The following is a 57,671-nucleotide window of genomic DNA, read 5'->3' as shown; positions in this document are numbered from 1 at the left end:
CAACCCGGATGGGACCATGTCCACCGATCTCTATGCGGGGCCGATCCAGATCAAGCGTGGCGAGCAGTGGGTGCCGATCGATACCACCTTGGTCGCTGACGGTAGCCGGCTTGTCCCAAAGGCGGCAGAGGCCGACGTGAGCATCTCCGGCGACGGTTCCGGGGCACTGGCGGAGATCGCCGATAACGGTAAAAAGAAGGATCGCCGGTTCGGAGTCCGGTGGGCTGGGAAGCTTGGCAAGCCTGAAGTGACAGGGGATACCGCGACCTGGCGCAATGTCGCGCCAGGCGCGGATCTGATCGTCAAGGCTCAGGCGCGCGGGTTCGTCCACTTCGTGGTCTTCCACCAGAAGCCGACCTCGCCTGTGGAGATCCACCTGCCGGTGGAACTGGCGGGATTGACGTTCACACGGCGTGCCGATCGCCGACTGGAACTCGCCGACGATTCCTCAGGCAAGGTACTCGTATCCGGTCCGCCTCCGCAGATGTGGGACGCAGCTGCGGAGGAGTCACCCGATTCGGGCAAGCGCGCCGAGGTAACCGCGGAAATCCTCAAGGGCAAGAACGGTCCGGAGTTGGTGCTCAAGCCGGATATGGCATTTTTGTCGGACCCGGCCGTGCAGTACCCGGTGACAGTGGACCCGTGGATGGACCTGGCGCTGCAAACTGACACTTTCGTGTCCACTGACTATCCAAACTCGCAGACGAGCGCGACCTGGCTGCACGCGGGCAAGTTCGGGTCCGGAGCCAAGAAAGCCCGTTCCTATCTGCAGTTCAACATGGGCGGGATGGTGCGCAAGCACATCCTGAACGCCGATTTCCGGCTGTGGAACTACAAGTCGAACGACTGTGGCACCGCGGCGGGAACAGGTATCAAGGTCGGCGCGAACGGGTCTCCCTGGACGCCATCGACGTTGACCTTGACGAATATGCCTGGAATGAATCTGACCACCGCAGTGAACTCGACCCAAGCGTACGGGGGAGCGACGTGTGGTGAGGGGTCAATGCTGTGGTCGATCGAGAAGATCGTCCAAGCCTGGTCCGACGACCCGACCACCAACTATGGCATCCAGGTTCGTGCTTCGGATGAGAGTGAGAACACGGACTGGCGGATGTTCCGTTCTTCTGAGAATACGGTCGGCGCGGCCCCTCCGAAGATCACGGTGCAGTGGAACTCCTACCCCACGGTGCCGACATCGCTAGCGCTGACCCCGTCAGCGGGAGGCACCAACGGCGGGTTGTTCGCCACCTCGCTCACCCCCACCTTGCAGGGGCTGGTCGGGGACGGAGAGTGGGACAGCGAGCGGATCGATTTCGAGATCCATCGTGACCCCGCCTACCCCGCCGAGGGATCCGGGCTTGTGTGGTCAGGATCGGTGTCCGGCCTGCAACAAGGTCAGCTCGGTAAGATCACAGTCCCGAGCGGGAAGCTCACCGATGGCAAGCACTACCAGTGGCGTGCCCGCGGCTTCGACGGCACAGACTACTCCCGTTCGTGGTCGGCCTGGCAGTCCTTCGCCGTCGATGTCACCGACCCGGCGGCGCCGAGCGTCACGGTCGCTTCCTACCCGGCGAACGTGTGGTCGGCCAAGCAGAACGCCCCTGTGACCGCGACCCTGTCCACCACGTCCACCGACGGGGCAGGCTACTACTGGGGGCTGGACGACCCCTCCACCCCGAACCTGGCTGCCGACAACGGCGGCGGCGGGCACGCATTGCAGATCTCCCTGGACCCCAAGCAGGGCTGGCACACGCTGTATGTGAAGACCCGCGACATGGCGCTGCGCACCTCGACGGTGACCAGCTACAGCTTCGGCGCCGGAGTGGGCGAGGTGACAAAGCCGCTAGACAGTGACCGAACGCAGGCTGCTGTCACGCTGACCTCCCGCGCCGCCCCGGACCGTACCGGGGTGCGGTATGAGTACAAGGCCGACGTGTCCGAGTCCGGGACTTGGGCGGCCATCCCTCCCGCTCACGTGACGGTGCCCGGTTCACCGACCCCGATCACCTCCTGGCCACAGACCCGCACCAACACCAGCCAGCCATTCACGGACCTGTACTGGGACGTGACCGCGACCATGGCCGCGGCCGGGCGTGGCGACGGGCCGCTCCAACTCCGTGCCTGCTTCACCGCCGGCACCACCGACAACTGCTCCGACCCCATCACCATCACTCTGGAACGGACAGCATTCGGCGCCTCCTACGCCACCCAAAACGTCGGTCCGGGTACGGTGGCGCTTCTGACCGGCGACTACTCAGTCTCCTCCACCGACGTGTCGGCCTTCGGGCTGTCGGTCGGCCGGGCGCTCACCACCCTCGCCCCGGCCGCAGCCAGCGGTGCGGCGGGAATATTCGGCCCAAGCTGGACCGCCAGCCTGCCCGCAGGCAGCTCGCAGGTGTCGGGCATGACCTTCGAGGACCACTCAGACAAGGGATATGTGCTGTTCACCGGGCCGGACGGCGCCGAACTCAACTACACCATCCAGGCCAACGGCACGTTCACCGGCATCTCGGACGCCACCGACGGATCCCAGGTCACCAAAGACTCCGGATCCCAGTTCACCCACACCGGCGCCGACGGCACCAAGACCGTTTTCACCAACACCGGTGGCCAGTGGGGCGTCACCCTGATCGACGAGCCAGGCAACGAGAACACAACCACCTACACCTACGACGCGCAGCGGCGCATCACGCGGATTCTCGCCCCCGTCCCAAATGGGGTGAACTGCTCAGGGGCACTGGTCGCCGGGTGCAAGACTCTCGACCTCACTTACGCGGCTACCACCACTGCGACCGGAGTGGGCTCGGGCTGGGGCGATTACGCTGGGCAGCTCAAGCAGGTCTCCTACACCGCCTACGATCCCGCCACCGCAGGGATGAAGACCACCGTCATGGCCGCCTACGCCTACGACTCCACCGGCCGTCTGCGCACGTTCACCGACCCTCGCACCAACCTCGCCGTCACCTACTCCTACGACAGCAGCGGGCGCCTGACCCAGCTCACCCCGCCCGGACTGGCCGCATGGCGAATCAACTACGACGCATCTGGCCGTCTCGCGGACGTCACCCGGACCAGCCCTCAAGGTGAGCTCACCCAGGCCGTCGCCTACTCCGTCCCGATCGGAGGCACCGGCGCACCTGTCGACCTGAGCCTCGCCCAGTCCGCCCAATGGGGGCAGTCCACTGACCTGCCCCGCATAGGTGCCGAGGTGTTCCCGCCAGCACGCGTGCCAACCAAGGCCGGCGACGGCTCCTACGCGCCTTCCGCCGCGGACTTCCCTTACGGTCAGCTCACCTACCTCGACGTGAACGGCCGCGCCGTCAACACCGCCGCCTTTGGAGCAGGGGCCTGGCAGGTCTCCGCGACCCGATACGACGATCACGGCAACACCGTCTGGGAGATCGGCCCCGGCAACCGCGCCCAGGCGCTCACACCCACCGCCGACACTGACCCGCATGTGGCTGGCCGGACTAGTTCGGCAGAGCGTGCTGACCTGCTGGCCACCGTCACCACCTATAACGATGACGGCAATGTGCTTACCTCCGACAGCCCCGCTCACCGGGTCGCGCTGGCGTCGGGCGCGACGGTGTCGGCCCGCCAACACACTGCGTATACCTACGACGAGGGAAAACCGGGCGACAGCATCGCCTCCGGCCTGGTCACCACGACCAAGACCTCGCCGCTGGTGGTAGACAACGCGGCCAGTCTGACCGCTGCCGACACCCGGTCCGTCAAGACCGGCTACGCCCCGATCATCTCTGGAGATCCGTCCGGCTGGGACCTGGCCCAACCGACCAGCCAGACCACCGTCATGCCGGGCGGGGCCGACATTGTCCAGCGACTACGCTACGACGATGGCGGACGCCAGATCGAGCGGCGCATGCCGTCCTCGGGCGGCTCCGACGCTGGGACGACGGTCACCACGTATTACACGGCCGGGGCCAACAGCGTGGCCGCGTGCGGCAACAAACCCGAATGGGCAGGGCAGGTATGCCGTACCGGACCCGCGGGCCAGCCGTCCGGGCAGCCGCTACCGGTCATCACGACCGCCTACGGTTACCTCGGCAACACCACGATCGTCACCGAGACCGCCGGGAGCGTGGTGCGGACTAGCACCGCCACCTATGACGGGGCGGGTCGTGTCGCCACCGCCTCGCTGAACGTGACCCCCACCTCAGCGGGTGGGACCACGGTGCCTGATGTCACCTACACCTACGACCCCGCGACCGGCTTGCAGACGATGGCCACCGCCGGTGGCGTCAGCGTCAGCACTACATACGACGCACTCGGCCGAGTCACCTCCACCACCGACGCCGACGGCAACATCTCCACCACCGGCTATGACACGGCCGGACGGGTCGCCACTCTAAACGACGGCAAGGGCACCTACACCTATACCTACGACGGCACCGACGCCGCCGGGAGGGTCGAGCGCCGCGGCCTGGTGACCGCGGTCAACACGGGCGGCGCGGGTACGTTCGCCGGGGCGTACACCGCCGACGGTGCCTTGGGTCAGCAGAACCTGCCGGGTGGGCTGACGGCCACCAGCCGCTATGACAACAGCGGCAAGAACGTCGCACTGACCTACGCCAAGAGCGGGACCAAGTGGCTGGACTTCTCCGCCGTTCCCGACGCCGACGGCCGCATCGTCCAGATGGTCAGTGCGCAGGGCAGCCTGGAGAACTACACCTACGACGCCGCTGGGCGGTTGACCAAGGTTGCCGACACCTGGGGCACCCAGTGCACCACCCGGGTGTATGGATTCGACGCGAACACCAACCGCACCAGCCTGACCGCCTACCCGGCCGACTCCGACGGGCTGTGCTCGACCGGCACCACCCCGGTCAGCCAGAGCTACAGCTACGACCAGGCCGACCGGATCACCACCAGCGGCTACACCTACGATGCGTTCGGCCGCACCACCCAAGTGTCCTCCGCGCACGTCTCCGGCAGCGGCAACGTGACGGTGGGCTACTTCGCCAACGACATGGTGGCCTCGCTCACACAGGGCAGTCAGTCCAGCGCGTTCACCCTCGACCCAACTGGACGGATCCGGTCGATGACCACCACCGGCGGCCCGCGCCCCGGCACGGTCACCAACCACTACGCCGATGGCGGCGACAGCCCGTCCTGGATCACCGAGGCCAACGGCACCTGGACCCGCAACATCGCCGGACTCGACGCTCTGGGCGCGATCCAGACAAGCGGCGGCACCACCACGTTGCAGTTGGCCAACCTGCATGGGGACATCGTGGCTACCTGCGACGCCGGCACCGGCGCGACCGGTATCCAGGCCTACTTTGAGCAGACCGAGTACGGCTCACCTCGCCCCGACAACACCACGAACCCCACCCGCTATGCCTGGCTCGGAACCGCCCAACGCTCCTTCGACGCACTGGCCGGCCTCGCCCTCATGGGCGTCCGCCTCTACAATCCAGGAACCGGAAGGTTTCTCCAAGTCGACCCCGTGATTGGCGGCAGCGCTAATGCATACGACTACGCCAATGCTGATCCCATCAACGGCCTTGACCTGAGCGGGAAGTGTTTCTGGGACCTTTGTATTGGCGAGGGTACGCTTATTGTAATAGCGGGAGCTGCAATTCTTGCGGCCGGTACCTACGCATACGCTCAGTGGATCAAGACGCATCCTATAAGTGTTCCAAGTATCAGCTTTGCCAAGTCGAAGAAGTCTGGTAAGGAAGCCGCTACGGACGTCCCGTCATGGGCTAGGGGGAAGTTCGCAAAACCCGGCGAATCGGCCGACAAGGCTGCTGACCGTATTTGGAAAGAGCATTATGGTCGATATCCTACAAAGAAGGAGAAGGGTCCAGGAACCGAATGGAGTAAGATTAAGAAAGGGATCCAGCGTCATCGTTGAACACAGTATCTCTGAGATGGGCCTTAGGCGTAGGGAGAATTAGCGTGATAATCGGATGCGGTCATGCGAGGTCTCGATGTTCGTGGCGCTGCGCCGCTTCGCTCTAGCGCTCCAAGTCAGCCCTAATATCGAAATCGCCAAAGAGATATCTCTTAGGAGGGATATTGGCGGACGGTGGGTCCATGTAGCGGGTCTAGCACGAAGGAGTACCCTGAATACATGAAGGTCTATATTCTGTATCATGTGCATCATGTTGCAGAAGATGAGAACGGAAACGTACGCCATTTTGAAGAGGATGGCTCATTCTCCGCGTTCGAAGAAGAGGGTGATGACATCAAGCTTCTGGGTGTTTACTCTACCGAAGAGCGCGCCGAGCGACGTATGTCTACTGCCCGAGGGTTGCCGGGATTTCGGGAAGAGCCAAACTGTTTTTCGATTGCCGAATATGAGCTAGATGAAGACCAGTGGAAGAGTGGCTTCGTCACTGTCTAGTATTTGGACTTATTGAAAACAGTCCACGCGAGGCGACGAACCGTGTTCCAGCACGCATGATCCGTGGCGTTGAGCAGGCCAGGGCGCTGGTCGTCAGGTCGATAGGGACTACCGTCCGGACGGCATGCGACACCGCCCGCCTCGATCAGCAGCAGGACGCGGGGGCGTGGTCCCAAGGCGGCCGCCGTCCAAGCAGTCGCGGATAGTCCACGCCTGCGCAGCCCGTGCCCGGTCCCAGGGCCGCGAATTGGGGTGCTGCTGCCTCGACCCGTTCCCTCGTCGGAGGATCGAGGAACCTGGTCAGTGCCGCCCCACGTAGCCGCGCAGGATCGGAGGGAACCGGCCCCCGGCGTACCCGGACCCGTTACGCTCGGCGACGTAGACGTCACCCTCGGCCGGGCGCACGATCCACGCTGCGACGGTCTCTCCGCTCCGCACCAGCGCGGCCATCACTGCGTACTCGGGACGGCCTGCAACGAAGTTCGTTCCGTCCAGCGGATCTACCAGCCAAACCGCCGGCGCCTCCAGCAGTGCCATGAGGAGCCCAGGATCGCTGGCGGTGGCCTCCTCACGCAGCCGACGGCTGATCAGCTCCTCGGCCTCATGGTCTGCCACGGTGGCCACCTCGCCAGGCGACTTCTCCGCGATCTCTCCTTTGGCCAGCGTCAGAAACCGGGGCAGGATCACAACCTCCGCGGCCTCGAGCAGTATCCCGGTGGCCTCGTTGATCCACATGGCCACGACGATAGTCCAGGCGTCGCTTGGCGCTCTGGGCCGAGCAGGCAGTGGGCGACGACCGTACTTGACCTGCGAAGAGGGCTACGGCGCTGTCGGAACTCACGGATAATCTGCAGCTCGAAGATCGTCTTATTGTGCTTGAACTGAACGACACTGACGTAATCTCAGCGAATTTCCGGTATGTAGTCGTGTTCGAAATGGGTAAGGACGAGTGCCGCGCGGGCTATGTCGCCGATTCTGCTGGGACTCACGGTGATGTGCTGGAGCGTCCGCCAGCGCCCTTTGAGCAGGGCAAATCCGCGTTCGCCGAGACAGCGCAGGGCGCGTAGGAGCCGGTTGTAGGTGCGGTTGTCCGGGCTGAGGATCTGGTTGTCTTTGGGCTGCTTGATCGGCGTATGAATGCCGATCCCGGCACCTTCGTATCCGCTGTCGGCGAGGGTGGGCAGGCCGGTTGCGGCTGCGGCGTACAGCGCGCCCAGCACGTGTGCGCGGGCGGCGGTGAGGTCGTGTACGGAGCCGGGCTCGACCTCGGCGATCCACAGCGGAAGCCCGCCGGGCGCCGACAGTGCCTGGAGGTTTCCAGCGTGCTGATGGGCCTTACCGGAGTACCAGGCGTCGATGGATCCTCCCTTGACGCTGACGGTCTGCTCGGCGCAGCGATCGACGGGGATCAAGGTGCTGTCAATCCCCTGAAAACGTGGAGACGGTCCTATGCCACAGCGGCCCTCAGCAGGGCCGTTGAGGTGTGCCTCTTCTCGGTCATCTGACGCTCGAATGTGATGGGCGACAGCCCGTCGTTGGCGCTGTGCCTCCTCCTTGTGTTGTAGAAGTCGGTGATCCAGGTTGCGATCTTCACGCGGGCCTCGGCCCGAGTCCGGAAGCGCTGCCGGTGCACGTACTCGACCTTGAGCGTGCTGTTGAACGCCTCGGCCGCGGCGTTGTCGAGAGCGCATCCCACCCGGCCCATCGACTGCACGATGCCGTGCTTGCGGCATTCGGCCTGGTAGCGGGCAGCGGTGTACTCCGACCCTCGGTCGGAGTGAAAAATCACCCCGTCCACATTCCCGCCCCTGGTGGCCACCGCCATCTGCAGTGAAGCGACGGTCAGCGCCGCGTCGTGGTGCTCGGACATGGCGTAGCCGAGCAGCCGGCGAGAGAACAGGTCCTCAACCGTGGCCAGGTACAGCGGCCCTTCATCGGTATCGATCATTGTTCCGTCGCCGACCCACAGCACGCCCGGCGCGACCGCGGTGAACGTGCGGCCGACCAGGTCCGGCGCCGCTCGCCGTTTGCCCTGCCGGGTCAGCGACCGGCGCTTCTTGGGCGGGCGGCCGGCCAGCCCGAGCACGACCATCCGGGCCGCGACCGTGTTCTCCGACACCTTCCAGCCCTCGGCATGCAGGTCCTGCGTGATCCGGGGCGGGCCGTAGGTGCCGCCCGATGCCGCAAACAGGCGCTTGATCTCCTCATCCAGGCGCGCCCGCCGCTGCTCACGCGCCGTCGGGGCGATTTGACCGATGCGGTTCTTCCACTTGTAGAACCACGACTGCGACACCCCCAGCGTGGTCTTCCCCCGCCTCCGTGAGGCTGGCCGAGGAGGAGGCGTCCGCCGCAGAGGGAACGTCGTGACTGCCGCTGGTCGTCGGCTTTCACGCAGGTCACGGCCGCAGGCGGCTTCGAGGCCGCCTGCGGCCGGCGGCCAGGCCCTGTCCGGGTCGTCTTCAGTCTCCTGCTGATGACGGCAAACGTGAAGTCATGGCGCTGGCCGCGTAGGGCAAGTCCAACGTCGGGCTCCACTTCTGGGCACTGCGGCAGGCCACGCGCGGGGAAGCGGCACTCGCAGGGATTCGGCGGTGACTGGCCTGTGCTCGGCGGTCGCATTCAGCTGTCCGTCGCGCAGGACGATGGCGCCGCTGCGGAGCATCGTGTCGACCAGTTCGGCGGCGAGCGTTTCGGGTGTGCTGCCCAGCAGCTGTGCTGCGTCCGTCAGCCAGGCCCGGGCATGCAGGCAGGGTTCGACCTCGGTGATGGAAATCCCGCCGCGGATCATGAGGGCGAAGGCGAAGATTCGGCGTGCGCCGTACCAGACCGCGCCGGCCGGGTCGTCGACGAGGCGCTGTGCGCGGCGCGTCGCGGCTGCGAACGCGGCGCTCGGGTCGGCGGGAACTGGTCCGTGTGCAGGCAGCAGCACTCGGGCCTTGAGGTCGGCCATGCGGTGCAGAGAGGCAAGTGCGGCCAAGGCGGCGTCGGGTCCGTCGAGCGCGAGGTTGACCCAGCCGACGTCGTAGTCCGACAGGGCGTCTCCGACCACCAGCAGTCGTTCCTCGGGCTGCCACAGTGCCAGGTGACCGGGGGTGTGTCCGGGTGTGTGCATGACTTCCCAGTCGGCGTCGCCGAGCTGGACTGTCTGCCGGTCGTGGAGTGGTTCATCGACGGTATAGGGGCTGACCGGCTGGTCGAGGTACTCGGCCAGGCAGCAACCTGGATGTCGCCGGGTGATGGCCTCGGCGTCCCGTGTGCTTGCCGCGATGCCGGCGCCCATGGCCTGCAGTAGCGTGTTGCCCCCGACGTGGTCGGAGTGCCAGTGGGTGTTCACGACGAGGGCCACGCTCCCTGTGTGCGCGCGTGCCCAGGCGGCTGTTTCTTGTGCGTGGCCGACGAACCCGCTGTCTACCAGGGCCGGTTGACGCCCGTGCAGCAGGAGTAGGTTGGCGTCGGGAAAGGGTCTGCGTCGCCAGGTCACCGAGGCCGGGAGCTGCTTGGCACCGCCATCCATGAACGACCTCTTTGTCCGTATGGTAGTTGCCGGCATCACCCTTGGCAGCTGCTGCCGGTGGTTACCTGGCTGTGTGAGATGAGTTGGTGGCCGGCCGAGGAACCCGCTGGACCGAGCCGTCGCCGTCGCAGAACAGACACCCGTCGACTACGTCGAGCACGCGTACACAAAGCGGGCCTGCCAGGCCGCTGCCCTGCGACATCGCCGAGCTGGCCGACTCGCTCGATACCGAATTTGCCCGCCGGCGACGTATCCGGCAGGCATCGGGATGCCGGTTGGCACCTCGTTGAGCCCGAGACGGACCGCCCCCGTCGGCGACGGCCACCGGTAGTCGCACACGCCGGCTGACACGCCTGCGAAGGCGTGTCCGTTGACCACGGCCACTATCGGTGGTGGATAGGTGAGCAGCCGCATGTTCTCGGCCTGCTACTGCTGAGACCAGGACTCGATGGCCGCGCTGGGGTGCCCGCGGAGAGGGTGAAGTGCTCGCCGCGATCAATATGGTCACTCTTCGCGTCCGTCGGTGATGCGGCAGGCTGCGGAGCCAGTTCCGTCGGTCCGGGCCTCAAGGGCACGTAGAACGGCCACCATGTCCTCCCCGCCGTGCCCCGCTCGACGGTCTCGCTGTAGAGGGTGTGACACACGTCGAGGAGCGGAGAAGCCAGGTCGGCCTTGCGGGCGGCCTCCGCGATCAGCCGGTTGTTTTTCAGGACATCCGCGGCGGCCGCCTGGACGGTGAAGTCGCGAGCCAGCAGTTTCGGCGCCTTCACGCGGGAAACAGCGCTGGCCATCGGACCTGCGCCAAGGACGTCCCGCAGTGACTCAGAGCCTGTGAAGACACAACGATCTCGGCGAACCCCGGGAACCGGGCCTCGCAATGCCCAGGTCCGGGGTTCGGTTCTGCCGACCGGACGCAGGCCGGCTCAACCGGCCGTGTGCCCGGCCGGTCGCGTGTCCGGCGCCGGTTCGCGTTCGATGTGGGTGGACAGGCGCGCGATGGCGGCGATCGGGACGAGGAGGGTGAAGCTGATGGCCGCACGGCGGCGGCTACGAGGTCGCCGCGGTGCTGCCCGTGCACCCGGCCGCGCCCCTTACCCTCGATCCGGCTTCCACCACCGACAAGGAGGGCCGTTCATGACGATCCGCGTAATAATCGCCGACGACCAGGCGCGCGCCCGGGACCGCACCGCAGTCGAACAAGGCCGGGGTGTCTGGTTCGAAGATCTGGATGCAGCCCGCCGTGGTCAGGGAGTCGAGTCGCCGATCGGGTCTCTGGTCCCGGGTGGACACCCGGGCGTAGCCGATCAGGGCGCTGCCGGGGTGATCGCGCCGACGCGTTTGACTGTCCGGAGGATCGGCGCGGTTTCCATCGCTCGGACACCGGGAAGGCCGCCGACCTGACCGGCGACGTAGTCGTAGAGGGCGCACACATCCGAGACCACCACAGAGCCCAGGAGGTTGGTGGGGCCGGTGGTGGCGGCCGCGAAGGAGATCTCGGGGTGCTGGGCGAGCGCGTGTCCGGCCGCGGCCAGCTGGGACGGTTCAATGGAGATCCACAGCAGGGCGGTTCCGGTGTAGCCGAGCAGCCGCGTGTCGACATCGAGATCGAAGTACAGGGTCCCGGCTGAGCGCAGGGCCGTGATCCTACGGCGGACCGTGGTCTCGTTCCAACCGGTGGCCCTGGCCAACTGCGCGTGGCTGGCGCGGCCGTCGTGCGCCAGCTCCGCCGCGAGAACGCGGTCGCCGTCGTCCAGGGTGACCGGGGCGGAGTGCGGCGTGCCGGGTGCCGGAGCAGGCGGGGCCAGCTGGGCGGCCTGGTCATCGGTGAGGGCTGAGGCCATTGGCCGCCAGCCGGTCGGGCCGCCGAAGAAGGTGTGCAGGACACAGTGCGCGCTGATGGCGGTGACCGGGCGGGTGGCGGCCAGCCGGTCCAGCAGCAGCGCGTCGCGCTCCTGCTCGCTTTCGGTCCGGACGTTGCACACCACGTCGGTTCCGCCCGAGGCGAGGCGGACCCAGTGGGTGTCGTCGCGCTTGGCGAGCGCGGCGGCGATGGCGGCCGACGAACCAGGTGCGCACTGCAGGCGGATCACCCATTCCACCTGCCCGAGACGGCGGGCGTCCAGCCGGCCGCGGACGTGCAGCACGCCGGTCTGACGCAGACGCCGGTAGCGGCGGGCGACGGTCTGGTCTGACACGCCCAGGACGGCGGCGATCCGGCTGAACGGCGCGCGGCCGTCGAGATGGAGGGCATGAATGAGCTGACGGTCGAGGGAATCCACGTATTCGACTCTAGTGATGTCGAAATCCGGCGCAGATGATCAGCTCGGTGGACCACGGTCCGGGAGTGGGGCCACCGTGGAGGCGGGCTCTCTGCCCGGTGACCACAACGCCTCAACCAGGAGGAACCTGATGTCTGATCTTCCGTCGACCTACCGGGAGGTACGGCTGGCCGCCCGCCCGAACGGACTGCCCGCACCCGAGCACTTCACGATCGCGGAGGTCCCGCTGCCCGGCCCGGTGGCCGGCCAGGTGCTGGTCCGCAACCGCTACTTCCGTGTCACCGCTTCGCTGCGCATGATGATCAGCCAGGGGGCCGAGAAAGTGCAGGGCGTACCGTTCCCCGCGCTGCAGGTCGGCGACACCCTGGCGGGGGAAGCGATCGGCGAGATCGTCTGCGCACCGACCGGCAGCGCGCTACGTGTCGGCGACATGGTCTCCCATTTTCTGGGATGGCGCGAGTACGCCCTGGTGGACGAGACCGCGTGCACGCGGCTGGAACCGACGCTGCCAGAGCCGGTCGCCCACCTTGGGCGTGGAGAGACCGCGTATGCGGCGCTGACGCGGGGAGTGAGCATCATCCCCGGTGACACCGTGTTCATCTCCGCAGGCGGTAGCGCCATCGGTTCGATGGCCGGACAGATCGCCCGCCTGCTGGGCGCCGGCTACGTGATCGGCAGCGCTGTCTCACCGGGCCAGGGCGAACGGCTGGTGCGTGAACTGGGGTACGACGCGGCGGTGATCCGCGACGCCGAGGAGCCCCTGGAGGAGCAACTGGCCAAGGCGGCCCCTGACGGCATCGACGTCTTCCAGGACAATGTCGGCGGCGACCAACTGCGCGCGGCCGTGGCGGCCGCGCGCGAACGGGCGCGGTTCGTCCTGACCGGCGCACTGTCCGGACAACTGTCGCCTCACGGCACCGGCAGGACCGCACCCGTGGAACTGGACTCTTTCCAGATCCTGACCAAGAGGATCACCATGCGGGGCTACAGCGCCGACGACGACCCCGACGCGCATGCCGAGTGGATCCAGCGGTTCGGCGACTGGCTGCGCTCTGGCGACATCGTCTTCCCCCACGTACGCATCCGCGGCATCGACCAGGCACCAGACGCATTGATGCAGGTCATCAAGGGGCGCCATCTGGGCACCGTGGTCGTCGAACTGTAGGAGAAAGCCACAGCGACAGGCGAGCACGATCGGTGGGCTCGACCGGCTGGTCGTCGGCGAGGCGACCACGACCGTGAGCTGCATGGCTTGGCGCTCGCTGAGCGCGGAGGCGAGGCCGCGCCATGTGATGGGGGCCGCCTCGATAGGTGCGCACGCCCAGGTGGGCCGCCGTCTGGTAGGGCGGCGCGACGGTCACGGTACCCGGCGTACGGTTCCCCACGGAGTTACCGGGCGGGGCGCTGCGTGGCGCGGCAGTGGGGGATGTGCCGGCGGCTCGGAGAGGCAGCGGCCTACAGGTTGGCGACATGGTCACGCATCGTCTCGGCCGGCTGCATTGCGCCGCTGTATCGGTCGACGCGTGTCGAGGGGGGCGGATTCGACCGACCCAGTCGTGATCCTGGGCTGCGGCGTACCGTCAACGCAGCCTTGGCCCGTGGCGGCCGGATCCAATCTGGTGACACTGCGTCGAAACGTGATCAAGGATAGGAGGCATCATGCGTCAGAAATCCCTGCGGCGGTGGCGAGCGTTGGCAGCCGCACTGGGAGTGGCCCTGTTGACTGTGCCGGCCACGGCAACTGCGGAAGCAGCCGTGCCGGAACACAAGTCAGCCCTGCATTGTTCGAATCGAGTGCTTGCGGTCCGGCTCCGCGACCCTGGTCCGGCCACCGGCCGCTTGTGGGGGCAGTTGTGCTTCCGAGGCTCTACTGAGCCGGCTACGGTCCAACTGTTGGTGCCCGGCGCGACCTACAACCACGTTTACTGGGACATGCCCTCGGAGCAGAGCCGATATTCGTACGTGGACGCCGCCACCCGGGCGGGTTTTGCGACGTTCAACGTGGACCGGATCGGCACCAGCAACAGCGCACACCCGGCGGGTGAGGAGTTGACGATCGCATTCGGTGCGGTCGCTCTGCACGACGCGATCACTGCGCTGCGATCGGGCGGAGTGGACGGACGCCGGTTCGAGCGGGTGATCTGGGTTGGCCACTCTTACGGATCGCTGCACGGCTGGGAGGAAATCGCCCGCTACCACGATGTGGATGCGGCGATCTTCACCGGTGCGCTGCACGCGTTGAGCCCCTCGGGACTGGCCGCGTTGCGGGCCGCGAGCTATCCCGCGGTCGCTGATCCGAAATTCGCGGGCTCCGGCCTGGATTCCGGATATTTCACGACCAGACCAGGCACCCGTCAGCAGCTGTTCTATGCCAAGTCCACCGCGGATCCGCACGTTGTCGCGGTGGACGAAGCCACCAAGGACACGGTGACGGCCGGGCAATTGGGCGACCTGGACAAGTTGTACGGTCTGCCGCCGGAGGACGCGCCATCACGTCGCGTCACCGTGCCGGTCCTGCTTGTCAACGGTGCCGAGGATGCCGTCTACTGCGCTGATGTCGTCCAGTACGACTGCTCCGATCCGGTATCGGTGGCGCGGTACGAGTCTCGGTACTACGACCCCCGTGCTCACATGAAGGTCCTGATCATTCCTGCCACAGGACACGACCTGGCGCTATCCACAACCGCACCCCTCGTCGATCGCGTCATGATCGGCTGGGCTCGTCGAGTGGCGGCCGGCGGGTGAGAAGGCGTGGATCAGAGCCTCGATGGTGCGGCCCTTTCCAGGTAGCAGGAGGAGCGCGACGCCCGGTCGTGGGCTGCGCAGCATCAGGTTGATCACCGGGGTGCTGGCCAGGGATCAGCTGCGTACTGGGCCCGTGGCCGCGCTGGCCAACGGGGCCGTCGAGGCCTTCGTGCGGGCTGCCGCCGTCGAGCTGACCCAGCGGATCAACGCGGTGAGCCCAACCGTCTTCACTGAGTCCGCCGACCACTACGGCGACCTGTTCGCCGGCTTCGAACCCGTCCCTGTGCGTCGGGCGGCGGGCGGATACGTCCGTTCCATCGAGGGCCACCAAACGGGCCGGATCTGCGAGATCGGCTGAACGTGATCCCGATCTCCCTGGCCGCCAAAGCAGCCAGGGAGATCGTCGGCGGGGCGCCATGGGGTTCGCTGCCGCCGGGGTCAGCTCGTCGTCAGGAGGGTTCGCAGGGCGGTGCGGAGGGCGAGTTCGGGGGTGGCGGGGGCCTCGCGCCAGCGGGCCGCCACGTGGCCGTCGGGGCGGACGAGGACGGCTCCAGTGTCGGATATTCCGTACAGGGCTTGCCAGTCGGTGTCCGTGTCGAAGTCGCCGTCGGCGCCGATGGTGTACGCGGCGACTTCTGGCACAGTGACGCCGGCGCCCGTCCAGAGGGTGCCGCGACGACCGGCGAGGAGGGTCCAGCGGCGGTCGAAGAGGTCGATGGTCGACAGTTGCGCGCCGTCAAGGGCCCGGCGCAGGCGTACGTGGGGCGCGCGGGCGCCGGGGTGGGCTGTGCGGTGGTATTCGGTGACGGTCGACCCTTCCACGGGCGTCCCGTCGTCGATGACCGCGCCGCGCTCGTAGACGTAGCCGAACTGCTGCCCCTGTGTGTGGAATTCCTGCTTGAGCAGCTGGATCCCGGTGGCGAAGCGGTGACGCAGCTCCTCGCCCTCGGGCAGGTCGAATAGCCGCAGCACCTCCCGTCGGGACGGCGCACGGTCACGACCGCGCCGTTGTCCTCGGCTCGGTAGGCCACGACCTCGCTGCCGATGCTCACCTCGGCACAGTCGTGCGCGCTTCGTCTGCTGACGTGGCGCGGCGGGTATCACGGTGACACCTTCCAGGCGATGTCCGTGTGCGACCCCGAGGGGGGATGCACTCGCTGTGGACCGGCGTGCTGCCGCGGCAGGTCTTCGCCGATGCCCCGCCCTCGGGCTTCGACGTCGAGCCCGATCCCACCTACACCGCGCACCTGGCTGAGCTGATCGAACAGCACGCACACGAGGTGGCGGCCGTCATCGTCGAGCCGGTGGTGCAGAACGCGGGCGGTTACCTTCGAGTGCTGCGCGAGTTGTGCGACGCGCACGGGATCCTCCTCGTGTTCGACGAGATCGCCACCGGCTTCGGCAGGACCGGCACGCTGTTCGCCGCCGACTATGCGAACGTCGCACCGGACGTGATGTGCGTGGGCAAAGCACTCACCGGCGGCTATCTCAGCTTGGCAGCCACCATCTGCACGCCCAAGGTGGCACACGGCATCGGGCGCGGTGACTTCCCCGTGCTCGCCCACGGCCCCACGTTCATGGGCAACCCGCTCGCCGCCGCCGTCGCAGGGGCCTCACTCGATCTCCTGGCGCAGGGGGCATGGGAAGGCCAGGTCAAACGGATCGAGACGGGATTGCGATCAGGGCTGGCCCACGCACGCACGCTGAGCGGGGTGAGTGACGTTCGCGTGCTCGGCGCCATCGGTGTCGTCCAGCTCGACCACAAAGTCGACAGGGTCGCCGCCACCCGCGCCGCCGCACAACACGGCGTGTGGATACGCCCCTTCAGGGACCTCGTCTACACCATGCCGCCGTACGTCGTCGACGACGCCGACCTCGGCCGCATCACCACCGCGATGCTCGCGGCGGCCGCGGCCGGCTGACCTCCAGGGAGAGACGTATCCATGTGTGTGCTGATCATCACCGGCACCGAGATCGGCAAGACGGTGGTCACCGCCGCGATAGCATCCCTGGCAGCCGCGGCGGGCCGCCGCGTCGCCGTACTGAAACCGGCTCAGGCCGGCCTGGTCCCAGGCGAGCTCTGCGACGTGGAGGAGGTCGCCCGCTTGGCCGGCCCCGTCACCGGCAGTGTTGAACTCGCCCGATACCCCGAGCCGCTCGCACCAGCCACCGGCGCCCGCAGAAGCGGCCTCCCGCCGGTCCGCCCCGAGAAGCCGCGGCAGAGGCGGCCCGGCTCGCGGAAGGCCACGACCTCGTCCTGGCCGAAGGCGCGGGCGGCCTCCTCGTGCGCTACGACCCGGACGGCGGCACCATCGCCGACCTCCCCGTCGCGCTGCGCGACCTCGGCGTGGACGTCTCCGTCCTGGTCGTCACCACCGCCGGACTGGGCACCCTCAACACCACCGCGCTGACCGTGGAAGCGCTGCGCACCCGCCGGCTTCCCCTGTACGGCCTTGTCATCGGCAGCTGGCCCGCCGCGCCGGACCTGGCCAGCCGCTGCAATCTGACCGACCTCCCAGGCGTCGCGAACGCCCCTCTCCTTGGAGCCCTACCGGAACGCTGCGCAAAACACGATCGGGAAGGGTTCCTCCCGATCGCCCGCGCCTCCCTCGCCCCGGAACTCGGCGGCACGTGGAGCCATGCCGCGTTCCTCGCTAAACATGCCGAAGCCAGTCATTCTCTTCAAAGTGCCCACGCGGTCGAAGAAGCGCCCGAACACTCCAGGCATCGAGTCCGCGCCCGCGGTTTGGATCGCTGGACCGAGCTTGTCTGAAACCAGAACAAGGCTCCGAGCCATCGTCGCCCAGCCGCTTCTCCACTCCTCGACCTGGTCACCAAACCACTCAGCTGTTGTTTGGATGTCACGTCCGGCTCAGCGCAGCTGCTGCCGACACGAGGACCTTGGCACAGGCAACGGTGTCGGCGATGCTCACCCATTCGACGTCCGCGTGGGCACCCTCGCCGGAGGGGCCGAAGAGAACTGTCGGGATGCCGAGTGAAGAAATGAAGGCGGAGTCGGCTGAGGGGCCCCACGTTCTCCGGACGGCTTCGTCCTTGAACTCCTGGCTGAATCGTCGGTTGCGCCCCGTCACAGCCTTCCCTTCCGTGCTTCCTCAACCGTAGTTGGGGACCTGTCCGGAAGATGCGGGGCACCTCACGGGGGCGTGCGGACGTGGGCGCGGACACCGTTGATCACCGTGGGTCGCGTGGACGCCCGACCTCGTCTCGGCTGCCCAGCCGGGCGCTTGGGCACAGGTAGAACAGTTCGGGATCGCCTTCGTCCAAGCCATGGACCAGGCCGACCGGGGTCCAGCCGGCACGCTGCAGCAGACGCTGCATGGGATGGTTCGAGACATTGGTCGAGGTGAATAGCTTCAGGGTGGTGCATGTTTCTTCGGTGGCTTTGAGGAGGTATGTGGCCACGCGCTGTCGGCGGGCGGTGGCCGCGACCGTCAGCATGGTGACGAAGCCCTGCTCGAAGAAGGTGTACTCCAGCACGCTGTAGCCCAAGGGGCCGGAGGCATCCTCGGCCATGAGGACAAGGCCTTGTTCGCACCAGCGTTGGATGCTCTCGCGTCGCGCATGGTCGCCCGATGCCGCGATGGAGTCGATCCCGGCCAGTCCGGCCCAGTCCGAAGCGTTCGCGCGGCGCGTCACCACCCCACTGGGGCTCTCGAAGTCCATGGAGTGCATCGTGCCAACTGCCTGCGGAATGCTCACCTTGGGGTTCGGCGGGGCTTGCTGCCCTTTGGGGGCCGCGTCGCCTGGCTCCCGCGCTGGGCCAGGCGCCAGCCTGCCAGCTCCAGAAGGTCGGGCCACGGATGTAGCCCTCTGGTAGGACCCGGTGCCCGCCTCTCGTGAGCTCGTCGGGCCGTGTTCTTGGGGCGTTGGCGATATCGGCGGACTGGTGGACCGCCCAGCCCAGGTCGGGCCACAGCCAAGGTCGCGGCCTCGCCGTCGGGGACGGGGCTTCTTCCTCATGTTCTCCATGACGGACATCCTTCCGGGGGTGAACCCCTGATCTCGGGTGTCCGTCAAGCCGAATCAAGCCCAGTCCTGGATGAGGAGAAGACGCGGGGCCACCGCCCTCGTGGGCAATCGCACCACGCTGCATGGACGGCAGGCCCTTCTCCGTAGACATCAGAGGTCCTGCGCGTTCTTAGAGGGCGTTTGATTTGAACTTTTCGTCCTAGTACGTCCGTCTCCAGGTTGGTGTGGTTTCGCCGGTTACGCGCTTGCTGACGTTGTCGATCATCGCAATGTGGATCATGGCTTCGGAGCTTGCGGGCAACGTCTCGTAATCGCGGGCGAGCCTGCGGTGCAGCATCAGCCATCCAAGGGTGCGTTCGATGACCCAGCGGCGTTTCAGCACGTGGAAGCCCTTGACGTCGGAATTGCGGGGGACGATCTCGGCGTCGATGCCCAGGGCTGCGGCATGCTCGGCGAACTGGGTCTTGAAGCCGGCGTCGACCCAGGTCTTGGTAATCGTGGGATGGGCGGCTTTGGCCTGGTCAAGCACTCGGGTTCCGGCGTGGTTCTCCGAGACCGAGGCGGCGCAGACGGTCACCGCCAGGAGCAGGCCAAGCGCGTCGGTGGCGACGCCGCGTTTTCGTCCGACGATCTTCTTAGCGGCATCCGTCCCCTGCGTGGTGGTGGGCGGGTTGGCGGAGGTCTTCACGCTCTGGGTGTCGATGACGGCCGCGGTCTGCTCGGCGGCGCGTCCGGCCTTGACGCGGGCCAGACCGGTCAACTCGTAGTTGAGCTGCGTGAAGATGCCCTCATCACGCCAGGCGGCGTAGTAGGAGTAGACCGTGGGGTGTGGCGGGAAGTCGTGCGGCAGGTACTTCCAGGCGATCCCCGTCCGGTTCACATACAAGATCGCGTCGAAGATGTCCCGCAGGTCGGTGCGGGCCGCCTGTCCGGTCGGGCGCCGCTCGAGCCGGGCTTGGCGCCAAGCGGCCAGGGTGGGTTCGATCAGCGCCCAGCGGGCGTCGGAGATGTCGGCGGGGTACGCGCGTCGGGGGGTCATGCATCGACCCCTACTCCTCGTGCGCCGCGACACCCAACATCAGCCGAACACGGCGTGTCTCCTGCGAAGCTACGCCAGACGGAATCCGGTCACCCTCACCTCACGAAATGGACACAGACCCGAGCGCGCCTTGGTTCCCGGATAAGCGGATATCACGCATGTCGTACAAATCAACCAGCAGACATAGGCGACTTCAGCTCACGAGACGCACGAAAACGCCCTCTTGCAGTGCTAACGCGATGAGTTGGGGTGGCGCCAGCAGATCAGGGCGCAGCCGTGGCCGAGGAAGGCCTGGTGGATGTCTACTCGCATCTCCCAGCGGATCGGAAGCCGTCGGAAGAAGTGATGCAGCAGAGCGAAGACCTGCTCGACAACCGATTATCCGTTTTGTGTGGAATGACTTGCCCTTCGAACGTGTGGTGTTGGCGATAGGCCGCTGAGGACGGCCCCCTTGGAGGCCATAGTGAGGTCGAGGTGGGATTCGGAGACGGCGTCGCGGGTGCTGAGCCATTCCAGCCATAGCCGTGTGCCTTCCCGCTCGCGCAGGGTGTGACAGGAGTGGGCGGCCGGATCCCGGCGCATCTCCAGCAGATCGACCTCATGCCACAGTTCAGGCCGCTGGCCCGGATCAGCCGCGTGGAAAAGAGCTTCGCTGAGGGCCCAGGAAGAGCGGACTCGTGAAGAGGTCAGCCATCCGTAGGCTTGCACCAGGTCTTCGGGGAGTCGCTCGGCTCGCATGGCCCGCGTCACGTCGCGACGGTCATGTTCGGCGATGACGGTGAGCGCCTCGAAGACGCGCAGCACCGATCGGAGGGCCGGCACCATGTCTCGCGCGGTCGGCGCGATCATTTCGGGGGACTTTATCGGCACTGCGTTACGCCGAGCAGGGGTCCACAACGGGTCGGTGTAGAGCAGACGGCCGAGGCGAACGACTACCTGGTCCAGGTGCTGCTGACGCGCTGACCTGGTGGCGGTCCTTGCAGGAAGGCGTCCTTCCCACGCCTGCCGTACGCCTTTCCACATGGCATTCATGCCGTCGATGCCATTGGTGCCGCGTTGGAGTGCCTTCCCCAGGGCGTGGTTCCGGTCGGGATTCAGCTCGTACGAGCGGCGGGTGAGCCCGGTGAGAAGCTTTGTCCCGATGTGGGTGATGATCGAGGCGGCGAGGGCCGTACGCTGCCACTCCCGCTGGCCGAGCTCGGTGTCGAGGTGGCAGAGGGTACGCAGTGCGTCGGTGTCAGCGGTGATGCCCGCACGCAGCTCGTCGGGTGTCTCTGGCTGGTGGGGGAGTGGCTGGACCGGGCCGGGTCGATTGAGGGGAATCTCTCGTAGAGCCGTTGAACCGTCCAGCGTGGAGGCCCTGATGAGCATGGGTGAGCTGAGCAGGCCTGAGGCGAAGCGGGCGTCGGCGGCGTGGGCGAGCGCCGTACGGTCCAGGATGGCGGACAACGCAAGCGCGTGACTGGCCACTTCCCGCACGAGCCGGTCGCGGACATGCTGACTGGTGATAACGGTGGTCCACTCGGAGCGCGTTGCGGTTCGGTCCGCGCTGAAGTGTGTGGCGAGGATGTCTCCCGCGGCTCCCCAGGCCGTCGCAGCGGCCGACAGGTGCATCGGGAGCGGATGCGAGGCGGCCGCGTGGTTCGGCTCCCACCGGGCGAGCAGGTGAGAGGCTTCGCGGATCGGACGAGCCACCTCGTCGGCACGGGCAAAGTCGCGGGCGCAGCGCGCCAGCGTCGCGGTGAGGGACCGCGCGGTGTTGAAGACCCCTGCGGAAACGGTCACATCGATGTCATGACGTGCGTGCAGCTCGGCGATCTCCATGTGTGCCTGAGCGCCGTCGATGAGGTCGCCGAAGGTGACGGTCATGCCGCTGTCAGGTCCCGGATCCGGCCAGCGTTCGCCGCGGCGTTGAGCAGGGCGAGCTTCGAGGCCGGCTCGGGGTACCGCTTGACGACGCCAAGCAGCAGCTCGCACGTCAGGGCGGCGAGTCTGTTGACCCCATCGAGGTCGACGAGATGGCCGCCGTCGTCCTCGATCTCCGACTGCTCGGTCCAGGTGGCGATGAGGCTGGATACGTCTCGTTCATCGATCTGCGCGCTGAGTTCGGCAAGTCCCTCGATGGCTTCTTGCCCCGCATACGCGTAGCAGGCGTGCAGCTCGGGTGGGCAGCTGTCCTCCTTCGCTTTCAGGGTCGCGGCGATGATGGCGAACGTGTCCGCCGCCGCGGCGGTGACCGACGAGCGGTCGGCGTAACGCAGGCTGTTGAGGCCGTCGTAGTAGTGGTCGAACATGTCTCTCTCCTTCCGCTGCTGACGATGCTGGTGGCGTTCACCGCCTGTACCTGTCGCAGAACGCGGTTCTGTGGACGATCAGCCGGTTGTGGACAAGCCGTCACTGGACGAGACCTCCGCAGGCACCGACCACCATCCCGGAGGGGCGGGTTCGACGGTGGCCAGGTGCGGTTCGAGGTGCTCGTCCTCGCTGCACTGGTAGAAGGGGCCGCGTGCGCCGAGCAGGATCGGGAGCTGGTGGTCGAGGTGATCGCGATACCAGACGCCCATGCCGGTGCCCGGCTCCAGTCGCAGCGTCTCCCAGGCGTGCCAGAGCGACGTGAGGCGCGAGATCGCTTCAGCGTGCTTCCACCACTGGGCGCACCATCGGAACTCGCCGCCGAGCGTCCGCCGGTACATCGGCACGAACCGTTCGGTCACCCATTCCTCCACCGAGCCGTACATCGGTTCGTTCATCTGCTCGCGCCTTCCGTGATCAATTGTTCGAGCGAGTCCCGGCAGGACTGGATGCGCTCCGCGTCACGGCTTCGGTACCAGGGCAGCAGCGAGATCAGTGCCGGACGGCCGCCGGTGGCCAGCAGCAGTGCGGTACCAGGTGGCAGCGCGCGGATCGCGGCCGGTTCGAGAATGTCCTGCCGCCGCAGCGAGACCTGCTCCGAGGCACGCCCGTCTCCGTACGACACCGAACGCACCGGGACGTCGTGCTGGCCGACGAGGGTGGCGAGGTCGCGGGCGAGGCGAGGGGAGTCCACTCCGGCGCCGATGACCTTGCGGGTCGCGGCTCCCCACAGGGCGGCCATGCCGGCTTCGCCCCACACCGTGACACCCTGCTCGTACGACTGGAGGATCGTCACCGGGACGATGCCCCGGGAACCGAGGTGGCTGTACAGCTCGGGCAGGTCGGCGATCCGGCAGATGTTGGCCGCCTCGTCCAGAGACACCACCATCGGCGGGTCGAGCCGTCCGCCCATGCGTTCAGCCCGTCGTTCGGCTGCCCGCATCGCGGCGTCGGTGAGTGCGGCGATCAGCGGAGCCGCCGCGGAGCGCGACTTCGACAGCAGATACAAGGTGTCGCTTCCGCATGCCAGGTCGGAAAGGTCGAGGCTGGGGAGCGACGACGGCGTCACCCAGGAGATGATCGCTTCGTCGCGCAGCGCCTTGGTCGCCGTGCGCGCGGTCTGGTAGATGCCATCCCGCGTCTCCACCGCTCCGTTCTGAGCGCCGCGCAGCGACGACGCGAGCAGCGCGAACCCGGCCGCGTCCAGCAACTCGACCGGCGTCGGTACGGCCGGCGCGTCCAGCCATCGTGCGACGTCGCGGAGCGTACGCCCGGAGGTGGCGGCGGCGAGGAACAGCGCGCAGAGCAGGTCCTGGGCGGCCGGTCCCCACAGGTCGCGCTTCTGGCCGTCGTCGACGGTCAGTACGAAGTGCCCGGCCAGCCGATGGGCGTCCTCCACATTGCGAAGATCGCGGAGCGGATTCCACCACCAGTCCTGCTCCTGGTAGGTGATGCGCTGCGGGTCGAACAGCCACGTCTTTCCGCGCTCCGCTCGCAGCACCGCGGTCGCCGCCCACAGGTCGGACTTGTTGGACGTCGCGATGACGGGGCCGGGCGCCGACAGCACATACGGGATGCTCAGGCAGGTCGTCTTCCCCGATCGCGGCGCCATGAAGGCGACGATCGTGTCCTCCCACGAGGCGTACAGTGTGGGTCCGCCGCGCATGAGGTCACCGAGCGCGAGACCGATGTCTCCCGGGGCCGGCGTGTCCGTCAACGTACGGCGCAGCTCGCGCGCCTTCAGGGCCGCTGCCTCCGGTCGCAACGACGCCAGACCCGGATTGTCGGCCAGCGCGGCAACCGGATCACCCGGATCGGGGAGTCGCCTGACGATCACCAACCAGCCGCCCGTGACCGTGGCCATCGCGAGCGAGATCAGCAGGACAGAGACGACCACGACGGCGATGGTTGGGGTATCGGGCCATGCCGCAGCCGTACGGCCGGCCACCACGTCGGAGGCGAACGCGAAACCGAACTCGCCCACCCGTCCACCGAACAGATGACTGCCGATCCAGGCCGCCGCCCAGATCAGCCAGAAGAAACCGGTGACGCCCCAGCAGGCGAGCAGCAGTGTCCAGCCGACGGTCGCACCCTGAAAAGTCAATCCGGCGCGGGGCCCGATCGCGCGGGTCACCGGATCGCCTGGTCGGTGTCGTAGAGCTCGCGCTCGATGCCGACGAGGGAGAGCTCAACGGGGATGCCGAGCCGGTCGCCGGTCTTGATGAGGTATTTCCCGCGTCCCGGATGCCGGGCTCCGGCCTGCCAGGAATCGGGCGCAGACCAGGAGGCGACCAGCTCCTGCTCGGGCCGGGTCAATCGGGTGATTTCGCTGACCCGGGCCAGTTCGCGCGGCGGTAGCCCGGCCAGCACGGTGATCGCGCTGCGGTCGATGAAGCCGCGCGCCTTGGCCCGATCCTCCTCGGTACGGAGCGCGTCGAGGTCGGCCAGCGAATGAGTGATCATGATGGACGCCATGCCCTTGGCGCGGTTGAGCCGGGTCAGGCTGTCGGCGTATTCGACCAGGCCGGGGGCGCCGCGCAGCGCCCGCCACAGCTCGTCCATCACTCCGAGATAGGAACGGCGTGGGCCACCCGCCGCGCCGTCGACCATGGCGAAGCCGTACGCCCAGGTGCACAGCATCGCGGCGGTGAGCAGCTTGTCACCCGCCGCGCCGACACGGGAGATGTCGACGGAGACAGCGGGCGCGTCGAGGTCGATCGGGCATGTGGTCGGCCCGTCGAACACGCCCGCGAGCGAGCCGGTGCACAGCAGTTCCAGGGTGAAGACCAGGTCACTGACCCGTTCGCGATATCGCTCCGGCTGCTCCGCGCGTGCGGCCGAGCGAAGGACCTCCGGTCCTTCTTCCAACACGGTGAGCACGTCCGGGATGGTCGGCTCGGCGAGGCGCTCGTCGAGCAGGTCGATCGCGCGGCCGAGGATGACCTCCTCGGCGTTGCTGACCGGGGCTTCCCGTACCAGCGTGCAGAGCGCCATGAGCAGGGAGAGCCGTCGGCCGCGGACCTCCCAGCGGGTCCGTTCGGCTTCGGCTCCGCGCAGGTTGCGTACGGCGGCGCTGAGTGGGCCGGTGTCGAGCGGGTTGATCCGATCGAGCCCGCGCCCGACCCGGATGACCTGGCCGCCGACGTGCTCGACGAGCATTGTGTAGTCGGGCTTGGTGTCGCCCAGGATGAGCGCGGTCGAGCCGAAGGCGATCGAGCCGGTGATCAGCCGCTTGACGAACGTGGACTTGCCGGTCCCGGGCTGGCCGAGTACGAAGACGCCTGGGTTGGTGACCAGACCCGCGCGCAGCCAGGCCAGCGGATCGAGGCAGACGACCTCACCGAAGAGCTGATGGCGGCCGATCGGTGTGCCGATGGCGGGTGAGCCCGAACCGGCGACGAACGGGAACAGTCCGCAGACCTGTGTCGTAGTCGCCTGGAACTCGGCTCCGGCTTCGACGTGCACGGCCCGCCCGCCGTACGGCTCGCGCCAGCCACGCGACGACGTCACGACGACCTCCTCGCCAACTCGGCAGGACAGACGCCGCACGGCAGCGTGGTCGCGAACCCGGCGGACTGCCCCGCCCACAGCCGGCGCAGGCGGATGCGCGATCCCTCGGCCGCTGCTTCGGTCGCGGCCACCGCACGCGGCAGGTCTTCGGGATCGGTGACGGTGGTCGTGACGTAGAGGGTGACCAGCGTGACCCCGGCTCCTGTCGCCTCCTCGGCGGCGGCCTGCCGAGCCCGTGCCTGGTCGAAGGCGTCACGGGCCGTCTCGTCCCGGCCGGTCCTGCGGCGGTAGTGCTCGCGGAACGCGGCGGCGTTGACCTCGTCCTCCAGGACGCGGGTGGCCTCGGCCGCGGGCAGCGGCCGGTACTGCACGCTCACCCGCTTGGGGAACGGACCCGGCGCGACCAAACGGCTGAGGACGTCGGCCGGGACGTTCTGCCGGGGCGCCTCGTGCCAGGCCCAGCTCACGCTGACGCCGCTGTCGTGCCGGTAGTGATCCATGTGCTCTTCGGCTCCGATCGGGCCCGCGTCAGCCCAGGTCAGGTCCTCTGCTCGTACGGCGTCCGCACGCGCGGCCGGGTCGAAGGCGCAGCGGACGATCCTGGCCAGCTCGGTGGCGGTCGCACGTCCGGTCACGGTCACGCCGCAGGTGCCGAGCGCGGAGGCCAGGCCGTCCAGCGCGCGGCTCAGCTCGCCGATCGCGGAGGTGAGGTCGTTGACGGCCGTGGGGGAGCGGGTCGGGTCGAAGGTCACGCTGACATAGGTGTTCACGTCGGCGGCCGTCCTTGGCGCGGTCTCGACGAGTTGCTCGATGAGACGTACCGCGGCTGTGGGAGCGCCGGGAGAGAGGGCCCGGTCGATGGTGTCGGACAGCGTGGAACCCGACTCGGGCGCGGTGTCGATGGTGACGGTCACCCAGCGCACCGCGGGTAGGTGCCCGAGCGAGGCGAGCCATCCGCCCCAGTTGGCGACCCAAGTGTCCGCGTCGCTCCGCTCCGCCAGCCAGGTGGACGCCGGGACGGCCTTCAGCGTCGCGGTGAACAGGCCGGTGCGGCGATCCCAGATGACGCCGTAGTGCTGCCCGAACCCGTCGTCGGCCGACAGGAGCTGGGTGGTGGCCAGCACTCCGGGAAGCCGGAACGCGCGCGGATGCGCGACGACCACGCCTGACTGGTATTTCGTGTGGCCGCGTGCTTTGCCGTGCGACCAGCGGATCTGCCGGAGGATGAGGTGCCCGACCGGGGTACCGCCCACGCGAAGCAGGACGAGCGCTCCGGCGAGGACCGCGGGCGGCCCGGCGTAGAGGGCTATCCGGGGATCGATCGAGACGGACAGGATCAGGGTTGCGATGGCTCCCAGCAGGATGAGGGTGCCCGTGGTGCCCAGGCCGAGCAGACCGAGGCCGCGCCGTCTGCGCCAGCCGCCGTACGTGCGCACCTCACTCATGGTGTCCGGTCCTCTCGCATCGTCTCCGCGGCCTTGCGCGCGCCGGTGGCCAGGCCGTTCACCACCGTGACGGCGGCTGCGCCCGCGGGTCCTGCCGCACTGCCCGCCGCCGCGGTTCCGCTGCTCGCGGCGGCGGTTCCGGTCGTCGCACTCGGGCTCGCCGCAGCACCGGCCGCCGCCGATGTACGGTTGCCCGCCGTACTCCGGGAGTCGCCTGGAGGAGAACCGGGCGCGGCGCCGCTCGCCGCTTTCCCGCCGCCGAGCTGGCTCGTCAGGAAGCTCGCGTGCGCGTTCGCGTCCGCAGCCTGCGCCGGAGCTGCCGTCCGGAACGCTCCTACGGCCACCGCTCCGGCGACGCTCGCGCCGAGGATCCCACCGCCGGTACCCGCCGCGGCCAGAGAGCCGGTCGTCCAGGTGAAGAACTTCATCAGCACCGGCAGCGCGATCAGTGACATGAGCATCATCGAGAATCCCATGAGGACGGTTCGCGGGTCCTTGCCGTCGCCGATCATCGTGAACGTGGTCGCGTACACCGCCGCGGCGGCGGGTTTGTAGAAGATCAGAGCCAGCATCCAGCCGGCGAGCTTGCGGAACCAGGGCTTGGTCAGCGTGGTCATCGAACCGGATGCGGCGAGGGGAAGCAGTCCGGCGAGGATGATGAGCGCTGCTTCCCGGAACAGCATCAGCACGGCCTGCAGCGCGGCGACCAGGATCGCGACGATGCCGAGTACGACCACGACTCCAGGAGCCGCCGCGCTCAGCCCGAGCACGGTGGTGAGACGCTTGCCGAAGTCGCCTTGGGCGGCGGAGTCGAGCACCCAACTCGACCACGAGTCGCCGGCATTCACGAGCATCGAGGCGGTTAGTACGCCGATCGTCGAGGTCGCTGTGAGGACGACCAGGCCAGAACCGGCGTCGACGAGCGGGCTCGCCTTACGGGTCAGCGCCATCTTCGCGCCGGCGCTGATCAGGCCGAGTACGGCTACCGCCGCGGTGATCGGGAGCGTCCACTGACGGATCCGATCCACGGCGGACTCGGTGGCGAGATCAGGTGAGGGGACCTTCACCCACCAGGAGACGGTGTTGCCGACCACCCACGCGACCGCGTCCTGGATGGATTCGGCGATCTCACCGAGCACGCCGTTGGCGGCTCCCGCAGCGAGGCGCCCCGCAACCTGTTCGCCGATGACGCAGACGGGAGAGATCAGGGAGGAGCACGGCACGACCGCTCACTCCCCGAACATCGTGTAACCGTCGAGCTGCTTGAGCTCGGACGCCGCGTTGCCCCAGTCACCGCCGAGCGGTGCGATCACGCGCCAGTCGCCGTCGCGCCAAACGAGCTGGACGCGAGTAGAGGCGCGTACGGTCGTCCCGGCGGCGGCCGGGCCGGCGCTCACGATGTCCACCGTGGCCGCGTCCGGGCTGTAACTCTCCCAGCGGTACGCCTCCTCGGTCACGTAGGCCTTCCCGAGCGGACTCCGCTCCGGCAGGCCTGCTTCTCGACGGCTCTGCTCGTACTGCTCGCGCGTCTTGTCCAGGAGCTGAGCGGAGTCGGAGCCGATAACCTGGCGGGCAATGGTCGGCTCGAACACGTCCGGCCCCCATTGGGCGTTCGCGCGCACCGCGATGTGCAGCGCGGCCAGTAGCGCGCCCTGCTGAGTGCGGGCGAAGCCCTCGGCCTGGTCGTTCTTCAACGTGCGCGGGCCGTCCGTGGTGGACAGTGGCAGCCGTACGCCGTGGAAGTCCTGCCAGGTGAGCTGGGCCGTTGGCGCAGGAGCCGAGGAGGTGTGAGAGCACCCGGCGAGGAGCACGGCTGCCGCGGCCAGGATCGCGGCCCTCATCCGAGGAACATTCCGACGATGCCGGAGGCGGTGGCGGCCAGGCTGAGCCCGCCGAGCACCCAGGGGATGCCCGAGGCCCCATCGGCCGCGAAGGAGGAGCGGTTCTTGCGGCCGATGGCCATCTGCGCGCCGCAGATGAGCAGGCCCGCGACCCCGGCGACGATGACGCCCCACTTGCCCCAGCCGAGGATGGTGTTGATCGGCTTTTCCAGGCCGGGCGGCGCGATCGGCTCCGGGTTCGGGACGGGCACGGCCTGGGCCATGTCGAGCACCGTGTGGATCATCATCACTCGCCCCCCGAGACATCTTTGACGTTGAGTAGCGTGATCGACACGTTACGTGGGCAAGATGTGGAGCGCAAGCAATGTCAAAGAGCTTCATCGAGCGTCAGATATTCACATGCGTGCTGTCGTAGCTTCGCTGGGGGAGACTTGTCGGGGAACCGCCGACCAGGAGGAGTGACCATGACCGAGCTGCTCGGCCGTGACCCGGATGTGCTGACCACCAAGGAACTCGCCGCCAAGCTCGGCCTGTCGGCTCAGACGGTCCGGCGGATGGCGAACGCCGGTCAGATCCCCGCGCTCCGGACCGGGAAGGACTACCGGTATTCCTGGAGCGCGGTCCTCGACGTGCTGCGACAGCCCCATGCAGTTGCGGGGGGCGAGCAAGATGATCAGCAAGGCAGGATGGGAGCCGGACGGGTGGCTGCTCGACAGGCACGGGAGCGCGCCGAGGAGCTGTGATGCCGGGCGGTCCCGTTGATCGCGCGGCTCGCGGCTGGCGGCCTGTGCCTCGCGATCGGACTTCCGCTCGGGCTGGTCCTGTTGGTGACGGCTGTGGGCGGCTCCGCAGGGTGCGGGGCGGGTTCCTCAAGCGACATTCCACCTGACTATCTGCGGCTCTATCGGCATGCCGGTGAGTCGTACGGAATTCCGTGGCAGGTGCTGGCCGCGATCGGCAAGGCCGAGAGCGACCACGGCCGCGCCGTCGCCGCCTCCAGCCCGAACGCGGCAGGAGCGATGGGTCCGATGCAGTTCCTCGGCTCCACCTGGTCGGTGTACCGGGTAGATGGGGACGGCGATGGGCGGGCGGACGTCTACGACCCGGCCGATGCGATCCCGGCGGCGGCGCGGTACCTCAAGGCGAACGGCGCACCCGAGCGCATGTATGAGGCGATCTGGCGTTACAACCATGCGGACTGGTATGTGCGGAGGGTGCTCGGCTTCGCCCGCCGATATTCGGCTGACATGGGGGAGGAGTTCTGCTCCCTTCCTTATGCGCCCAGTGCGGTCGCGGGCCGGGTGATCGAGTACGCGCGGATGCAGCTCGGCAAGCCGTACGGCTGGGGTGCGGAGGGGCCGGGCGCCTTCGACTGCTCGGGGCTGACGATGCGCGCGTACCAGTACGCCGGGATCGCGATCCCTCGGGTCGCCGCCGACCAGTGGCGGCAAGGGCCTTCGGTGCCTCGTGGCCAGGAGCAGCCGGGGGACCTGGTGTTCATGCGTCTGGAGTCGGACGGCCCGGGGCACGTGGGGGTAATCGTCGCGCCCGGCCAGATGATCCACGCGCCGCAGACCGGCGATGTGGTGCGTTACGCGTCGTATGCGGATCGGTCCGATGTCGTCGGGTTCACTCGTCCGGCACTTCTTTCGGAGGAGCAGAGATGAAGGGTTTCACCCTGGCGGAGCTGCACGAGCTGCCCGCTACAGTCGATGTGCTCACCGCGGCCCGGGCGCTGGGGTTGGGCAGGACCAAGGCGTACGAGCTGGCCAAGAAGGGCGAGTTTCCTTGCCGCGTCATCCGGGTCGGCGTGGCCTACCTGGTTCCCACCGCCGAACTCCTCAAGCTCCTCGGCCTCGACCCTCCTACCTCGAATAAGAGCTGAGCTATTGCGGAGCCTGGGTGAACCTTTGGTATATACGGCAGCTTGGTAATTACAGTGACAGCCGGAGTCCGGTCCCTGGCCGGGGCAATGGACAGCGGATCCGCGATCCCTTCGCGCGGGTCCCGGCTTGGGGGGCGATGACCTCTACCCGTGTCGACATGCCGGTGCCCTACCGGTCGGCGGGGAACCTTAGCCCGCGCTGTCCACGGCCGCCGATGTTGTCGCGAAACTGGACCTGTGGTGACGCCCCGATCATGTCACTGTGATGGGGCGACGCCGAGAGTGACGGCACGCTAGCGCTGCATGCCGGCCCGGCGACCAGAGACCATGGTCAAGGAGCCGCGGTTGCTCGCGTGCCTCGACGTTACCGCTACCTTTTCGCTCTTCACTCAGCACAAGTTGAGGTGGGGCGTTCGAGAGCGGCACCCTTGCAATGAAGTCTTCATTCAACTTCTATGGCGTCATGCCGCCTCCCCTGCGGACCATCAACCCAGCGCGATTGGCTGCTCGACGGGTCGAGCTGGGAATGGCGCGTGCAACGCTCGCCCAGCGAGCTGGGGTATCGCCCCGGATGATCTTTTTCTATGAGGAGGGACGGCATACCCCGACGCCAGCGCGGTTGGGGCAGTTGGCCGCAGCCCTCGGCTGTGAGGTTGATGCTCTGACCGGGGCCCAGCGCGGGCAGGAGACGCTGGTCGACCTGAGGTATGCCGCAGGGCTGACCCTGGAGCGAGTCGCCGAGCTTCTGCGTGCTTCTCAAGCGGGACGAGAGCTGTGCGTCTCCGCCTCCAAGATCTCCGCACTGGAGAGCGGCCGACCGGTCCGAGGACGGTCCTGGCAGGACCCTGAGGTGACCGGGCGGTTGCTTGCCCCACTGGCGAAGGCGTATGGCGTGCCCATTCGCATGGTGCTGGACGCCTGGATGCGCACGCGCGGGAACGAGCCTGCGCCAGCGTTGGCGGGCAAGCGGAAGCAGGAGCCCTCTCGGGCCGCCCTGGCGACATGGGAGTCCCTGAACGAGCGCCAGCAGATCTACCTGGGTGAGATCATGCGGGACGACCGCATGACGGAGACAGAGATGTGGATGCGCCGGGTCCAACGGCTCCAGGTGCCGCGCGCAACCGACTGGCGCAAGCTGCCTTTGACGATCAAGGCTGCGCCGTCAATAGTCGGCTATACCCGCCTGCAGGAGCGCCTTCGCCAGCGCGGAGTACACGATCCCGGTACCGGACAGACAGTGCACGCACTAGAGCGGCGGGGCCTGCTGGTGATCACAGAGGACTCGGTCGAGCATCCTGCAGTCGGTGAGGTCGGCCGAGTGCTTGTGGAGATCACCCGGCGCGGTCGTGCGGCTGCGCGGGCGGGGCTCGGTGAACCTCGTGAACCAGACCCTGTCGCCCATCTGCTCTCGGAGTGGCTATGGGGAGTCTTGGCACGTGTGGCTACTGCCGAGCCGATTGGCCTGGAGGACGACCAACTGGCTGGTCGCTCTCTCTTCTTCATCGGCGTGGGCTACAGAGGCAAGGCCGGGGGGCAGCCGAGCCGCGGTTTCGTGGATTCCGTGCCCCTCATGGCACCGGGTGGCACGCACGTTGCCGAGTATAGGTGGCGCCTAACTCGACTCGGCAGACGCCATATAGCGGAGTACCTCGACCTCTATCGGCGGCTCTATCCACGCGTCAATACCACAGGGCTCGATACTCTTGCGGGTGAAATACCATAAATGAATACCTTTTCTCCTTTGGGGGATATCTTGTCGTAGGCGCCATTTACGCTCTGCACCTGTGACGAGTCCTACGGATGACGGCGCAGAGACGCTCGACGAGGTAAAGGTCCGCTACCTCGTGACCCGTGCCGCTCTGAGGGCGGCGAAGGCGATGACCACCCCAGGGCTGGAACCACAGCAACGCCTTGCGACCCTGATGGAGTGCCACGGCACGATGCTGGCGGCGCGTGGACCGGGGAGCCCCCTGCCGTTCGGAGAGTTCCGGCGAGCTCTTAAGGGTGATCTGGCGCACCTGCTGCCGGAAGGCGTCAAACCCCTGGACCTGGACGGGATGCTGGTCGTCGACCAGGACGGCCAAGTCACCGAGGATGCCTTCGACCTCGATCTTGAACAGCGGATGCTGCTGCACACCCTGCGCAAGCTCGACAAGACCGGAGGCGTGGTGACCGATCGGGAACTCCAGTCGGAGATTGACCAGGAAACGGCCTACGCGCTGCTAAAGAAGCAAGGCGACCAAGCCGTGTACGTGGCCGGTCGGTCGAACCTGATCCGGCACCCGGCCGGCCCCGTCAGCGAACTGTGCGAGCTGAGGCTGCCGCCCGTGGTCGTCGACTTCTACAAGCAGATCCCTTACGACTCGGTTTATCGAGGCTGGTGGTTCCCCTGCCCAGCCTGCGCCTGGCCGATGCGTCTCGTCATCCGGAAGAACATCGGCCATCGGGTAGGGGCGGCTCGCTGCTGGCATGCCCCACATGCCGACATGGGAGCCTCCTACTTGTTCCGGCTTCCGGCGGATTCCACCAACGCCCCGGAGCTGCTGCCCGAGCCGTCCCCTCCTAGTCCCAGCGGCCGGGAAGCCGTGCTCTATCCGGACATCAAGGAAGTTCCGCAGGCTCTTCCTGCTGATGGCCACAAGGCCCTCGCTCGGGGCATCTGGCGATACACGACTGTTCCCGGGCTGCCCGAGCTGGCTCTGCATGACCGGCTTGCGGAGCGCGGACTGAAGGTGGAGATGTGGCCAGGCTTGGACGCATACGATCTTCTGGTCGAAGTCGGCCCCAAGCGGGGCAAGAAGAAGCCGTTCAAGGTCGACATCAAGGACTACACCTCGGCCACGACGCTCGCGAAGCTCATCCACGCCCAGGAAGGGGACAGGGGCGGCGCCGACTGGTTGGTTGTCCCCGACTACCGGGCCAGCCAGGTGCCGCTGCTGTCGGGGGTGTGCGCGAAGTACGAAATGCGGGTGACCACCGCCTCTGAGTTCGGCGAAATGGTCTGTGCGGAGTCAGGGGTGAGCTGGACGTGAGTGACACAACGATCCGGGAGACCGCGGTCTTCACAGCGCTGGCCCTGGCCGCCCACTACTTCCCTCAAGCAGTAGAGGGGGACGCTCGCGGTGCCGCCCCCTTCGCCCAGGCGGCCTTCCTTGTCTCGGGGAAGTACCAGGCGTGGGCTCGCTGGAAGGGCCTGCCTCACGACGAGAAGCAGCGGATCGGCATGGTCTGCTCAATCGCGCCCGGTGAGCTGGCCGACGTCCGGACCTTCTCCATCGCGGCCCGTTCTCTGCTTGCGCGCCTGAGTACGGACCCGGCCGATGGTACGGCGCCCATGGCGCCGTTCGAACTCGTCGGCGAGAACCTCTTCAACGCCGACGCTGCGTTGCCGAGGGTTGGGGGCGATCTGCTCGACTACGTTGACCGGCAGACTGCGCGCTTTCGGCGCCCCAGTGCCCGCCCCAAGCCTCCGGAGTTTGCTGGCCCGGGCACTTGGACCACAGGGGAGATCTTCGTCAAAGAGGTGGGCCAGGTCCACGGAAGGCTTGTGATCCCCACCTATCCCCAGTTCACTGAGCCGCTCGGCCACGACAGGCTTCCCCACGTCTCGACGGCTCCGTACATGGCAGATCTGCGGATCCCCACACCCGAACTACTTGCCCTCGCAGAAAAGATCGACCTGCGCTACCCGGAGGAGAAGCGCTACCTGCGCCGCACCCTCGGACAGCTCTTCGAGGTGCTGCAGACCACTGACACGCTGTCGCCCAAGGAGGCGCTGACGCTGACCGCGGGCGGGATGGAGATCTTCAACGCGCCTACCGGTACCGGCAAGAGCGTCCTGGTTCGAGTCATGGCTTCCTGGTTCGCCGTGAACGGCCTGCGCGTCGCCATCGTCCTGCCGGACATCAAGGCTTGCCTGGCCGCGACCCGGAACGTGCGCGAGGACTTGGCCCATCTGCACCGCTCGGGAGTCATCAACGATGCACCCACGTGTGCGCACCTGATGTCTTCCTCCGGAATGCAGGACCGTGCTCTGAAGCTCGTCTCTTTGATTAAAGAGGATCCCGGCACCCCGGGTGAGTGGGGGGAACGAGCCGAGCGCGACGTGGACCCGCTGGGTTACGGCTGCGCACAGAAGACGTTCCTCGAAGCCACAGGGGACTACCCGCCGGGGCGCGAGCCGTGCCTGTCGCTTCACAGACAGGGCGTCGGTTCAGCGGCCTGCCCTTGGATTCCCACTTGTGGGAAGTTCACCCCGGTGTACGAAGCTTCCACCGCCAACATCGTCATCATGAACCACTACGTGTTCATGCAGGGCAATCTGCGAATCGGCGTGAACCTGGACGGTCGCCCCGTGCGCAGCATGACAGCTGCCGAGTTCGCACTTCGGACCTGCCATGCAGTACTCGTCGACGAGGTCGATCAGTTCCAGTCCCGAGCCGTCGATAAGTGCGCCGGCGAGATCGTCCTGCACTCCAGGCGCCACTGGTCGGCGGCACCCCAGGAAATGGACACCGACGCGAAGCGGCTGCGCATCAACGACGAGCACAACCTGCTACCCGCCGTCAGCCACGTCCGCCTCATGGCTGAGTTCCTGCTGCTGAACATCTGCAAGAACGCCCTCAGCCTGCACGCCACAGAGGACGACCGTGCTCAGGCCCGTATCCCCGACCAGACCAGCACCCGCTGGCATCTGGCCCGCGGCCGGGACCGCACCTTGATCCGCTTGCTCTGGCCCGATGCGGACCAGGCGGAGGAGATGAACATCCCGGCGGAGCTGTTCCAGCAGCTCAACGCTCTGATGCCTGCCCGATACCAGCGCCTCGACCCGTTGACCGGACAGGCGAGCCTTCTCGAGCCCGACTGGCACGAGGTGCGGAACGCGCTCGGCGCACTGGTGGCGCCACGCGGCGAGCACTTGCTGGATGCGGTCAAGCTCGAACTCCACCGCCTTCTTGAAGACACCATCAAAGACGCGCACCGACGCACGCAGGCCATCAACCTCCTTGTCACCCGGGCCGCCATGATCGAGCTGGATGAGGCACTGTCGGAGCTACAGGAGAAGGCACACGACTACCGCTCCTCCGGCCTGCGCTCGGCCCAGAGGATCGTGGAGAACCTCCAGACGACAGCCGTCTCGTCAGTGCTCCCGCTCGGCATGCTCGGCCGTGCCATCACCGGCTACCGCGTCACCGGACTTGACGACAGGGAGAAGAACGCCGCACTGGTCGCCCAGACCATCGCCGGAGACCCGCACACCTTCACCGCTGAACTCGGCGGCATCGTCTCCCTGATCCTGGCAGGCACCCAACGACCGGTGATGGGCCTGTCGGCCACCGCCTACTTCCCCCAAGCCGTGCGGGAACACCTCCACGCGCCGGTGCGCTGGTGGATGACCGACGCACAGGCCAAGTCCATCCGAGCCAAGAAACACCGCATCAACTACGGCGAAGGCCACCCGCTCTTCGGCGAGCCCATCAAAGTCTCCGGCACGCACCCCAGCCGGAAGAAGGACGCGCTCATCGAGCTGGGCAGCAACCTGTACGACCAGTACATCCACCGCGAACTCGAACGTACGGCCGTCAAGGATCCCGACCGCGCCCACGTCCTCGTCGTGGCCAACTCCTATGAACAGTGCGCCTGGCTCGCCCGCGGCATCGCCCAGGCCGGCCGGTACAACGGCGGACTATGCGTAGCCGTCCGGTCTGAGGACCGGCACAGCGCCGATCCCGAACTGCCGAGGGAGAACGTCGCCGTACGCCTGACTGCGGAACAGTTCGAAGACTTCCCGCAGCACGGCAAGGTTTTGGTCGTGCCTCTATCACTCATCGCCAGAGGCCTCAACATCGTTGTCGGCATCCGCTCGGCGGTCCGATCCGTCTACCTGTGTGTGCGCCCCCTCGCGCTGCTCAACGAACCCGCCGAGATGTATGGCAGCATCAACGCCGCCGGACTGCGCGCCCTGCCCACGGGCGGAAGCGCGGATCCATCCCAGGCCTTGGCCGAAGCCCGTGACGCGGCCTGGGAGCGGCTGGCGCTCCTCCTACGCACGGCCCCTCAATTCACGGCGATGCACAAGTCGCTCCAGGAGGAGGTCGTGGCGGGCATGATCGTCGACCTCATCCAGCTCGCTGGCCGTGCCCGCCGTGGCGGCACGGAAGCCGTGCTGCACATGGTGGACTACGCCTTCCACGAGGACACCTGGAGCGCCGACCTGGAGACCGTTCTACGCCGCATCCACTCGAAGTGGACGCCTGAGGTGCGGCAGCGGATGAACGACCTGTATGGGGAGGCACTGAACGCGTTCCTCTCCTACGCCGGCATCGAACCCCATGAGCCCGAGCAGCCTGACAACTGAAGGAAAGAGGACGTGTGACCCAGCGCGACCGCGAGCCCGGCAAGTACCTGAACACGCTCGCCTTTCGGTGCACCCCTGACCTCGTCGGCGACTCCACCGTGCACGTACGGCACCTCGACGAGGCCACCTTCAAGCTGTGGAACGACTTCGACCTGCAGTGCAAACGCAAGTACGGGAACGAGTCAGCACAGGCTCCCTACTCGATCGCCACCACCGTGCTCAGTATGCTCGCGGGCGGATACGTCTACTTCGACCCGGACTACCGCGCTCCGTTCCTCGCCTCGCTCCGCCCGATCGACAGCAAACTACTCAGCCGCGTCTTTACCTTGACGTACCATCTCGCCCTCGGCGAGAAAGTCGCCTTCATCGACCTCACCGCACCGCCGGAATTGGCCAAACGGATCGCCACCACCCCTGAGCAGGAATACACGCTCGCCGACTACCTCCAGCCTGCCAACGACAAGCAGCCCGCGGCGCCCAGCTGGGTCTACCGGACGGTTGCGTGGGACCTCGCACAACGGATGGCGACCATCCCTTGGGCGATCTCCGACAGCAGAAAGATCACCCTGCGGCCCACCAGCACAGGCGGCCTGGTCGGCCTGGACGACCCCTGGGAGAACGACCAAGGCGGCCGATACGCGTTGTCGCGAACCGCGCTGAAACTGAAGACTGTTCCGAATATCACCAGTCCCGTACTGCTGCTGACGTCCCGGGTGACCCGAATCTCCTCCTCGCTGATCTTTTCGACGACCGCGCTCGCGGAGCAGCCCGGCGAAGATCACCCGGTATTGGAGGTAGCACTCAACGGCCGCGGGGGCGCCCGTACCGTCAACCGTCTCGCTCTCGAAGCGCTCGGCCGGTTGGAGATGGACTACTCCATCCTGCACGCGATCGCCGAGCGATCCAGGCGGGAGCAGGAGCTGCTCTCGCGAGCCAAGGAAACCAAGGAAACCGCCCGCTTCCCGCGCCAGCACCCCGGTCAGATCTGGCCCATCCTGCCGAAGAATTTCTCGTTCCCTATCGGCACGGGTACTGGCATGCAGCACCTTCGTCTGCTTCATCAGCACTTCAACGAGGCGTTCGGGACGACAGCGGAGCCGCTCGTGATGCGCGAAGTGCGTATGCAGCTCCCGCACAGGCCGAACGACCCGGAGAACATCTCAAATCAGGAGCTCCAGCGCCGCAAGGAGGAGCGCGAGAAGAACAACAGCAAGGAGCCGCTCCGCCCGCGCGGAAGCCTCTTCCCTACGCCGGAGTCCATCCTCGCTTCCGTCGAGACCGCTGGCTTCAAGAAGCTACGGATCGCCTGCCTGTGGTACCGAGACGAGACCCGTCTGCGGATGATCGACACCTTCTGCAAGACCTACGGTCTCGAGCCCGCGGGTCTCGATCCGCACGATGGGCAGGAGATCAGCCTCCATGGCGATCAGATCACCGCGGTGTTCCACGAAGCCTGCGATTTCCTCAAGCCGGGGCGTCCCGAGGGACGCGACAAGGCCCTGGCAGCGACCCGCGAATCGCTCCTCTCTCGAGACGGGGTTCTCGTCGGCGCATGGTGCGAGACCGAGATCCCCACAGCCGAGGATGCCCACGGCGATGGCAAGGTGGATCTCGACAACCTCGATGCCAAACCCCAGACCAGGCACATCCTCGCGGGTCTCGACGTACCCACGCAGTACCTCAAGGGCAAGGACGACAAGGGCGTGATCAAGCCCAAGGCGAAGGATCACCCGGCCGAGATGGCCCTCCTCGACCTCTACCGCTCGCTCGGCGTCATCGACGAGCGCATCGCGAACGCGCTCCGGCCCAAGAAGACGGGCTACTCCGTCGACCGCGTAGCTCATGTTGGTATCCATGTGCGGCAGCAGAACCGCCGAAAGGGCGAATCGGGCCAGCCCAAGGTGGTGATTACTGCAGCAGCTCTCGTGCCGCCAGAGGTGGTCGGCGGCACCTGGACGATGCTCGGCTGGAGCTCCACCCGGCCTGAGTGGCAGCCATACCGTCTCGCCCAACCTGCCTTCCACGCCACTGCCTACCCAGAGGGGACCGGGGACAAGAAGGGATACCGGCAGCGGTGGGACGACGCGGCCGAAATTGTCGAGCATGCCCTCAGCGACCTCGCTGAGGAGGAATTGGGCGGCATCCCGTACGTCGTGACGGTGGATGAGCTCGCCTCCCGTCGAATGTGGGATGGGCTACAGAACATGCACCAGGGCGCTTCGCCGGAGGGCCGCAAGAGCCGGTATTGGCTCCCCGGAAGCAGTCTGAGTCCTGACGAGCGGCCTCGGGCCGTCGTCCGTATCAACATCGACGATGAGAAAGTGCCACCTCCCGTCAGCACTACGCGCATCGCCAAGGGCGACGAAAGTGAGCCAGCGGAGGGGGAGACCGCAACCACGCTCTACCGGGTCGCCCCGGATTTTGGCGCTCCAGTGTGGATTCTCTGCAACGTGCCCCGTGCCTACGACGGCGACGGCGCAGGCAGGCTTGGATCGAAGTACACGCGGTGGGACGCGAAACGATCCGTCTACTCAGAGAAGAAGGAAGAGCGTCGCAAGGGCGAGATGTCCCAGAACTGGTACTCCATGACAGCCAGCGAGATCTACCCGCTCTCGTGCTCCGACGGTGTCTCAGAGGAAGCCCTCGCTATCGCTACGGCGAAGCTGTGCCACCAGACTCTCTTCTGGTCCGACCGCTCCCGATTTCCTGTGCCTCTGCACGCCGCACGGCAGATGGACCTTGACCACCCGCAGTATCGCCGCACGGCTCCTCCAGAAGAGAAACAGACCGCGGAACCTGGCACCGAAGACCAGGGCGCTGTGGGTTCCGCGGAGTAGGCGCCGGGGGCGGGAGGTCCCCTCCTGGTCCGCTATCTCAAGCAGGTTGCTGCCGACCCCGAATGCGCTGCGCCATCACGGCACCGACTCACGTCCCGGCTGTCCCTCGCCGTCACCTGGACGACTGACCGATGGTGCCCGTACAAGGCGACCCTCACACCGATCACCGCGAAGAGCTTTTAGGGTCTTCTATCCTCCGAGTCCTTTTCTGTCTTACGCGCCGGTCGTGCTTCGCACTGAAAGGCCGAGATGATCGAGGATGCCGGATTGTGATAGATGCCGGTTCAGCGGACGCGAAGCGGCTCCGCACCTCTATATAGATGCGGAGCCATAGGTCTATCTGATTCGAGGTATGGCGCTCCACTCTCGCGCAAGCGTAATGTGCAACCTTATGTCGCCAGCTGTACTGGAAGCCCTTATGTTGCATGCTCGCTGTCACTGGCCTCGACCTTGACGCGGTCCTGACCGCCGTGTGTCCGTGTGTCCATGTTTCCGATCGCCGGTCGTTCCGGGCTTCATGGGTGGCGCCTACAGACCGCGATCAGCGCTGAAGCGCCCACGAGTTGGGAAGCTCGAGATTGCTGTGAGTTGCGAAATTCGAACGAGTAGGGACAACAGGGGTGGCAAGCGCTGACGGAAAAGCAGAGAAGGGGCTGCCCGTAGCGGCACGTCGACTCGTCGACCTCATTGCCGAGCATCCCGACGGCATGACACTGACTGAGCTGACAGCGGCTGCGCAGGGGCGATTCACCGGGCTGCATCCACGACGCGTTGCCGACCTCATCTCGCGTGCCATCGCGGCCGGAGCCTTGTTCGAGGCCGCCGGCCGGCTGACGGTACCCGGCACCGGGGAACAGGAGTCCGAACCGCCCCCGGGGGGTGGGGTGACATCCGGCCGGCCTTTGCGTGCGGTCGCCCTCGACCTGGAGTCGGTCGTCCGGACGATGGCCAGCGAGCCGTTCCTCGACAAGCGAATCTTCCAAATAGGAGCAGTACGGTTTGGCACCGACGCCACATGGATTGCTGCGGAACCGCCGCGCGACTGGTTCGTTGAACTGCCCGACGAGACATGGGAGATCCGTTCGACGTCTCTGCGTGAACGTCATGCGGCCTTAGCTGTCGCGCAGGCAAAAGCACTGTTGGAGTTGCACGCGTTCACCGCCGACGCCGATATGGTCGTCACCTATAACGGCACTGAGGCCGACTTCCCGCTGCTGGCCGCGGCTTACGAGCGGGAGGGCCTGCCGACGCTGGCGCCGACCCCGGTCGACGCGTACTACCTGACGCTCGCCCTCTGGCCGACTGCACCCAGTCACCGCCTTGCCGAACTCGCCGACGCCCTTGGCGTGGACCGTTCCGAACTAGGCTGGCACGATGCAGGAGACGACGCCGAGCTGCTAGTGCGGTTGCTGATTCGGGCTGGCGAACAGGTTGCTGAGTGGCCCACTGACCTCGCCGACGTGGTTGCTTCTGTGTGCGCCGACTCGCCAGCGTGGGTTCTGGTGCGACATCTCGCTGCGGCGACGCGGGGTGCCGCAGCCGGGCAACTGCTCGGCGAAGCCCGGGCGCACAGTGTCGCTGATGTGGCCGCTGTCCTTGGCGTGCTGCTGGCCGGACACCGGCCACGGCGCGCGTTGGTGGGCGCACCACCGAGCGTCGCGAATAGTCGTAACGGACTTACGGTCAGTGCGTCGCTGCGCGGTGCCGACGGGCGCGTCGATCCGGTGCTGTTGGCTTCGGTATCACACGGTGCGGCAGCTAAACGCCGGCCTGCGCAGGAGCAGATGACAACAGCGCTGCACGGCTGGGCTGACGCTGGGGTGCCTGCGCTGGTGGAGGCGCCGACAGGTACTGGTAAGAGCTTCGCCATCCTGGCCACGGTGCTGGAGTGGCTGGCCGGCGGGCAGCAGCGGAGGGCGATCGTCACGACGTTCACCAAGCAGCTGCAGGCGCAGTTGGCTGAGGACGTGGCACTGCTAGACGGGGTCGTGCCTGGCCTGCTTGAGGTCAGTGACGTGGTCAAAGGGCAGGGAAACCGGCTGTCACTGCGGGCGCTCAATGTGGTGCTGTCAGACGCGACGAGGGTTGACGCCGTCCGCTCGGCAAGGCATGGGACACGCAACCGGTTCCTGACACGACCGGCGTTCCGGGAGCTCGTCGTCTACTTGACGTTGCGGTTCCTAGCGTCAACGGACGTGCTCGACTCATGGTCGGCGCACTCGGTCGACTCGGTTGACGTGCCCGCGTTCTTCGCTCGATACGCCGGTCCGGCGCTGCCGGTGTGGCTGGAGTCACTGAGCCAGGCCAGTAACGGGGAGTACCCGGCGGAGGCGGGTACTCCCATGGCCGCACACACTGACGCGGTTCGGGAAGCGCTCGCGGCGCATCGGCTCCTGCTGGCCAACCACGCGCTGCTGCTCGCCCATCTCGATGATCTCAGCACGCTCGGTCCCGATACGCTGCTCATCGTTGATGAGGCGCACCAGCTCGAAGACGCGGCGACGTCGGCGCTGACGACCATGGTGGACTACCGCACCGTCGAGGACCTGTTCAGCGAGGTGATCGCCTGGACGGACACCGCTCGCCGAAGTGCCGCACGTGACGCGGTGCGGGAGGCCGTCGACAACCTCGGCCTACTGCTCGATCACGAGCAGTTGCCGCGCGTGGCCGGGCAGGTGTTCGACGCACGAGGTACGGGCGCTGGTGTAGTTGTTGGATCGCGTAGCGTCACCTTGGCCAGCGCGTATGCCGGCAGCGCCGGCGTAGGGCAGGTCCGCACACTGACCGCACTGCTGCTGCGCCTGGCCGGGCAGTGTGAGGCTCTCGTCGGAGCCCTGGCGGCGTACTTGGAGGTGCACGCTCCGAGCCTGGACTTCTTCGAGGCTGAGCGTATTCGAGCTCTGCTGACCCGATGTGCGCAGGTCAAGGAGGCTAGCCGGACGATCGTCGCCGATGTCGACGGCATTCTCGGCCTACCTCCGGTGGCGGGTGCCATGGCCGAGAGCGACGAGGAGACCGCCGATGACGCGGTTGAGGACGAGGCCGGTGAGGTCGCGGATAGCGATGACGACTCCGAGGACCTGGCGGCCACCGACGACAGGGATGATGGGGCGGCTGATGGTGCCGGCACTGCGGAGGTGCCGCTCGGGTCGCTGCCGCCGGGGACGTCGAACCGGGTTGTGTATGCCGAGGAGCTCGAGGCGCTACGCGCTGGTCTGCGCTCTTACCGGTTCCGTGTGGCGACCAGCCCCATCGAGCTGTCCGCCGACGGAGTCTGGCAGCAGTTCCTCGCCACATTCGCGCGGACTTATTACGTGTCCGCGACGCTGCGGGTGTCGGGACGGTGGCAGTTCATTCGCGATCGCCTCGGCCTGCCGACCGGCATCGCGACATTGCATCTGCCGACGCCGTTCGACTACGAGCGGCAGACCGAGCTAGTGTGCTTTTCTGACTTCCCCTCCTGGGCCGAGCAGGCCGAAGGCGCGATGCGAACCGTCGCGCATCAGCTCGCGGGCTATGCCCGGGAGATCGTCACGCCAGTCGATGTGCCCGACGAAGCGCTGCCCGGCACCCGTGGCGGGTATGACGGGGGTGCGCTGGTGCTCACTACCGCACGCTCGACCGCTGGTGGTATCGCCGACTACCTAGCCAACGAACTGCGCACCTGCGGCGACGAGACCCCTGTGCTGTCTGCACTCGTGCTCGGCAACCCCCGCGGCGTACGACAGTTCACCGACACCGAGCACGGCGGTGGCATCCTCGTCGGAACCAAGGGTCTGTGGCAGGGCGTCGACGTCTCCGACGAGCGACGGCTGCGGCTGGTATGGATTAACAAGCTGCCGTTCGCGCCGTTTGCCGCGCCGGTCATCGAAGCCCGGCGCGCCGCGATCACCGTGCGGGCGGAGGCCGTGCACGCCGACGACCCGGAGGCGGTCGCGACCGAGCACTACTACCTGCCACTGGCGGCGCTGCAGCTCAGGCAGGCCGTCGGGCGGCTCATCCGGTCGGAGCGGCATCACGGCGTCGTCATCATCAGCGATCGCAAACTCGCTGGGCACACCGCACTGCGTCGCGCGTACCGGCAGACGTTCCTTGGCTCGCTCGAGGAGGGGCTGCTGCGTGATGACCCTGTCACCGGCGAACGCGGCGGCGGCAACGTCGTACCAATGAACGAAGGGTGGGCGCGCATCTGGAATTTCCTCGCCAAGCACGGCCTTCTAACCGCCGAACGCGCCGCACGGCTGTTGACGCCGACAGCGCTTGAGGAGCATACGCTGCTGCCGCAGACCAGACGCATCCGGGAGCTCGCGCTCACCGCCGCGCAGGTCGCGCGGCATCGCGCCGACGGCACCCTCGGCGACGAGGTGCTCGCCCGGGCCGCCGTCATCGGCGGGCTGCTGCGCCTGTCCGATGAGCCGGCCACGCTCAAGCCGTCGCAGCAGGCGGTCATCCGGGCTGTGTCCGACGGCGTGAACGTCCTTGGGCTGCTTCCGACTGGTTTCGGCAAGAGCTTTTGTTTCCAGTTGCCGGCGCTGGTGCTGCCCGGCGTGACGCTCGTCGTCTCGCCACTGGTCGCGCTTATGCACGATCAAGCACTTGAGCTCAACCGCAGCATCGGTGGCGCGGTCCGCGCGCTGGTAGCGCCACTGCGCGAGTCGAGCAGCCGAGCAGGCAAGACCGAGGTCGCTGATCAGCTCCTCGGTCGCGCTGACCATGGCATCCGTATCGTGTACATCTCGCCTGAACGACTGTGCCAACGCCGGTTCCGGGAAGTCGTCCGCACCGCGGTCGAGGCCGGAATCGTCACGCGCATCGCGCTTGACGAGGCGCACACGTTCGTGCAGTGGGACGACTTCCGGCCATCGATGAGTCGAGTGGAACAGTTTCTCGTCGAGCTACGACGCGACCACGCCCTGCCGGTGACCGCTCTGACGGCGACGGCGAATCGCACTGTGTACGCCGGGCTGCGCGAAGGCGTGTTCGGCCTGCCCGCCGAGGCACCTGGTGGCCCGGCCGGTGAAGCAGCCGAGGCCACCGCTGGGACGCTGATGACCGTTCGGGAGAACCCCATCCGGCCCGAGCTGGCGATCTTCCGGCGCACGATCAAGGCGGCTGGCCCCTCCATCAGCGCTGGTCTTGCGGAGGAGGTTCTCGACGCCGTTGATAACCACGCGATCTTCTACTGCCTGACGGTGAAGGAGGTCGTCGCGCTCCACGCACACCTTCGTGACTACCTCGGAGAGGGCGGCGTCCGAGTACGAAGGTTCCACGGCCGGCTCACGGAGGCGGAGAAATCAGCGGTCATGATGGAGTTCCGGGAGGCGCCGCGCAAGGGTGAGGAGGGGTTCGCTCCACTGGTCATCGTCGCCACGTCGGCGTTCGGTCTGGGCGTCAACCGTCCCGACGTGCGGACGGTTTTCTGCGTCAGCGCGCCGACCGACCTTGCGGCGTTGTACCAGCAGATCGGCCGGACAGGCCGGGACGCAGCGGGTAAGGCCATCATCGGCGCTGACACTCCCGCTCCGGTCGGTATCGCCGAGCTCCCCGTCAACACGCTCGAAGCCAACGGCGATGCGGTGATCGGAACGCCAATCAGCGACATCGCCTGCGGCGAATCAGGAGGCGCCGCGCCGTGGCCGGCAAACGTTGGCCTGGCGCTGCTGACCGGCCGCGGCCTGCGCACCGTCGCGTTCATGACGGGTAGCGATCTGCCGTCAGCGTTGCTCGAGCGGATGGGCCGGGCTGTGCTGAGGTGCCAGACGGTCCTCGACCCGACCAGCGTTGCCGACGCGCTCATCGGTGAGGACCTCGCTGCCGGGTGGCTCACTCCGGACGAAGCGCGCAAGCCTCGCACTGCCGACAACTACACAGCAGGAGTGGTGCGCGCTTTCACCACGCTCGCCGGTCTCGGCGCGATCACCGACCTCGGCGACTTCCCGCCGTATTGCATCGTCAAGCCCGGCGAGCTCCTCGGCGCGGTACCCCACGCCGCCGCTGTCGGCCGCAACCGGGGCGACGTTGACGACGGTGTGGAGGACCGTGTCGTCACGGCGGTGCTTGCGCTGCCGGTCCGTGCGAGCACGCCGGGCGCGCTGCGTCGGAACCATCTCGACATCGCGCGACTGGATGAGCACCTGACTGCGACGGTGCCGCAATACCGCACCATCGTTGATGACGCGGCTGGCACCTGGCAGTTACTAGCCGACTTGCATGACCGGGGACTGCTTGACGTGTCGGCCGCGCCGAGCCGACGTCTGGTCACCGGTATCGCCGTGCGGACAATCACGCTGCCTCAGCAGTTCTTGCCTGCCATATCGGGCAAGGTTGCCCGGGCCGCCGAGGAGATCCGGCTACTGCGCGACTTCTTCACTGACTCGACGACATGCGCCAACCGCAAGTTCGCAGATTACTTCGGCGTCGCTGACCTGCCCGCTGGCTGCTGTTCGACGGCGGCGAACCGATGCTCAGCGTGCTGGAACACGCCGATGTGGCCGCTTGGAGAGCGCAAGCCAGCCGTCGCGGTCGCGCTGGAGACGCCTCGGCCGCGGCCAGCCGGTGCGCGTATCGATGCTGCGCATCGACGGCAGCGGCTCGACGAACAGGTCTTTCGCCTGGTATGGGAGGTCTTCCATGGCGTCCACGCCCGCGACGTGCTGCGGGCGCTGCGCGGTGAGGACACGTATTTCTCGCCGCGTACCCGGCGCCGCGTGCGGTTGCGCACCGGACTGGTCAACAGCCGATACTTCGGCGCGAACCCAGCCGCTCGGCTGGCTGACGTGGAAGACTCCCTGGCCAGGCTGCAGGCCGCGGGACGCGTGGTACCGGTCGGTTCCCGATGGCGAGAGGCAGGCCACGTGCGCCGTGAGACCCGGCAACTCGCCCGCACTGCTGCCGCCACGACAGTGACAGGCCCAGTGGCTGCGAGAACCGGAGGTGCGCCATGACCGACCTGAATGATCGTCGCGTCGAGACCTCGGCGACCGCCCCGCAAACTGCCGGGGCCGTGCCTTTGTGGCGCCCGTTCGAGGAAGGGCCGCTTCTGACGCCGACGATGGCGTTGGGCTGGGACGCTACAGCGCCCCAAGACCGTGACCGGTTGGCCCAGTACTTGTCCGCACTCGTCGCCGCCCGCCGCGCGCCAGTTCACGTCAACGTGGCCTTCAACGCTGTGTATTTCGGCTACGACGTGGTCGCTGGCGGATACGTCGGCGGACCGCTGGACCTGTTCGCGTTTCCGGAGGTTCGGTTCGGGGAGACAACCGAGGCGCTGCCCGTGGGCGCGATGGTCAACATCGCCGCCGGAGACCAGCCGCTGTTCGCCGAGGTGGTCTACAAGGAGGGCGCACATCCTGCGCTGGAAACCGACGGCGCGCTGCCAGGATGGCTCAGCGGTGCGCCCGCTGGCGCGATCGGGCCCGGTGTTGTCGATGCGCCGCAGGACGGGCCAGTGCTGCGTGAACGTCTCGTGATCGACGTAGATGCGTTCGGACAGGGGTTCTCGGCGACGATGACCCGCCTCGACAGGCTGCGCCAGCGCGGCCGGTGGCTGGACGCGGATGGGCACGTGCTACTCGACGCGCGGTACGCGACGCGACGCGACGCCGACCTGGACGACATCGCGTTCTACGCGCAGTACCTGCTCACTCGAGGACGCGATCAGCTGCGGAGCGCGACCGCGCCGCTGCCGCTGACGACCGTGCTATCCGACGACGCCAGCGAGGAGCAGCTCGCCGCCGCGCTGACCGGGATGCTCGCCGCCGTCGGCGACGCGCTTGCGAGCCTGCCGGAACTCCGCATGTGGCGCGGGTACGCGTTCACACGTGCGTCGCTGAAGGATCGGCTCGACAATCCCGGACCACTTGGCGGCGGAGACCTCGGCAGCCTCGCCGCCCAGCTGGCACGAAGCGCCGTGCCGTCGCGCCGAAGCAGGTGGACCCCGAGCCGGAAGGTTATGTACACCGCAGTGGGGCCGCGCCTGCATGCCGTACGTGACGGCGCCACGCAGCTGCTTGACGTAGGGTACGCGCTTGCAGTCTGTCATGCCAACGCTGTCATCAGCGACTATGCCCGTCGCGAGACGGACGAGACAACCGGGCTGCTCCCCGGAGAGGTGCATTTGCGTCTCGACGACCCATGGCAGGGCGGCGGCGTGTGGCGTGTCGAGTACCCCGACAGCACATACGTCCATATCGACGTGACTGAGCCACTGGGCCTTGGGTGGCTGTCGACACTGCCGACCGTGCCGGACGAGTTGCCCGCTGATCCGGCAGACGGCGCGGCTGACACCGGCCTCCTCTCCGCCTCCGAGCCAGTTCTCACGCCGAGAACCACGCAGCCGCAGCCAGAGTCTGATCCGGTACTGGAGATTCCGCAGCCTGAGTCGGACGATGCTGGCGGCCTGGACGAGCTAACCGTCACCGACAGCCAAGTGTCGTGGACGCAGGCGCTGCGGCTGACCCACCTGCTCGAAGGCCGATTGCCGCTGCCCGACGCCATCTGCACCCAGATGCGCGACGCAGGGTTGAGTGGCGTGCGGCTGCGGCTGATGCTAACCCACGACGGGTATGACCTCGACCCGGCCGAAGCTACCCAGACCATCGATACGGATCTGTTCGCGAACCCGCAAATTATGGGGGTCGAGTGGCCGCTGCAGTTTTTTGCCAGCATCGTGCTCACCTGCACTTGGGGGCGTGGAGCCAGCGCGGTCCATGTGACGACGACACTGCTCGACTGCCCGGTCACCGTCGACGGGATAGAAATCGAGCACCGCTATGACCCGCGGATCCTCACTCGCGACGCTGCCCCCGGGCAGCCACGCCCCGCTGGGCGGCCTGGCATCAGATCGTTGTCGCTGCCGCAGCGCGTGCTGCACGCGGTGCGCCGTCTCGGTCTCCTCGATCCGGCCGGACGCGCAGTGCTCGCCCGGGCACACCTGCCAGCCGCCGTGTATGGCATCGCCGCGGCCAACACGGTCGCCGAACTCGACATCGCTGTCGAGGAACTGCTCGCAGCCGGCGAGTTGCGCAGTGATGTCGGCAGCGTCGGGGCGAACGGGCGGCTGTGCCTTCCTCCCGTACCCAGTGCGCCGACCGTGCCGCTCGTCGTCTATGAGCCCCGTCCAATCGAAGGCTCTCCACGCGCCGCAACATCGCGCCGATCCAGCACACTCGAAGCGCGGTTCGTGCGGACCCACGCGGTCGCCGGACATCTGCGTCGGATAGGCGACGTTGGCTGGACGGCTAGCGAGGAGGCCCGGCAGGCGTACCGCGAGGACCGCGCCCGGTTTCGTCTCTTAGGCCCCGCCGAACTGCCCGAAGGCTACACCTACATCCGGCCGCACTCCCGCGGCACTTCCTGATTGCCAGCGCCGTCTTTCCGTACCCGGCGCGACACTCGTAAGGCCTACATCCCGGCCCTCCCCGTCGGTCTTCCTCCGGAGGCTTCATGGCCCGTCATCATCGTAGTAGTTGTCCGCACGGCGAGCCGTTCACGCCGTATCCGGTCTGGCCCGAACCAGGCTGGCCTCTCGGCGAGGACGCCGAACGTGACGCAGCGCTGAGCGAGTTGTCCGCGGTGCTCATGGCGTGCCCGGCGCCTCTGGCATCCGCACTGGCGGAGCTGACACCGCAAGACATCAGCAAAGGCCTGTCGGCGACACCGCAGCCGCGCCGGCCGTCGGTGCTGCGGCCGCTCGGACTTATGATCACACCCTCCAAAATTGGCCCGCACCTGTGCCGCGACGTGCTCATGAGGATGACGCGCGTTGATGACCACCCCGCGCGGCACGCGGCAGTGGCCCTGACCCGCGCGGTGCTCACCGACCTGAGGACAAACGTCCTGGCCGATGAGTTTCCTGAACACTTCTCCTCGTCCGACGTACGTGATCCGGCCGTCCACTGGTCACCGGCGCTTGCACGAGTCGCCATGTGGGCCAACGGGTTCTCGTCCCTGCGTGACGCGCGGTTATGGTTGTGGGCGAGTCGGCGGCCGTGGTTCCGACCGGCCTCTGTCGCTGAGGAACACGTCGTCGCGATCGCCGCAGCTGCCAAAAGGGTCATCGAGGCCTCGCCCAACTTCAGTTTCCCCAACGACAGCAATGGGATTCCGTCCACCCCCAACGATCTGGACGATGTGACCGAGAGCGCGATGGCGAACGAGCCAAGCGTCGAACCTGCTGTCTCGGTCCTAGTACCGACTCCGATCGATGAAGACGGCGCTACGGCCACGACTACCACCATTGCCAAGCAGCTATCCGCCATGGATGGCGAGGAGGACCGTCACATGACGGTGAGCACCGGGGACAGCAGCGACGGCGAGCTGACCGTCGGCGAGTTGAAGCAAGCCAGTGAGGACCTGCGGCAAGCGCTGTTGAGTGCGGTCCCGGCTGCGCGGCGAATTCTGGAAAGTGTAACCGCTGACCGGCCTCCGGCCGTCGACGACCTCAACATGGTTATCACTGCGCACACCTCGTTCGACGACGCCGTCGCCAGGCTGTGGGCGGCTGGCATCACCGTCGACGCTGACACCGGTGCGGCAGTACGCGCCGCGCTCGACGATCTTGCCAAGGCTGCCGATGATGCGCCCGAGCGCGCGAGGCTGGCACAGCTGCGAACTCTAGTCGCGCCTGCCGAAAACCCGATGCTCGCCACCGTGCTGGCCGAGGCGCAGCAGCGCGCCGACGTCCTGGCCACATCCCCGGCGTGGACCGCTGCTGAACGGACTCGTGCCGTCACACTGGCCATGCTCAATGAGCTCTCCGACCCGGCCATCGCACCGTCGCAGGTAATGGCCTTGCAGCAGCAATTTGCTCAAGCCCATCCAGATTTGGCGCTGCTCGCCATCACAGCGGCCCAGCTGACCCGTGCTCCCGCTGCCACGGCGGAGACTGAGATCACGCGCCGCACCGCCGAAGCCGCGGATACGGCTGAGACCACCGTCGACGACCAGACAGGCGTGGCGACCAGTGACAGGACCACCCAGGATGACAAGACCTCCTCCGAGGCAGCGAGTGAGAACACCGCGGCGCTCCCTCATCTGGCGCCGACGTCAGCTTTCTCTCCCCCCGAGACGTCTCTGACCGTGCGCCAGTCCAGCCCGGGATCTGGGCTGATCACCGACGATCCTGCTGCCCAAGGGAACGTGACCGTCAGTGACGAGGTCATCGCGCATGCTCGCCTTGTCGAGGGGGTCGCCGATCTCATCGGCTCCCAGCGCTTCGGGCTGGCCGAGGCCGTCGCACAGGTAGGACAGTGGCCACCCAGCCAGCAGGCCATGTTGCGCATCGCCGCATTGTCCGACGCGGTGCGTAGTGAGGCCGGTACGATCAACGCCGCATTGCGCGGCGAGCTCACCGAACTCGACATGGCAGCCGGCGCCATCGACTCGCCCAGCGCACTGCTCCTCGTCGCCTCGCTGCTGCGCGCCGCCCTTGTGACCGGAGAACCAACGACTGGGGCGGTGCTCAGCGAGCTAGCTTCGCGGGTCGAGCCGAATTTGGCTGCGGTCGCTGAGCAAGTCGGCCGACGTGCGTTGCAAGGCCTCCTCGTTGAGGCTCCGCCGCTGACCGTGCTCGCCGATGTCAGCGAGGTCAAGCGGTCGGTGCGCGCCGCCAGCGACAAGGCCCGCAAGATGCTGCGCCACCGTACGATACGTTCCAAACGTGTGACCGACATCGCAAAGGCTTGGATGGCCGCCGACGGGCTGCTTGGTCGGCCGCTGACCATCGCTGCCAATGACGACCGGTCCGCCGTGAACGAGGCCACCAGCGTCATTCAGCGGCTCGGCGACGCCGCACACGTCACCCGCGAGATCGACACGCTCGATCGCAAACTCAGGAGGCCGTCTGGCAAGCCCATCGAAGGCGCCGGCCGGCAGAACCTCCTCAACCTCGTCCACGAGGCCATTCAGACTCTCGCCGGCTGGGCTGAGGGGGTCCTGTCACTACAGAGGTCCGGTGCCGCGCAGCAATGGAGCACCGGAGAGGTTGCTGACATGCGCGCTGCAGTGCTGGACCGGCGCCAGGCGGTGCTCGCCGCCTTGGCGGCGCAGACCAAGCACACCGACCCGCTGTTGGCGGCCGCATCGCGAGCGGCTGCCACGTCGCTGACGCTTACGTTCGCCGTGCTTGACGGCGAGACTGCGCTTCCGATTGGTGAGCCCGCACCGGCATTCGTGCTCACTGCCGAGCTGCTGAAGGTGCCCGGTGCGGTCGTCGACCCCGCTCTCAGCCACGTCACCGTGCCGGCAGACACGACGGTCGAGCAGCTACTGGCTGCTGCCCAGCGCACCTGGACCCACGCAATCTTCACGCAAGTTAGGGCCGAGAACTTCGACGCTGCGAACTTCCTCCTCACCGCCGCTGCATCGAACCTGCTGCCCGGCGCGTCTGAGCGCGAAATCGGCGAAGATACCGCAGCGGCGGTCGCAGCAGCGCAGACAGACGTGCAGGCTGAACTGGAGGACCTACACGAGCAACTGTTGACCGAACTGCGTCGGGCACAGACTAACAACGAGGTTTCCGAGGAGCAGGCTGGTGAGTTGACCAGCCTGCTGCAGGACGCCGACATGACCGTTACGCGCAACTTCGCGGTTGTCCGCGCCCGGCTTGCCCACGTCGCCGAGCGGCTGCCGCTCTATCGCGCCGAGGCAGCCCGGCGCTTGTCGGGTCGGCTGGCTGCGCTGCAGGACGTCGACGAAGGCACCGTGGACCGTGTCGAGCGGCTCATCAATACCGGCGAACTGTCGACCGCCGAAGAGCTCATCTACTTTCTCGAGATCGGCGAGCCGGTGCCGCAGGTATCTGAGCTGCAGGACCTGCAGCGATTCTTTCCTGCCGTGCCCGATGTGCTGCAGTCTGGCCTGACGGCGGAAGTCATCAAGGCCGTGCGCAGCCGCGGCCAGGTGCCCGGCTGTGAGGTGCTCGATTTCAGCCGACTCAGCCCCGACTTGGCTGAGCTCGCCGCGGTCGCGCTCGATAGTTGGCGGCAGCTCTCCACAACGCCACCTGAAGGACGGCAGAAGATCACCGAACGTGAACTGCTGCTGCCGGCGCTGCGTATCACGGGCATCGAGGGCAAGCGCATTCGCCGCCTCGACGATCTGCCGCGCGGGCGCGATCGGCGCTTCATCGACGTGGTTGACGTGACGATCAACGGGAAGGCACCCGCGCCAGCGTTTGGCAGCAAGCTCGGCGGTCGGCTGCGCGTCCTGCTCGCTTGGGGCCAGCCGAGCGCGCAACTGCTGCTCAGCCACGCCGACCAGGACAACTCTGGCGACAGCCTGCTCATCGCGTACTTCGGCACGATGAGCGCACAGACTCGCCGTGAGCTCGCCCAGCACGCCGTTGCGGATAACCGCACCGCACCGGTCGTGGTGCTCGATGACGCCGCACTCGTCTACCTGGCTGCGCACGGAAACCGGCGGATAGACGCCACCATGGGTGTGCTGCTGCCGTTCAGCAACATAAACCCGTACGTTAGGAAGAAGCGCGGTCTCGTGGCCGAGGAGATGTTCTATGGTCGCGATGCCGAGCGCAAAAGCGTGCTCGATCCCGATGGCACACAGCTTCTCTATGGCGGACGAGGCCTAGGCAAGTCTGCTCTGCTGCGCAGTGCTGGCCAGAAATTTGAGTCGCAGGGCTCACCCGGTGAGCGAGTCAGCCTCTACCTCAGCCTCGACACTGTAGGCATCCGAGCAGGTTCGGCGATCGGACCGGACGCTATATGGAATGCGCTGCTGCGAGATTTCACGGACCAGGGTGTCATCACGCCGACACGTCGCCAAACGAGCCGCAGGAGCCCGCATGAACAAGTTCGGGCGGGCGTGCTCGCATGGCTCGACGCCGATCCGCGCCGACGGTTGCTTATCCTGCTCGACGAATCCGATCGTTTCTTCGAATCCGACGCACCCGAGTTCTTCGAGACGAATCGGCTCAAAGAACTCGGCCTGACCACCGACGGTCGCATCAAGGTCGTTTTCGCTGGTCTGCACTCGGTGCAACGCTACGCCAAGAGCGCCCGTAACGGCCCGTTCAGCCACCTTGCGCAGCGGCCGACCGTCATCGGGCCATTGCGACCACAGTTCGCGACGAACCTGCTCACCCGGCCGCTGCAGGCGCTCGGGTACCGCTTCGACTACGACGACCTGGTCAACCGGATCCTCGGGTACTGCTCATATCAGCCGTTCCTACTGCAGATGTTCGGCTCTCGCCTCATCGCTACGATGCACGCCCGCCGGGGCGCCGGCGTCGTCGACACAGAGCCGCCCTATGTCATCAGGCGCGCCGACGTTGTCGCAGTCGAGAGTCACGTAGATCTCAAAGCCGACATCACTGCTGCGTTCCACGACACGCTGCACCTCGACCCGCGATACAACGTTATCGCCAACGTGCTCGCGCATCACGCGCACGAGGCCGGCCTCGACGCACGGCTGTCCGATGTCGAGCTGCGGGAAGAATGCCTGGAGTGGTGGCACGCGGGCTTCTCCACTCTGGATGTGGAAGGGTTCCGCGCGTACCTCCAGGAGATGGTCGGCCTGGGCGTACTCGCGCCGAACAACGACGGCCGCGGTTGGCATCTGCGCAGCCCGAACGTGCTGCGCATGATCGGGTCTAAGGACAATGTCATCACGCAGCTCCTCGGCGCGGCGACGCTATCGGTGCCCGACGAGTTCATCGCACTGGAGACACGAGCGGCGCTGCCCGACGGGCGGCGCTCGCCACTTACTGCAGGGCAGAGCGACGACGTGCTCGGCGATCACGCCAACCAGGTCCGTGTGGTGCTTGGCTCACTGGCGACCGGCATTGGCGACGTCGCAGAGGCTGTGCGACTCGCCGCCGATGTCGGCGACCGGTTCACCGTGCCACCAATTACCAACCGGCGGCAGTTCGAGGAGGAGTTGGTCGCTGGCAGACCGGGCGAGCGGCGCGTCGTGCTTACCGACCTGGTCGCGCTCGCGCCACGCGACGAAGCGTGCACCGCCGCGTTGAGAGCGGCACTCGAGCTGCGTCCGCAACAGCCCGGTGTGACACGCTCGGCTGTCATCGTCGCCGGGCCCCAGCAGATGTGCCTGTGGTGGACGGTGCTCGGCAGCGCCGGGCGCAACCCGGCGCTCGGGATAGTGATGCTGCGGCGATACACCCGGCAGACGCTGCGGGTATGGGCACTGGCGAGCGAGAAGTTCAGTGTGCCGGAGCGACTCGATCGGCTGCTCGAGGTCACCGGCGGCTGGCCGCTGCTCGTCGAGCGAGCCGGTCAGCTCGTAGCCTCCGGTATGGAGGAGGGGCAGGCGCTGGTTACTGTCGCGGAGGAACTCGCGTCACCGACGGGCGCGGCAGAGTTCGTCGACGCGATCGGCATCACCGCCGACGAGCAACTCGTCACGGCGTTCAACACAGTGCTGACGCTCGTCGATGTCGACGGTGTCACGATCGAGGACTTAGTCGCGGCTGTGGCATTGGGGGGCAACGTCGACGATCCCGATATTGCGGTGGCGATCCTGCAAACGCTGGGTGTTTTCGACGTCGACTCCGATGCCATGTATCGGCCCGAGCCGCTGTTGAGGCGGTCCTGGCCCCACCGCGCCTGACAGGCTGGTGCTGGCCGCTGTGCTTCGTGCAGCGGCCGGTACCGGCAAGCACCGCACTGGTCATCCGCGAGGAGTCTGTGCTCTTGTGCAGAGGTTCTGGTTGATGAGCTCGGCGGAACTGCCCGTTCCGCCATCCTGGGCGGATCTGTCGGATCTACCAACGGTAGAGGTGCACCAGGGCCGGTACTGGAATCCTGCGGCGGTCGTTGATCCGCTATTCGACTCCTGGGACTGACAATAAGTGTGAGTTAGAGCTTGACCAGGATTAGAAGTGGCATGAGTACGTGTGGACCTACGTCGGCGTTGGTCCCCATCGAGACTGATCGAGAGCCGGCAGATCGACGCGTGTCTTTCTTGCTTCCCGTGTCGACGGCCCGCTGCCCAGCATTTGTGCGGGTACTACGCGGAGTGCGGCAGGCGACTCGGTCGTGATGCCCAGCGCCCAGGTGCGTACGGCGTCCAAGTGGGAGGGTTCGAGGCCGGTCATGGGGTCGGGCTGGATGAGCAGCGTGGGGATGCCGGACTGGGTGCGGTGAGCGGCCCAGGCGTGGTCGGCGGGAGTGAAGTCGTCGTCGATCCAGGCGGCTGGAGCTGAGCCGAGCCATCGGGTGACGGGGTCGCGTTTCCAGAGGTAGCCGTTGGGGTGGCTGGTGCTGATCGCCGGCCGTCCGAGCTCGACATGGGGCAACGGGGGAAGTCCGAGCTTGGGGCCGATGAGGGTGCTCGCGTCGCCGTGCCAGCTCGTGCACCAGACCGGAGCGACAGGAACGTCCTGGAACAGGTTCGTGAGCATGGGGCCATGAGCCGGGTTGAGCCAGATCGGGACCGGCTTGTCGGCGTCGTACCCGGTCGGGACGACGAGGTGCCGGACGTGAGTCGCGGGGCCGTTGCCGGCACTGTCGGGGAAGGGGATGAGGACGCCGTCGACGTCGATCAGCAGGTACGCGATGGTGGTCATGGGGGAACTCCTGGCGGACGTTTTCGCGCGGTGACGAGCAGGGTCGCTGGGCCTTCGAATGGATTGGTGATGTGGTGCTGGGCTTCCAGGTCGAGCCCGGCTTCACCCAGCAGCTCCAGCCAGGCCGGTTCCCAGCGTTGGATGGGCACCCGGTCACCGAAAGGGAGGGTGAGCCAGTTCGCGCGGGCCCGGCGGTCGGGGTGGGGGACGCTGAAGGCCAGCAGCCCGCCCGGCCGCAACGCGGCGGCGATCGCCGGGAGCAGACGCTCAGGTGGTGTGAGCCCCACCGCGCCGAAGACGGAGTAGCAGACGTCGCACTCCACCTCGTCGAGGAAGTCGATGGCGTCGGCCACGGTGAAGGTGACGCCGGGCAGATGCCCGTAGCGGTTGCGGGCCCGTTCGATCTGGGCGTCGGCGATGTCGATGCCCGTCACGATGGCGCCGAGCGTGACGAGGTACGCGGCATGGTGACCGGGGCCGCAGCCGAGATCGATGACCGTGCGGTCGGCGAGATCGCCCAGGATCTCCGCTCCCGGCCCTGCGCCTGGGTGCTGCCCCCAGTACATGTCCAGCGGTGGGGGAGTCGGTCCTTGAGGTTCGGTGGTCTGGCGCTGGCGGGCGTGCTCCTGCCAGGCCGCCCGGTTCATGGCGCGAGCAGGCGTACCGCGTCTGCGAGGTGGCGGCGGACGGCCTTGAGATAGGCGGGGTCGGTTGCCGGGTCGGCGATCCAGCGCACGGCCTGGTCCATGAACCACTCGGTGATCCAGACACGGTGCCAGCCCAGCGCCCAATCCTCCGCACTCAGACCGCCGCGTCGCGCCCGCGCGTCTCGATGGCCGCCGGCAGCGATGTAGGAATCGATCAGGCCACCGACCTGTGCGGGGTCGGCCGCTTCGAGGGTGCCGGGCCAGGAGGCCAGGTCGAGCAGGCCGGGACCGTTGAACGCGCGGGCGAAGTCCAGCA

36 protein-coding genes and 3 pseudogenes (2 of these 39 cut by a window edge) are annotated in these 57,671 nt (G+C 67.1%); 17 read left to right on the top strand and 22 right to left on the bottom strand.

Going from position 1 to position 57,671, the window contains the following annotated elements:
- Both AWQ68_RS45840 and AWQ68_RS41420 read left to right on the top strand, forming a co-directional pair.
- Positions 1–5,878: the 3' portion of a DNRLRE domain-containing protein gene (locus tag AWQ68_RS45840; RefSeq protein ID WP_169809015.1), read on the top strand. It extends 194 nt beyond the left edge of the window; 5,878 of the gene's 6,072 nt are visible here — the last part of the coding sequence; the start codon falls outside the window, past its left edge; its stop codon occupies positions 5,876–5,878.
- Between the two features lie 219 nt (positions 5,879–6,097).
- A complete protein-coding gene (locus tag AWQ68_RS41420) occupies positions 6,098–6,370 on the top strand; it encodes a DUF7336 domain-containing protein (RefSeq protein ID WP_084464553.1) in 273 nt (90 codons plus the stop codon).
- 300 nt (positions 6,371–6,670) lie between these two features.
- On the opposite strand, the gene AWQ68_RS45320 is transcribed toward AWQ68_RS41420, so the two are convergent.
- The 5 genes from AWQ68_RS45320 to AWQ68_RS30035 form a co-directional block, all read right to left on the bottom strand.
- Positions 6,671–7,105: an inositol monophosphatase family protein gene (locus AWQ68_RS45320; RefSeq protein WP_245656207.1), complete on the bottom strand. Its 435-nt coding sequence runs from the start codon at positions 7,103–7,105 to the stop codon at positions 6,671–6,673.
- A 167-nt stretch (positions 7,106–7,272) separates the two neighbouring features.
- On the bottom strand, positions 7,273–7,782 hold the full coding sequence (locus tag AWQ68_RS30055) for an HARBI1 family protein (RefSeq protein WP_245656205.1): 510 nt from the start codon (positions 7,780–7,782) through the stop codon (positions 7,273–7,275).
- A gap of 35 nt (positions 7,783–7,817) precedes the next feature.
- The gene (locus tag AWQ68_RS30050) at positions 7,818–8,663 is read right to left on the bottom strand and encodes an IS3 family transposase (RefSeq protein ID WP_169809014.1); all 846 of its coding nucleotides are present in this window, start codon (positions 8,661–8,663) and stop codon (positions 7,818–7,820) included.
- Between the two features lie 198 nt (positions 8,664–8,861).
- Complete coding sequence (locus AWQ68_RS30045) at positions 8,862–9,884, bottom strand: MBL fold metallo-hydrolase (RefSeq protein WP_066946682.1); 1,023 nt, start codon at positions 9,882–9,884, stop codon at positions 8,862–8,864.
- 1,304 nt (positions 9,885–11,188) lie between these two features.
- Positions 11,189–12,163 carry an Lrp/AsnC family transcriptional regulator gene (locus tag AWQ68_RS30035; protein ID WP_218007098.1) on the bottom strand — a complete coding sequence of 325 codons (975 nt, stop codon included), beginning with the start codon at positions 12,161–12,163 and terminating at the stop codon, positions 11,189–11,191.
- 130 nt (positions 12,164–12,293) lie between these two features.
- Between AWQ68_RS30035 and AWQ68_RS30030 the strand changes: the two genes are divergently transcribed.
- The 3 genes from AWQ68_RS30030 (at position 12,294) to AWQ68_RS30020 (ending at position 15,266) form a co-directional block, all read left to right on the top strand.
- Positions 12,294–13,328, top strand: coding sequence for an MDR family NADP-dependent oxidoreductase (locus tag AWQ68_RS30030; RefSeq protein ID WP_066946674.1), 1,035 nt, complete (start codon positions 12,294–12,296; stop codon positions 13,326–13,328).
- Between the two features lie 728 nt (positions 13,329–14,056).
- Entirely contained in the window at positions 14,057–14,908 is an 852-nt protein-coding gene (locus tag AWQ68_RS30025) for an alpha/beta hydrolase (protein ID WP_169809013.1), read from the top strand.
- A 22-nt stretch (positions 14,909–14,930) separates the two neighbouring features.
- A complete protein-coding gene (locus AWQ68_RS30020) occupies positions 14,931–15,266 on the top strand; it encodes a Rossmann-fold NAD(P)-binding domain-containing protein (RefSeq protein ID WP_174554165.1) in 336 nt (111 codons plus the stop codon).
- A gap of 80 nt (positions 15,267–15,346) precedes the next feature.
- On the opposite strand, the gene AWQ68_RS30015 is transcribed toward AWQ68_RS30020, so the two are convergent.
- On the bottom strand, positions 15,347–15,880 hold the full coding sequence (locus AWQ68_RS30015) for an aromatic-ring hydroxylase C-terminal domain-containing protein (RefSeq protein ID WP_066946669.1): 534 nt from the start codon (positions 15,878–15,880) through the stop codon (positions 15,347–15,349).
- Between the two features lie 102 nt (positions 15,881–15,982).
- Between AWQ68_RS30015 and AWQ68_RS30010 the strand changes: the two are divergent.
- Together AWQ68_RS30010 and bioD are read left to right on the top strand one after the other, a co-directional pair.
- Positions 15,983–16,830 (top strand): annotated as a pseudogene (locus AWQ68_RS30010) (aminotransferase class III-fold pyridoxal phosphate-dependent enzyme); the annotation flags it as partial.
- A gap of 21 nt (positions 16,831–16,851) precedes the next feature.
- Positions 16,852–17,555, top strand: a pseudogene (gene bioD, locus AWQ68_RS41410) (ATP-dependent dethiobiotin synthetase BioD); the annotation flags it as partial.
- A gap of 214 nt (positions 17,556–17,769) precedes the next feature.
- Here bioD and AWQ68_RS42895 read toward each other — a convergent pair.
- The 13 genes and pseudogenes from AWQ68_RS42895 to AWQ68_RS29950 form a co-directional block, all read right to left on the bottom strand.
- Entirely contained in the window at positions 17,770–18,000 is a 231-nt protein-coding gene (locus AWQ68_RS42895; protein ID WP_157545893.1) for a M20/M25/M40 family metallo-hydrolase, read from the bottom strand.
- 100 nt (positions 18,001–18,100) lie between these two features.
- Complete coding sequence (locus AWQ68_RS30000) at positions 18,101–18,592, bottom strand: GNAT family N-acetyltransferase (protein ID WP_157545890.1); 492 nt, start codon at positions 18,590–18,592, stop codon at positions 18,101–18,103.
- A 505-nt stretch (positions 18,593–19,097) separates the two neighbouring features.
- Positions 19,098–19,937 (bottom strand): IS5 family transposase, encoded by an 840-nt coding sequence (locus AWQ68_RS29995; RefSeq protein WP_066946661.1) that lies wholly within the window; start codon positions 19,935–19,937, stop codon positions 19,098–19,100.
- Positions 19,938–20,168: 231 nt separating this feature from the next.
- Positions 20,169–20,312, bottom strand: a pseudogene (locus AWQ68_RS45315) (IS5/IS1182 family transposase); the annotation flags it as partial.
- Between the two features lie 3 nt (positions 20,313–20,315).
- A complete protein-coding gene (locus AWQ68_RS29990; RefSeq protein ID WP_066946658.1) occupies positions 20,316–21,806 on the bottom strand; it encodes a hypothetical protein in 1,491 nt (496 codons plus the stop codon).
- Positions 21,803–22,231 carry a hypothetical protein gene (locus tag AWQ68_RS29985; protein WP_066946656.1) on the bottom strand — a complete coding sequence of 143 codons (429 nt, stop codon included), beginning with the start codon at positions 22,229–22,231 and terminating at the stop codon, positions 21,803–21,805. Before AWQ68_RS29985 ends, AWQ68_RS29990 begins: the two co-directional genes overlap by 4 nt.
- A gap of 78 nt (positions 22,232–22,309) precedes the next feature.
- Complete coding sequence (locus tag AWQ68_RS29980) at positions 22,310–22,687, bottom strand: DUF4913 domain-containing protein (RefSeq protein ID WP_084464551.1); 378 nt, start codon at positions 22,685–22,687, stop codon at positions 22,310–22,312.
- Entirely contained in the window at positions 22,684–24,423 is a 1,740-nt protein-coding gene (locus AWQ68_RS29975) for a type IV secretory system conjugative DNA transfer family protein (RefSeq protein WP_084464550.1), read from the bottom strand. Before AWQ68_RS29975 ends, AWQ68_RS29980 begins: the two co-directional genes overlap by 4 nt.
- Entirely contained in the window at positions 24,420–25,799 is a 1,380-nt protein-coding gene (locus AWQ68_RS29970) for a putative type IV secretion/conjugal transfer ATPase (RefSeq protein ID WP_157545888.1), read from the bottom strand. The genes AWQ68_RS29975 and AWQ68_RS29970 overlap by 4 nt, the downstream gene beginning before the upstream one ends.
- Positions 25,796–27,244, bottom strand: a complete 1,449-nt coding sequence (locus AWQ68_RS29965) for an SCO6880 family protein (protein WP_066946648.1) — start codon at positions 27,242–27,244, stop codon at positions 25,796–25,798. The genes AWQ68_RS29970 and AWQ68_RS29965 overlap by 4 nt, the downstream gene beginning before the upstream one ends.
- The gene (locus tag AWQ68_RS29960; protein ID WP_066946645.1) at positions 27,241–28,467 is read right to left on the bottom strand and encodes a hypothetical protein; all 1,227 of its coding nucleotides are present in this window, start codon (positions 28,465–28,467) and stop codon (positions 27,241–27,243) included. Before AWQ68_RS29960 ends, AWQ68_RS29965 begins: the two co-directional genes overlap by 4 nt.
- A 6-nt stretch (positions 28,468–28,473) precedes the next feature.
- Positions 28,474–29,085, bottom strand: coding sequence for a DUF8175 domain-containg protein (locus tag AWQ68_RS29955; protein WP_066946643.1), 612 nt, complete (start codon positions 29,083–29,085; stop codon positions 28,474–28,476).
- On the bottom strand, positions 29,082–29,372 hold the full coding sequence (locus AWQ68_RS29950) for a hypothetical protein (protein WP_084464549.1): 291 nt from the start codon (positions 29,370–29,372) through the stop codon (positions 29,082–29,084). Before AWQ68_RS29950 ends, AWQ68_RS29955 begins: the two co-directional genes overlap by 4 nt.
- Before the next feature lie 177 nt (positions 29,373–29,549).
- On the opposite strand from AWQ68_RS29950, the gene AWQ68_RS29945 reads away from it, so the two are divergent.
- The 10 genes from AWQ68_RS29945 to AWQ68_RS29900 all read left to right on the top strand — a co-directional run bounded on the left by AWQ68_RS29945 (position 29,550) and on the right by AWQ68_RS29900 (position 55,750).
- Positions 29,550–29,828: a helix-turn-helix domain-containing protein gene (locus AWQ68_RS29945; protein ID WP_066946640.1), complete on the top strand. Its 279-nt coding sequence runs from the start codon at positions 29,550–29,552 to the stop codon at positions 29,826–29,828.
- 15 nt (positions 29,829–29,843) lie between these two features.
- Positions 29,844–30,752: a C40 family peptidase gene (locus AWQ68_RS29940; protein ID WP_066946637.1), complete on the top strand. Its 909-nt coding sequence runs from the start codon at positions 29,844–29,846 to the stop codon at positions 30,750–30,752.
- Positions 30,749–30,970, top strand: a complete 222-nt coding sequence (locus AWQ68_RS29935) for a helix-turn-helix domain-containing protein (protein WP_066946634.1) — start codon at positions 30,749–30,751, stop codon at positions 30,968–30,970. Before AWQ68_RS29940 ends, AWQ68_RS29935 begins: the two co-directional genes overlap by 4 nt.
- Before the next feature lie 433 nt (positions 30,971–31,403).
- Complete coding sequence (locus AWQ68_RS29930) at positions 31,404–32,693, top strand: helix-turn-helix domain-containing protein (protein ID WP_084464548.1); 1,290 nt, start codon at positions 31,404–31,406, stop codon at positions 32,691–32,693.
- Between the two features lie 61 nt (positions 32,694–32,754).
- A complete protein-coding gene (locus tag AWQ68_RS29925; protein ID WP_066946627.1) occupies positions 32,755–34,002 on the top strand; it encodes a restriction endonuclease-related protein in 1,248 nt (415 codons plus the stop codon).
- Positions 33,999–37,328: a hypothetical protein gene (locus AWQ68_RS29920; protein ID WP_066946624.1), complete on the top strand. Its 3,330-nt coding sequence runs from the start codon at positions 33,999–34,001 to the stop codon at positions 37,326–37,328. Before AWQ68_RS29925 ends, AWQ68_RS29920 begins: the two co-directional genes overlap by 4 nt.
- Before the next feature lie 14 nt (positions 37,329–37,342).
- Positions 37,343–40,165, top strand: a complete 2,823-nt coding sequence (locus tag AWQ68_RS43760) for an RNaseH domain-containing protein (RefSeq protein WP_169809012.1) — start codon at positions 37,343–37,345, stop codon at positions 40,163–40,165.
- Positions 40,166–40,785: 620 nt separating this feature from the next.
- On the top strand, positions 40,786–47,109 hold the full coding sequence (locus AWQ68_RS41405; RefSeq protein WP_218007097.1) for a DEAD/DEAH box helicase: 6,324 nt from the start codon (positions 40,786–40,788) through the stop codon (positions 47,107–47,109).
- Positions 47,106–49,523, top strand: a complete 2,418-nt coding sequence (locus AWQ68_RS29905; protein ID WP_066946619.1) for a hypothetical protein — start codon at positions 47,106–47,108, stop codon at positions 49,521–49,523. The genes AWQ68_RS41405 and AWQ68_RS29905 overlap by 4 nt, the downstream gene beginning before the upstream one ends.
- An 86-nt stretch (positions 49,524–49,609) precedes the next feature.
- On the top strand, positions 49,610–55,750 hold the full coding sequence (locus tag AWQ68_RS29900) for a hypothetical protein (RefSeq protein WP_157545886.1): 6,141 nt from the start codon (positions 49,610–49,612) through the stop codon (positions 55,748–55,750).
- Between the two features lie 292 nt (positions 55,751–56,042).
- On the opposite strand, the gene AWQ68_RS29895 is transcribed toward AWQ68_RS29900, so the two are convergent.
- The 3 genes in view from AWQ68_RS29895 to AWQ68_RS29885 are tightly spaced (each overlapping or abutting the next) and all read right to left on the bottom strand, a layout consistent with a single transcriptional unit that may run on beyond the window.
- On the bottom strand, positions 56,043–56,708 hold the full coding sequence (locus AWQ68_RS29895) for an HAD domain-containing protein (RefSeq protein WP_066946613.1): 666 nt from the start codon (positions 56,706–56,708) through the stop codon (positions 56,043–56,045).
- Positions 56,705–57,355 carry a class I SAM-dependent methyltransferase gene (locus AWQ68_RS29890; RefSeq protein WP_066946611.1) on the bottom strand — a complete coding sequence of 217 codons (651 nt, stop codon included), beginning with the start codon at positions 57,353–57,355 and terminating at the stop codon, positions 56,705–56,707. The genes AWQ68_RS29895 and AWQ68_RS29890 overlap by 4 nt, the downstream gene beginning before the upstream one ends.
- Positions 57,352–57,671: the final stretch of a phosphotransferase family protein gene (locus tag AWQ68_RS29885; protein ID WP_066946608.1), read on the bottom strand. It continues 598 nt past the right edge of the window; the window shows 320 of its 918 coding nt (coding positions 599–918); the start codon falls outside the window, past its right edge — the gene reads right to left on this strand; it ends in the stop codon at positions 57,352–57,354. Before AWQ68_RS29885 ends, AWQ68_RS29890 begins: the two co-directional genes overlap by 4 nt.

The sequence above is a fragment of the Microtetraspora fusca genome (assembly GCF_001570365.1).
GTDB classification, from domain to species: Bacteria; Actinomycetota; Actinomycetes; order Streptosporangiales; family Streptosporangiaceae; genus Microtetraspora; species Microtetraspora fusca.
Note: the sequence above shows the minus strand (reverse complement) of the source record. Positions and strands in the feature narration are given on the sequence as shown.

Bases quoted from the DNA above. Each gene is read 5' to 3' on its own strand.
- AWQ68_RS41420 (WP_084464553.1), top strand. From the start codon at position 6,098: ATGAAGGTCTATATTCTGTATCATGTGCATCATGTTGCAGAAGATGAG.
- AWQ68_RS45320 (WP_245656207.1), bottom strand. From the start codon at position 7,105: ATGTGGATCAACGAGGCCACCGGGATACTGCTCGAGGCCGCGGAGGTT.
- AWQ68_RS30045 (WP_066946682.1), bottom strand. From the start codon at position 9,884: ATGGATGGCGGTGCCAAGCAGCTCCCGGCCTCGGTGACCTGGCGACGC.
- AWQ68_RS30030 (WP_066946674.1), top strand. From the start codon at position 12,294: ATGTCTGATCTTCCGTCGACCTACCGGGAGGTACGGCTGGCCGCCCGC.
- AWQ68_RS30020 (WP_174554165.1), top strand. From the start codon at position 14,931: ATGGTGCGGCCCTTTCCAGGTAGCAGGAGGAGCGCGACGCCCGGTCGT.
- AWQ68_RS30000 (WP_157545890.1), bottom strand. From the start codon at position 18,592: ATGGACTTCGAGAGCCCCAGTGGGGTGGTGACGCGCCGCGCGAACGCT.
- AWQ68_RS29995 (WP_066946661.1), bottom strand. From the start codon at position 19,937: ATGACCCCCCGACGCGCGTACCCCGCCGACATCTCCGACGCCCGCTGG.
- AWQ68_RS29990 (WP_066946658.1), bottom strand. From the start codon at position 21,806: ATGACCGTCACCTTCGGCGACCTCATCGACGGCGCTCAGGCACACATG.
- AWQ68_RS29985 (WP_066946656.1), bottom strand. From the start codon at position 22,231: ATGTTCGACCACTACTACGACGGCCTCAACAGCCTGCGTTACGCCGAC.
- AWQ68_RS29980 (WP_084464551.1), bottom strand. From the start codon at position 22,687: ATGAACGAACCGATGTACGGCTCGGTGGAGGAATGGGTGACCGAACGG.
- AWQ68_RS29965 (WP_066946648.1), bottom strand. From the start codon at position 27,244: ATGAGTGAGGTGCGCACGTACGGCGGCTGGCGCAGACGGCGCGGCCTC.
- AWQ68_RS29955 (WP_066946643.1), bottom strand. From the start codon at position 29,085: ATGAGGGCCGCGATCCTGGCCGCGGCAGCCGTGCTCCTCGCCGGGTGC.
- AWQ68_RS29950 (WP_084464549.1), bottom strand. From the start codon at position 29,372: ATGATGATCCACACGGTGCTCGACATGGCCCAGGCCGTGCCCGTCCCG.
- AWQ68_RS29945 (WP_066946640.1), top strand. From the start codon at position 29,550: ATGACCGAGCTGCTCGGCCGTGACCCGGATGTGCTGACCACCAAGGAA.
- AWQ68_RS29935 (WP_066946634.1), top strand. From the start codon at position 30,749: ATGAAGGGTTTCACCCTGGCGGAGCTGCACGAGCTGCCCGCTACAGTC.
- AWQ68_RS29930 (WP_084464548.1), top strand. From the start codon at position 31,404: ATGAAGTCTTCATTCAACTTCTATGGCGTCATGCCGCCTCCCCTGCGG.
- AWQ68_RS29905 (WP_066946619.1), top strand. From the start codon at position 47,106: ATGACCGACCTGAATGATCGTCGCGTCGAGACCTCGGCGACCGCCCCG.
- AWQ68_RS29900 (WP_157545886.1), top strand. From the start codon at position 49,610: ATGGCCCGTCATCATCGTAGTAGTTGTCCGCACGGCGAGCCGTTCACG.
- AWQ68_RS29895 (WP_066946613.1), bottom strand. From the start codon at position 56,708: ATGACCACCATCGCGTACCTGCTGATCGACGTCGACGGCGTCCTCATC.
- AWQ68_RS29890 (WP_066946611.1), bottom strand. From the start codon at position 57,355: ATGAACCGGGCGGCCTGGCAGGAGCACGCCCGCCAGCGCCAGACCACC.